Origin of the sequence: Sinorhizobium terangae, assembly GCF_009601505.1 — a bacterium.
In the GTDB taxonomy this organism is placed as follows: Bacteria; Pseudomonadota; Alphaproteobacteria; order Rhizobiales; family Rhizobiaceae; genus Sinorhizobium; species Sinorhizobium terangae.
In genome coordinates this window covers 1-48,872 of the sequence record NZ_WITC01000084.1, presented here as the reverse complement: position 1 = coordinate 48,872, position 48,872 = coordinate 1, and the positions used below count along the sequence as shown (strand labels likewise).

Genomic DNA, 48,872 nt, shown 5'->3' with positions numbered 1-48,872 from the left:
AATGTCACAGCTATTTAAAGATGAGACAAAGTAGTCAAATTAGAAACGCGACGTCATCCTACTCCTTATTACTTCGTTTGCAAGTTGCTATATTTACAAAGTACGCAGACGATAGCCGCCGGCCGGGTGGAGCTGGTCAGGGTTGCGCAGCCCGGTCGGCGGCGGATGGCTCCAGCGGCAAGATAAACTTTAGCTTTGACACCCCGATCACTCCGCCGCCTTCAGCTGCGCAAGGGCTTGCTGGCGCTTGGCGATGACCACCGGATCCTTGGTAAAATCCGTCCTCCGGCCAGGCTTGGTGCCGCGCTTTTGGTAGCCATTGCTTTGGCTGCCGTCGCGTATGCCGAACATGTGGTCCGTCTGGCCGGTGCGGCGCGGCCCGCCCTTGCTGCGCTGTTGCTCTCGTCCGGCCTGCATCTCGGCGACCACGGCCAGCATGTCATCAAGGCGCTTGTTCTCGACCACCTCGGAGCGGTGCACCGACCGTAAGGTGTCGAAGGCTCTGTAGGGCAGGGACGTCCCCTCATGGGTGATCTCGAGGCGGCCGTCGGGATAGTCGCAGACAATGAGCTTCTTGCCGGCGAGCGCCGTGGCGAGGTCGGTCGGATCGAGGATGAACATCACCTTGTCATAGCGCAGCGTCAGCGACTGCGACAGCTTGCGGACCTCCTTGCGGCACATGGCGCCATCGAGGTTCTCATGCGCGGCAAACGGCCGATGCATGTCCTTCGGATTGCGCGGCGCCTTGCCAAAGCGGCGATTGAAGTCGGCCATGAACTCCGGCGCATAGGCATTGGCCGCCGCGATCGAGTCGATGCCGCGCAGCCGCAGTTCCTTGACCAGCCGATCCTGCAGCGTCTGGTTGGCGCGCTCGACGCGCCCCTTGGCCTGCGGGGTATTGGCGCAGATGATGTCGATGTTGAGCTCATAAAGGGCCCGGCCGAACTGCGTCAGGCCACTGGTTCTGTCCTTCTTGGAAGCATGGGTGGTGCGGAAGATGCCATGCTTGTCGCTGTAGAAGGCGATCGGCTTGCCCCATTGCTGCAGATAGGCCTTCGTCGCGTGCAGATAGTCGAAGGTGTTCTCCGATCCGGCGAAGCGCAGATGCAAGAGCTTGCCGGTGGCATCGTCGATATAGACGAGCAGGGCGCATTTGGGTCCGCGGTTCTCGAACCACCAATGAAGCGAGCCGTCGATCTGAACGAGTTCGCCGAAACAATCGCGCCGGCCGCGCGGCTGGAAAACCCGCTTCTTGCGCTCGCGTCGCGACACCCAGATGCCGGCTTCCATCATCCACTGACGCAGCGTCTCCTTGCTGACGGCAATCCGGTGGCGTTCGAGCAGCTTCTCGGCGGCCAACGTCGGTCCAAAATCCAGGTAATGCTCACGCACCAGGTCGAGCACCAGGTTGCGGAAGTCCTCGCTGTAACGCCGGTTGCTCGGACGGCCGCGCTTCTTCGAGACGAGACCGTCGGCGCCGGCCTGGTCATAGGCCTGCAACAGCCGGTGGACCTGACTGCGGCTAAGACGAAGCAACGCGGCCGCCTCGACGACGGTCAGGCTGCGCCCGCGAATCCGCTGGATCAGTTCAAGACGATGCAATTCCTTCTGCGACATGGTGATCAAACAAGACATGACGACTCCGAACGCTCATGGTCTCAACCACGCTTCACCTCGCCAGTCTTCCTTCCAAACGTTGACGTTTGACCAGCATCCCAAGAGGCGACGACTGTCGCATCTCTAACTGGCTCATATGTCGCATCTCTAAACTGCCGCTACATCAACTGTGGCGGCGAGGTTGAAATGTCCGCTGTTGCGCAAAGTAGAAATGTCACTTTGGGCGCGTCTTCAGCCAGTTAGAAATGCGACACTCGACATGTCCACCTGCACTGAGGCAAGCCCCCGACCGGACCGGCTGGGCCGGGTTGCAAGGGAAGGGAGGGGGCGGGTGAGACGCACCATCCGGCTTTAGCTTTGACAGTTGGAGCAGCCGATCATTCCGCCGCATCGAGGTCAGAGAGCGCTTGTCGCCGTCGGGCAATGACGGTGGGGTCGTTCATAAAATCCGCCTTCCGACCCGGCTTGCCGCCCCGCGGCGTGTAGCCGATCTTCTCGCTGTTGGTCTTGACCTTCGGCGTTAGTCGCTGATCCTGACGCTCCTTGATATAGGCCAGCACATCGGAAAGCCGCTTGTTCTCGGTGATCGCCGCATGCGTCACCCGCTGGTCCTTGTCGAACGTCCTGTAGGGCAGGGAATGCCCCTTCCAGCGCACGTCCAGCCGGCCATCGGCGAAGGCATAGGTCTCGACATAACGGCCCACCAACCCACGCGTCACCTCGTTCTCTTCCAGCATGATCCGCTGGCGCTCGAACGAAAACGTCAACTGGGCACCGACATAACGCTGCTCACGTTTGCACAGGACGTCGCGCAGCCGATCCGGGGCAAGGTTCAGCGGCCGATGCAGATCATCGGCCCGGGCAGGGGTAATGGCAAACTGCCGGTTATAGCGCTCCATGAACCTTGGCAGGAAAGCGTTGCCGTCGTCCATGCCGCAGATACCCTCCAGGCGCAGATCCTTGATCAACCGATCCTGGAGCGTCCGGTTCATCCGCTCGACTCGGCCCTTGGCTTGGCTCGAGTTTGCGCAAAGAATCTCGATGTTTAGCTCACAAAGCGCACGCCCGAACTGGGTCATGCCCTGGCCGCCCTTGGCGTCCTTCTTCGCCACCCGGAACACCGAATGCTTGTCGGAATAAAAGGCGACCGGCGCACCATGCGCCTTCAGATAGAGCTCCAGCGCCTCGAAATAGCTGAAGGCGCTTTCCGAGCGTACGAACCGCAACTGCATCAGCTTGCCGGTCGCATCGTCGATGAACACCAGCAATGAACATGGGTCACCGCGATCCTCGAACCAGCGATGCTCGGATCCATCGATCTGCACCAGCTCGCCATAGGCCTCGCGCCGCAATCGCGGCTGATGAAAAGTCCGCCGCTGCTCGCGCGACAGCCACAGGCCGGCCTCCGACATCCATTGGCGCAACGTCTCGCGCGAGACACGCAATCCATCGCGCTCGGCGAGCTTCTCGGCCGCCAGCGTCGGCCCGAAATCCGTATAGCGCTCGCGAACGAGTGCCACTGCATAATCCCGAACACCGTCGCTGATCCGGTTGTTCGATGGCCGGCCGATCGCCTTGTGCCGGATCGACGCCGCACCGCTCGTCTCAATCCGATCCATCAGACGACGTACCTGGCGGGTACTCAGATCAAGCACATGTGCCGCCGACACAAGCGTCATGCGCCCGGCGATCACCTTCGACAAAACTTCTATCCGCTGCAGATCGCGCTCGCTCATCGCAATCAATCCCATCCGCAATCTCCCAGGTCATCGAAAACCCGGGGAGAGTGACATTCTTACTTTGCAGGATCAGGACACTTTAACTTTGCGGCTACATCAACAGATCGCATAACATAGATTATGGAACTCGCGCGCGCGGCTTCGAAGTCGCTGAATCCCACGAAATCAATGCCTTGGAGCCGCATTCTAACGTCGGATATTACGCTTCTTCAGCGGACGGCATCTCGATCTCGAACTCGAGACGCATCATGTCATAAGCTGGTTCGACGTGATCCGGCGTCTCGTTCTGCACCGTTTGATAGTCCAACGGCACATGCATGTGCGTCAGCACGGCGCGCTTCGGCTGAAGCCTCGCGATCCAGCCGAGCGACTGCACCAGCGACAAGTGGCTCGGATGGAATTTGTATTGCAGCGTGTCGAGGACCAGCAGATCGAGGTCGTGCAGTTTCCCGACGGTCTCTGGCGGAAAATCGCTGACATCGCTGCAATAGGCAAAATCGCCAGCTCGAAAACCGAGCGAATGGGTATTGCCGTGAAATTGCATCAACGGCGTGAAAGCAATCGGCCCGCCGGCGCCGTGAACGGTAACCGGCGACAGGTCTTCGGTGATGAGATGCGGCTCAACGATCGGCGGATAGCCGCTTCCTGGCGGCGATTCGACGCAATAGCGAAACCTCTCGCGGATCGCACTCATCGTAGATGCATCCGCCCAGATCGGCACACACCTGCGATTTTCGATCACGAAGCCGCGAAGGTCGTCGATCCCGTGCAGATGATCGGCGTGGGCATGCGTGTAAAGGACGCTGTCGATGTGGCGAACGTCGGCGGCAACCATCTGGGCGCGGAAATCCGGGCCGGTATCAATAACGACGGTCGTCTTGCCGCCGTCCGGTGCGAACTGCTCGACGAGCAGCGCCGCTCGCATCCGGCGGTTGCGCGGATTTGACGGATCGCAGGCTCCCCAATCGCCGGTGATACGCGGTACTCCTGGCGAAGAACCGCATCCGAGGATGGTGAAAACCCGCCGAAATGCCACGTCAGGGCCTCGGCATTTTCGAGAAGATGCGGAAGGCGTTCTCCGTGGTAATCTCGGCAATTTCCGCGGGTGAAACGCCGATCGTTTCCGCCAGCACCTGCGCCGTATGGGCGACAAAGGCCGGCTCGTTACGCTTGCCGCGGAACGGTTTGGGCGCGAGGTAAGGTGCGTCCGTCTCGACGATCATCCGGTCGCGTGGGATCGTCTTCGCGATATCCCTGATCTCCTGCGATTTCGGGAAGGTCAGGATTCCGGAAAAGGACACATAGCCGCCAAGCTCGACGCCAACTCGCGCGAGGTCCGGGCCCGACGAGAAGCAATGGAGCAGGAAAGGGAAGGCCCCCTTCCCGCTTTCTTCGGTCAGGATCGCCGCCATATCTTCGTCCGCCGATCGGCTATGGATGACGAGCGGCAGCCCTGTCTCCCGCGCGGCCGCCATATGGCGGCGCAGGCCTTCTGCCTGCGCGTCGCGCGGTGCGTTGTCGTAGAAATAGTCGAGCCCCGCCTCACCGATCGCAACGACTTTCGGATGCGACGACAGCCGAACGAGGTCTTCGGTGGTGATATCGAGTTCATCATCCGCATTGTGCGGATGGGTACCGACGGAGCAAAACACATTCGGATAGGCTTCGGCGATCGCGATGATCGTGTCGAACCGTTTCACACGCGTCGAAATCGTCACCATCTGCGCCACACCGGCCGCGGCGGCGCGTTCGATAATCGCGTCGCGCTCGGCCTCGAAGTCCGGGAAATCCAGATGGCAATGGGTATCGATCAGCATTCGTTTGACCCGCTTATACTTCCGGCGCCACGTAGCGCGGGAAGACCGGCTTCGGTGCCTCGAGCGGCGTTCCGGAGACGAGACGTCCGGGTTCGCCCAGATGAGCAAAATCACGCTTGTCGGCCGGTACAGCCACGAGGTCGAGAAGCTTGCCTGCCGATTCCGGCATGAAAGGCTGCAGCAGGATCGCAATCTGCCGCACTACTTCGGCCGTGACGTAAAGCACCGTTGCCATCCGCTCCGGGTCCGTCTTCTTCAGAGCCCAGGGTTCCTGACCCGCGAAATAGCGGTCGGTTTCGGAAACGACAGCGATGATTGCGGCGAGCGCGCGGTGGATGAGCTGCTTGCCCATATCCTCGCGCGTCGTCTCGAGCAGGGCATCGGCAGAAGCCAACATTGCCTTGTCCTCGTCCGTGAGCGGCCCGCAAACCGGGATTTGGCCGTCGCAGTTCTTCACGATCATCGACAGCGAACGGCTGGCAAGGTTGCCGATGCCGTTGGCAAGATCGGAGTTGATGCGGATCGCGATCCCCTCCTCGCTGTAGCTGCCGTCCTGGCCGAACGAGACTTCGCGCAGGAAGAAATAGCGAATCTGGTCAAGCCCGAAGTGTTCGACCAGATTGAACGGATCCACGACATTGCCGAGCGACTTCGACATCTTCTCGCCTTTGTTGAGCAGGAAGCCATGGGCGAAGACGCGTTCCGGAAGTGGCAGGCCGGCGGACATCAGGAAGGCCGGCCAGTAGACGGCATGGAAGCGGATGATGTCCTTGCCGATGACATGGATATTCGCCGGCCAGAATTTTGCGCGCGGACCGTTCGGATCGGTCAGGTAGCCTGTGGCGGTGAGGTAGTTCGTCAGCGCGTCCACCCAGACATACATGACGTGGGCTGGATCGTTCGGCACCTTGATGCCCCAATCGAAGGTCGTGCGCGAAACCGAGAGGTCCTTCAGCCCGGACTTGACGAACGAAATGACCTCATTCCGCCGCTCGGCCGGCCCGATGAATTCCGGGTTTTCTTCGTAGTGCTTGAGGAGCTTTTCCTGATAGGCGGAGAGGCGGAAGAAATAGCTCTCCTCCTCCACCCACTCGACCGGCGTCCCCTGCGGCCCATAGCGCACGCCGTCGTTGCGCAGCTCCGTCTCGTTTTCCTGATAATAGGCCTCATCGCGGACGGAGTACCACCCGGCATAGGAATCCTTATAGAGATCGCCCGCCTCGCCCATGCGGATCCAGATCGCCTGCGAGGCCTCATGATGACGCTTCTCGGTGGTACGGATGAAGTCGTCGTTGGAGGCGTTGAGAAGCACAGCCATCTTCTCGAATTCGGCCGAGTTGCGGTCGGCGAGCTCCTGCGCGGAAATGCCTTCCTTCTTCGCCGTCTGCTGCATCTTCTGGCCGTGCTCGTCCGTGCCCGTGAGGAAGAAGACCTCGCGCCCGTCCAGTCGCTGATAGCGCGCCATCGCATCCGTCGCGATCAACTCATAGGCGTGGCCGATGTGCGGCCGGCCGTTCGGATAGGAAATCGCGCTGGTGATGTAGAAGGGGGAAGTATCTCTCATGATGGCTTCGATATATCTCGGATCTTGGACTAGGCAGCTATTAGCGCATCGCCTTCACGTAGGAAACCGCCGCGGCAAGAAAAAGCCCACCCTCAGCCGATGGCAGCGGCAGTCGACCGGCAAATCGGATTGACACAAACAACGATCCGGAACAAAACAGAAACAAATGGAGGGGTGACATGCTCAGCAAGCTCAAGCGACAGTTCGAGGCGGCCTCGGCCGCTTATGCAGTCGAACATGGCATCGTGCGCGACCCGGATTGGTACATCCTGAAACTGCAGGAAGAGGTAGGTGAGCTGACGCAGGCCTGGAACAAGGTAAGCGGCAGGGGCCGCACCCGTGCGATGTCGCCGGAGGAACTAGGCCAATCGCTCGCCGATGAAACCGCGGACCTCCTCGGCCATGTACTCCTTTTCGCCCACCACAACGATTTAGACCTGGCTGCCGCGATCGAGCGAAAATGGAGGTTCGCTCCCGATCTATAGAGCGTCCCTGAGGTCATCGAGCAGCGACAGGATCGTCTGTTTTCGATCGAGATTATAGGCGTCGCTCACCGTCAGGCGCTCCGCGAAAGTACTGGAGAGACTCGCAAGGCGCTCAGCCCTGCCGATATCACCCAAGAGTGCCGCCTCCCGCGCCTGCTGCATGAGGCGCCCGGTTAGCAGGGACGAGAAGAAATCGAATATGGTTTCGCTATCCCTTGCCGCCAGAATATCCGCGAGCTTGTGCATCTGCCGGCGCACCGCAGGTCCCTGCCCCGTGAGGATGTCTTCGAAGGCGGTCGCGATATCGAGGCCGCCGTAATTGATGAGCTTTAGCGCTTCGGCAACGCTGCCGTTTGCCGCGGCGAGAATCCGCTCGACATTCGGCCCCGCCGTGTCGAAGCCAAGATGGGCAAGCGCCTCGCGCATGGCCTCGTGGTCCAGCGGCTTCAGCCGCAGCGGAAGGCAGCGCGAGCGGATGGTCGGCAGAAGTTTTCCGGGCGCATGCGTGAGCACCAGGAACAGCGACCGGCGCGGCGGCTCCTCAAGTATCTTGAGGATGGCATTGGCGGCATTACGGTTGAGATCGTCCGCCGGGTCGATGATAACGATGCGCCAGTTCCCCGTGCCGGACGTCTGGCCGAAGAACTTTCCGACGCGGCGCACTTCATCCACAGTGATCGCTCCCTTTGCCCTACCCGTTTTCTCGTCCACAGGGCGGGTGAGATGAAGCAGGTTGTGCGATGCGCCGGAAGCAAATTGCCGAGTGATAATCGAAGCGGGATCCGGATCGGCGAGCTGATCGGGCGCAGTCGCCGGCTCGGGATTGTTCAGGATGTGGTTCGCGAAGCGAAAGGCAAGCGTCGCCTTGCCGATGCCCTCCGGTCCCTCGATGAGGATCGCATGATGGCCTTTGCCAGACTTGTAGCTCTGCGCCAGAAATTCCTCTGCCTGATGATGGCCGAACAGCTTGCTGTTTTCGGCAGGGGCCACGGCCCCTTCCAGCACACCGGTACGTTCCATTGTCATGACGCAGCGTCCGCGTTTGCCGACCGTGGCTCGTCACCGTCCTGCAGCAACGCCTCCATGATCTCGCGCACCTCGGCGGCTATGACGTCCGGCGGCCGTGCGGCATCGACGACCCGACAACGCCGAGGGTCAGCCTCTGCAATGTCGAGGAAGGCCTCGCGCCGTTTCTCGTGCGTTTCGAGCTGCTCCTTCTCGAAACGATCGGGACTGCCGCTGGCAGCGCGCCGACGCGCGCGTTCGAGCCCAACGGTGGCAGGCAGGTCGAAAATGATTGTTCGGTCCGGTGTCACACCATTGATAGCCACGCGTTCGAGCGTTTCCACGAAGGCTGGCTCGAGATTGCCGGTGATGCCCTGGTAGACGCGCGCGGAATCCATGAAGCGATCGCACAGGACGATGGTTCCCTTCTGGAGCGCCGGCCGGATCACCTCTTCGACGTGGTCGCTGCGCGCGGCCGCGAAAAGAATCGCCTCCATGCGAATGCCGAAAGACTCAGCCGCCCCCGAGAGTAGCACGTGGCGCACCGCCTCTGCGCCAACGGAGCCGCCAGGCTCCCGCGTCGTCAGCACATCGTAGCCACGCGCCCGCAGCGAATCGGCGAGCAGGCGCATCTGGGTCGACTTGCCGGCCCCTTCCCCGCCCTCAAACGTTACAAACAAACCCTTCGTCAGCGACATGCGTTCCCAAATCGGCCCACTGTTTCCTTGATCGTAGCCGATCTAAGGAAACATGCAGCAATTCAAAGCGCTACGGCGTCCTTTTACGCGTCTGATGAGGCGCGTGCCACTGTAGCTATCGGCCCTGTTTAGCCGATTGGTTCGCCGGAAGGAACGGGCGCGCGTGCATTTGTTAGAGCCAGAAGAAGAGAAGCTCCTGAAGCGCGTCGACCGCGCGGCTGGTCAGCGTACCAACCTCGACGGCGCTGCCGGTCTTCAGCGGCACTTCCACCAGCAGCCGCTCGCCATTCCAGAGTTTGACGACGCCGACCTCTTGACCGGCGGCGACCGGCGCATTGAGCGGCCACTTGTACACGATGCGCGCGGTCAGCCGTTCAGCATTGTTGGCCGGGAGAAGTACATCGATCGGCCCGCCCGCGACAAGGGCAACATGCGATGCCGCACCGCCATAAACGCTCGCTTCGCCGATGGTCTCTCCGTCGGCAAAAATCCGCCGCTTCTCGAAAGCCGTCATCGCCCAATCGAGCACTTTGCGGCTTTCTTCCGTGCGTTCCTTGTCGGTTTCCAGCCCGCCCATCGCGAGATAAACGCGACGGTCGCCGCGCTGCATCGATGCTGCGACCGAGAAGCCGAAACCTTCAGCAAATCCGGTAGCGAGGCCATCGACGCCGACGTTGGCGGCAATCAGCGGGTTGCGATTGCGTTGAAGGATTTTGTTCCATTCGAACTCGGGCTGGGAATAGAGCCGGTAGAAGTTCGGGTGAGCTTCGCGCAGATGCCGCGCCAGCGTCACCAGTTCCCGCATCGTCACCTTGTTGGCAGGATCCGGAAGACCGGTGGCGTTGTTGAAGGTCGCAACGGGCATGCCGAGCTCGCGCGCCCGCGCCGTCATGCGCTTGGCAAAGGCAGCCTCGCTGCCGGTCATGCCCTCCGCGAGGATGATGCAGGCATCATTCGCCAGTTGTACGGTCGCGCCTTGAATGAGGTCAGCAACGCGGATCCTCGACTTGATGGCGGCAAACATCGTGGAGGTGCCGGACGGTGCGCCCCCCGTCCGCCAAGCGTGTTCGGAGACCTCGTATGTCGTCTCCGGGCTTAGCTCGCCCTTGTCCAGTGCCTCGAAGACCACCTCCATCGCCATCAGCTTGGCAAGCGATGCCGGCGGCACGGGTTCGTCTTCGCCGCGCGCGAAGAGCACTGTGCCGGTCTCCCCATCGACGAGGTAGATCTGCTTCGCCTTAGTATCGAATGCGGGCGTCTGCGCGACCGCATTTGTCGAGACGGTCGCCGCAAGAAAGGCCACGACCGCGAGCAACTTTATGCGCATGAGAAACTCCGGCTTCTTCATGGGCATAGCAGCGCGCGCAAGCCTCTTCAACCAGTGTTAGAGCGGAACACCGTCCCTGTTCTGGCGCTTAGCATAGGCGATGATGGAATCGGCCGTCAGTGGGTTCGTGTCGACCATGATCGCCTCGAATGGCGAAGCCTTGTCGCTGACGCGGACTTCCACATAGGCGGCGGCATAGGCCATGTTCCCGTCAGGCATCGGGATCAGCTCCGGCCGCTCTCTCGGAATCGGCCCGATCTCCGGGAGTGCGACAAATTCGCCGAAAGAGGACGGCATGGCGACCTGCGGCGCCGGCTCGGCCAGCGCCGTCACCGGAATGCCCGCATCCAGCATCGACCGCTGAGGGACCGGCACGCGGGCGAGGTCCGGCACCTGGTTGCGGAACGGCTCGTTCGACGCAACCATGACCCCCGTCGCGATCTGTCCTTCCGGCATCACGCCGGGGCTGCGGTCACCCTTCCTGACATATGAGGCCATCAGATAGGGCATGTCGTTGCCTTCGAGCGGCGCGCGACCGACATATTGCACGCGCACCTTGGCACTGCCCCTGCCCTTGATGTCCAGCATGTCGGCTGTCTTCGAGGAGACGTCGATAATGCGGCCATACTCGTACGGGCCGCGGTCGTTCACGCGAACGATGACCGAAGTGCCATTTTCAAGATTGGTGACGCGGGCATAGCTCGGCAGCGGGAACGTCGGGTGCGCGGCAGACAAGTGATACTTGTCGTAGACTTCGCCGTTCGCCGTCAGTCGCCCGTGAAAGGCGGAGCCGTACCAGGAAGCGACACCAACCTTGTTGTAGCCGAAATCCTCCTTCGGCTGGTACCACTTGCCCTTGACCTGATAGGCCTTGCCAACCTGGTAGCGCCCGCCGCCCTTCGGAATGTTCCGACCGTCCGCGACCCGCGGGCTCGCTTTGACGCCGTAAACAGACTCAGCAAAGTATTCCTTGCTCCGCGCCTTGCTTGTCTTGACGTTCGAGGCCGAACCACAGGCTGCCAGCGTCGCGCAAAGCAACGGAACCGCAGCAACACGTAGCCCCCTCGAAAGAAGTGCCGCATTTCTTCTAAAAATCATCTGTCCCCAATATCGTTCGCAAAGCCGTATTTCGAAAACATTCCGCTCTAGCCCCCGCGGAAAGCTCGGCGTCTCGAAACGAGACAGTCGATTAATCATGTCAGCAAGACGGCAAAATTGCGAACAGGAACCCAGAACCGCGGCAAAAATCTTCCGCTATGGTTTACAAATCGTATAAATCGATCCGCGAACCTTTCGCGCGCCGCCTTCGCGCCTCTTGGCGGGACGCGAGAAATCACGCCAAGCTTGCCCAGGCAGCAAAGCAGTTGAGGCTCGACGTCGGGTCGGAGCACGTTGACGCGGCGATCAAAGCTGCTAAAAAGCCAGCCGTCGAGTGATTGAGTAGCAAAACGGTCGCAATTGCCGTTTTCGGGAAATCAACAGCCTTTGTATTTCTCAGTCTTTTCAATCGACTGGAGGAGTGGCCGAGCGGTTTAAGGCACCGGTCTTGAAAACCGGCGTGCGTGAAAGCGTACCGTGGGTTCGAATCCCACCTCCTCCGCCATCACATTGAAATCATAGCTTTTTCAAGATTTCTCACGAGAAACGGCTGGCATCAAAGGCAACACGGCCCGGCGCCCCTTCGAGCGCAGCGATCTTGTCGAAGGGTGAATCGTTTCGCCACTTTCAGTCGCAACAGTTGCGACGTCGCTCTATCCTGCAGGTGCCGTCGGCTAGAAGTTAAAATAGATGCTGACTCCAGACCGCCGATGATAGTGGTAGTAGTCAGGATAGCCATAATACCCGTATTGGCGAGGATAGCACCGGCCATAGTAGCGGCAGGCACCCCATGCGTACCGCCGATGCCAGTAGCGATCAGCGCGCCAATGACGATAGCGCATGTGCCTGACCTGTTCGACAGGGCCAGCCTGTACGATGTCGGGTTTCGGCACGAAGATCGGCGCCGCGTTTAGCGGTAGAGCGAAAGACGCGGCCAGGACTGCCGCGGTGAGGACGGATGAGAGCTTCTTCATGGTCAACTCCTCCTCTCTGCGTATCAGCTTGAGCCACCGAGCCTGAACCTCCGATGAACGGCGGCACGCTCGGCTGTCGGCGATTTTGCGAGTGGCAACCGACCGCACGCCTAGCATTGGCGACGGCGAACGCGCCCGGGGCAGGTGCAAGGGATCCAATACGATCCACAAAACCGATCGCCTCTTGGAGGTCGCAGGAAGGCGCGCAGCGGTCAGGGTGTCGAAACCCCGACTTGCCACTGTCATAATCAACGCGTACATTCAGTTGCAGAACGTCCCCCGTGCTGTTGACCACGGATGTACTGGCAACGGCATGGGGTGACGACGAGAGGTCGGGTCCGCCCGGCCTTTTTGTTGCTTGTGGCGTCCTTGCCGTCAGTCGCTCCGGGCTTGCGCCATACAGCTTGTGTTATAGCATGGCGCTGGGTCGTGGCGCGTCGACCGCCGAAACAGGCGGGGCCCGTGCTTCATCGGACAGGTCCCCGCCCTAAATCGCTTCTAAAATAATTAGGTTCTTGTGGGTGCATTGCCGACAACCCCCAAAAACCTAGGGTATCGTCGTCTTCGATCTATGGGACCTTAGTCCGGCACAATGTCGCCAAAGGTCGCAATCGGATTGCCATATGTTTCTGCCGACGCGCGGCGCCGCACTATCCGGCCCTCGCCCGTTCCGATCGCGCGATCCCCTAGGCTCAAGACCTAATCCCCTTTCGCGAATAGCACGGCGAGCCCGCCCGCTGTATCATGCCGGCCATGCTCCTCGCGGGACGCGAGTTGAGCAAGGGAGGACGAGCCATGCGTATGACTTCGGTACTGCGTTTGCTGCGAACAGTCTGTCTCGCGGCGGGCGCTTCTTTCATATCTGCACCGCTGGTGAATGCAAATGACCCACTTCCGCCCGAGCTGGAGAAGCTGAAATCAGCACTTGAGAAATACAAGGATCCCGTTGTCGCCGTGCGCGACGGCTATTTCTCGACCTTGGGATGTGTCTCGTACGCGACGGGCACGATGGGGGTACACTTTCTGAACCCCGCGCTGATCGGCCCGGAGCCGGATCCAATGAAGCCGACTTTGCTGGTGTATGAGCCAACTGGCGACAAGCTCGAGCTCGTTGCCGTCGAATGGCTGATCCCGCTTGCCACGGGCGTCAAGCCGAATCCCGAACTGTTCGGGCATCCCTTCGACGGACCCATGGAGGGGCATGAACCGCTGCTGCCGGCGGCGCTCCACCATTACGACCTGCATGCGTGGATCTTCAAGCCGAACCCGCTCGGCCTGTTCCACCCGGTGAACCCGGACGTCAAGTGTCCTGAGGGACCCTATACTTTTCTGGAAGAGCCGCCGAAGATGATACCTCATCCAGCCTCGAGCAAATAAGGATCGTTGGCACAGGCAGGTTCCGGGAGTCCCCGACCGGCCAAAAGCCTCCGCGCCGACCGGAGCGAGGCGCGGGAGCGATAGCGTTCGAGAAGGCGCGAGTGCATTCGCTTCGCGGCGCGGACATTTGCGCTTTGAGGACACGGTAGCCGCAAGTGCCATTTGCGGCAACGCGGATATGCCCCGAAGACCGGCAACTGCATGTTCCCTAAATCGCAGCGGATTTGAGGATAAAACGTGCGCAAACTCAATGCATTGCAGCGGCCTTCGCGCGTCCGATTGGACGCGCGGCGCCATAGTAATGCGGGCTGTTTCCCGTTCGCGCCCCCTCAAAAAGCGCGTAGACTGCTCCCACCGGCAGATTTGCCCCAAAGAGGAGATCGGCCATGAACCCTTTCAACAACTTCCGGGATTACCCCATTCTTCCCGGTGAAGTCGCGATCCTCGAAGGCGTGCTGCACAAGGCCCTCGAAGAACGCAACCTGGCGATGGGCAGCGAGGAGGCTGAAGAAGTCGCCCAGAGGATCGCCAAGCTTTACCAGGCCGGCGTCAAGGACCCGGAGCAGATTTGGCAGATGATCCGCACAATCTAGCGCATCGGCGCGAATATCGGACCCGATTTTCGGAAAGCACGATGCGTGGAATCAAAGAGCTACAGCGTCATTTGTGCGTCCTAAAGGACGCACGGCGCTGTAGCGAACGGTGAGTATCAACTCAGTCGCAGATCGCGATCACCTTGTTCTCGGGGAAAGACGCGCGGACGCGGTCGCCACGGTTGAGGCCGATCGAGGGATGCGTGCGAGCAATCAGACTTTGATCTCCATCGACGCCGATCGTGTACTCCGCGACCTCTCCCAGGAAGACCTTGCCCTGGACGAGGCCGCTGACGCTGTTCGGCGCCGCCTCACTCGCACTGCCGTTGAGCGGCTGGAGCTCGATATTCTCCGGCCGGATGACGAAGGAGATCTGATGGCCGGCAGTCATGCTTGAGGAAAACATGCATCTGATCGCGCCGATCGACGTGTGAACGGCGGCGATGTCACCTGCCCTCACCTGACTTGCGAGCTTGCCGCGCAGAAGATTTGTCCGGCCGATGAAGTTTGCGACGAACTCGCATCTTGGCCTGTCGTAGATATCGATAGGCGTTCCCATCTGCGCGATCACGCCATTGTTGAGCACCGCCACCCGGTCGGAGAGCGCCATTGCCTCGCTCTGGTCATGCGTCACGTAGATCGTCGTGACCCCCCATTCGGTCTGCAGGCGCTTGATTTCCGAACGCATCTGCTCGCGAAGCAGCGCATCGAGGTTGCTGAGCGGCTCGTCGAGCAGGAGCAGCTTCGGCTCGCGCACCAGGGCGCGGGCGAGCGCCAGGCGCTGCTGCTGCCCGCCTGAAAGCTTCGTGGCCGACCGGTTGCGGTATTCGGACAGTCCGACCATTTCGAGTGAGCGCATCACGCGGGATTCGATCGCCTCGCGCGCAAGATGACCGTTGCGGCGGGTGCGCAAGGGATAGGCTGCATTCTCGAAGACGCTCATATGCGGCCAGATCGCATAGGACTGAAAGACCATGCCGATGTCGCGCTCGTACATCGGCAACTGTATGTCGGAACGGCTGTCGAAGAGGTCGCGGCCGTCAAGCTGGATCAGACCGCTGTCGGGATGTTCGAGACCCGCTATCGACCGCAGCGTCGTCGTCTTGCCGCAACCGGAAGGGCCGAGAAGCGTGAACAGCTCGCCCTCCTTGACGTCGAAGCTGACGCCGGACACCCCGCCTTTTCGCTCCCCCGCTTCGTTGATGTATTGTTTTACGAGATTACCAACTCTCAGCATATTCCACCTCCCTGGGATGCAACTAAGCGGTGAGGATCCGGAAACGGCGCGCCACCAGATAGAAGCATCCGCTAACGCATGTCATGAGGGCAACCCAGACCGTGCCCATGGCGGCGAGCTCGGTCACCTGCCCGTTCTGCCAGAGATCGAACAGGCTCACGGCGACGAGCGAGCTTCCGGGTCCGACGAGAAGAAGCGGCAGTGACATGGCCCGCACCGCAAGCAGGAAGACGAACAGCCAGCAACTGATCATCGAGGCCGAAAGCAGCGGCAGGACGATCCTGAGGAAGGTCTGCATCTGCGGCGCACCCGAAGCTGTCGAAGCCTCTTCGAGATCGGAGTGGATCTGCAGCACTCCGGCATAGGCGTAGCGCATGCCGTAGGGCAGATAAGCGACGGCCGAAGCGACGATCACCGAGGTCAGCGTTCCATAGAACGGGAACGGCAGGTTGACAAAGACCTGCAGGAAAGCGACGCCCATGACGATCGATGGGAACGTCAGCGGCGCGGTGGCGAGCTGATCAAGCACCCATGCCGCAGGTTTGCGGCGAACGGCAAGCCAGGCGCAAAGGGCCGTGAAGGGCACGACAATGCTTGCCGTGACCGTCCCGAGCACCAGCGTGTTGACGAGCGTCGAGCGGAAAAAGCCTGGGCCGATCACGGTCGCATAATTCTTCAACGTCCAGCGCGAGAGGCTGGCGACATTGAAACTCCCGAAGAAGGGTTTGAAGGACACGAAGACTATGATCGCCAGCGGCAGTCCGATGACGAAGAGCAGGATGGCGATGAGCACCAGCATGCTGGCATAGCGGCCACGACCGAGATCGATCACCCGCGGACGGTATCCCTTGCCGGTTATCGTCTGGTAGCGGTGGGCGTGCCGGGAAAGCCGCCCGTAGAAATAGAGAAGGCAGGCAAGGAAGGCGAGCAGACAGACGGAGTAGGCTCCGGCCTGGCCGAAATTCGGCGGCGTCGTCGCGCGCGAACTCTGGTAGATGCTCGTGCTCAAGACCTCGATATTGCCGGCGAGGCCGACGATCGCCGGCACCTCGAAGGATTCGAAAGCGCGGATGAAGCTTAAGAGCAGCAGCGCCAGCACGCCGGGCATCCCCATCCTGAGGGTTATCTTCCAGAATGTCGTGACCGGCCCTGCCCCGCTCATCATCGATGCTTCTTCGAAGGCGGCATCCGTCGAACGAAGGACCGCCGACATCATCAGGAAGGTCAGCGGCACGAATCCGACGCCTTCGATCAGGATCATGCCGGGCAGCGAATACACGTCGAACGACGGCGCCGTCGCCCCGAAGATCGCCTTCAGCATTTGGTTGAACGGGCCCGATTTGCCAAGGATCATGAGCCAGGCAACGGTGTAGAGAACATGCGGGATCGCAAGCGAAATGACGGCACCGAGGAAGGCATACTTGCGCCCCGGAGTATTGGTCCGTTCGACGATGATGGCGAGCACGGTACCAAGGACGATCCCGACGCAGGCGGACCCAAGCGAGTAGACGGCCGTGTGCATGAGACTTCGCAGGAAATAGGGATTGCGAAGGAGATCGGCAAAAAACTCAAAGGTGAACTGATCGAAAGAACCGTCGAAATTCGTCGTGTAGAGGCTCGAGGCGACCAGATAGGCGGCCGGCGGGATGATGAGCACCAGCAGGATGGCGGCCAGGACGAGCACGACGGGCGAAAAATTGATCTTCCTGACTGTCGGCACCGTTACGGCGGATAATTGAAGCGTTTTCATATCGCTCTGAACTTTCTCGTCTATTGCCGGTCAGAGAGGCCGCCCCAATCGGCGGCCTCGCTCCAATTATCTGAAGTACGTCTGGTACAGTTCGTCCGACTTCTTGCCGTTGTTGACGAGTGCCTCCGGTCGAACGAGGTTTTCCTCGTAGCCGGCTTCATGCGGCACGATCTTCTGAAGCATTTCCGACGGCAACACCTTCGGATGGGCGGGGAAATAGTCCGCGCCGAGCAAGATCTTCTGACCGTCTTCAGAAAGGAGGAAATCGGTAAAGAGCGCCGCGCCGTAAGGATGACGGATGTTCTTCGGGATCAGCAGCGTGGCCGTCGTCGAGGCGACCGGGTTCATGAGCTGTGAGGCGACGGGCGCGCCGTCCTCCGCGCTGATCAGCGGATGGTGACAGAAAACATTAAGCGCCATCGCATATTCGCCGGCGATCACCCGATCGACGAGCGTGCGCGCGCTGCCGGCGCCGAAGTTCACGATTTTCTGTGCGGAAAGCTTCTTGAGATATTCTTCCGCCTTTTCCTCGCCCCAGGCTGAACGAAGGTTCGTGATGAATAGCGGCGTGCCGCTCTCGCTGCCGATGCGCCAGGCGATCTGGCCCTGCCATTTCGGGTCGAGAAGGTCCTCGTAGCTCTTCGGAACGTCGGCCGCGTTCACCATGTCGGTGTTATAGGCCATGCAAAAATAGCTGACCCGTGTCGCGGCCCACAGGTGGTTAGGGTCCCGGTAGGAGTCGGGATACTGATCGAGCATCGGCGAGGCAAAGGTCTGCACCGCACCAGCCTTGATCAGGTTCTCGCTGACGCTGGTGCCTTCGACGACATCAACGACGACATTGTTGGCGCGCTCTTCGGCAAGCACGCGCTGCGCGATGTCCTCGGAGTCACCGCGCCAGAAGGTCACGGACACCGACGGATATTTCTTCATAAAGGCCTCGGTGAGCGGCTGCAGGGCCTGATCGGCGATCATCGCCGAATAGACCACGAGCTCGCCTTCCTTGGCGGCACCTTCCACGAGAACCTTCTCTCGATCAGCACCGGTATAGTGCAGGATCTCCTCCTGACTCTGCGCAAACACCGGCGTCCCGAGACCCGCCAAAAGCGGGAAAGCCATAACTATGCTAATTGAATGCGTAATGCGTCTCCGTCTGTTCATTGTCTTCCTCCCAAAGACTGGTGGTGATGATGAGGGCGTCGGCGATCTTCACACCCCTCCCGCGGGTGCGAACGAAGACCGGATTGAGATCGATGGCCGCAAGCTGGCCATCGGTCGACGCCACGAAATTCGAGAACGCGACGAGGCAATCAATCAGGGCTTCTCTATCGAGTGGGGGAGCGCCGCGGAAACCGTCAAGGCGAACGGAAATCTTCAGCCGGGCGACCATCTCCGTGGCCTGCTGACGTGTCAGCGGAGCCAAACCGACACTTGCATCCTTGAACACCTCGACCATTACGCCGCCGCCACCCACGACAACCAGCGGGCCGAATTGCTCGTCATACGTCATGCCGATAATGAATTCCGCGCCTTCACCAACCATTTCCTGCACGAGGATACCGTCGATGGCAGCCTCTGGACAGGCCGTTTTGGCATTCGTCAAAATCTTCTGCGACATCGTTTCGGCGTCGTCGACGGTCGCGCCAAGGTAGACGCCGCCGACATCCGACTTGTGCGGGATATCGCGGGATTGGATTTTCAGGGCGACGCGGCCGCCGATCCTTTCCGTCAGCGCCTTCGCTTCCTTCGGCGTTTTTGCGAGATACTCCCGCGTGACCGGAAGGCCCGCCCGTCCGAGGATGCGCTTGCTTTCCGCTTCGCTGAACACGACGCCATCGCTGACATCCCCAGACGCGCGGCGCGCCTGCGGTGGCTCGCGGCGCGCGGACATGTTTTGCCGAAATGCCCCGTAGTCGGTCAGATGGCGGATCGCGCGCAGTCCGAGCTCGACATCCTCGACAAGCGGCAGCCCATGCTCCATCGCATAGCCGCGCCAATGCGCCGTCAGACTGTTCGAGATGAAGGAGAGCACGAGCAACGGCTTGCTCGCCGTCCTGGCGATCTCGGCCATGCGCGCGACGAGCTTGTCGTGATTTTCGGCGCCTTCGAGGCGCATGCCGAGGACGAGACCGATGACATCGATCTCAGCGCTATCGAGAAGCGCCCCGACGACGCCTTCAATCGCGCCCTCCTGACGCAGGCGCGGCATGCCGACCGTATCAAGGGGATTGCCGAAGTCGCGCGAAACACCGAGCGCCTCGCCGACACGGCGACTGGTCTCCTCGTCGATACGTCCGAAGGAGACGCCCGCTCGCTCGCCGAGGTCGCCAATCAGCGATGTGGCTCCGCCGGAGACGGTCAGCAGGCAGACGCGATTGCCCGCAGGCAGGGGCGCCGTCGCCAGCAACGCTGCCGTTTCCACCAGTTCGTCGAGACTTGAAACGGCAGCGACGCCGTTTGCGCGGAATAGCGCCTCATAGGCCTCGTGTCTGCCGGCAAGCGTCCCGGTGTGGGCGAAGGTGGCGGCTTGGCCGGCGGTGCTCTGACCGAGCTTCAGGATGACCAGCGGCTTGATCCTGGATGCCCGCTCGACGGCGGCTCGGAACCGCCGTCCGTCCTTTGCGCCCTCCATGATGCAGGCGATGACGCTCGTCTTTGGGTCATCCGCAAGGAAGTCGATATAGTCCGCCAGGTCCAGCACCGCCTGGTTGCCGATCGAGATCAGATAATTCATGCCGATGCCGCGATTGGCGCTGAGTTCAGCCACCGCGTTGAGCAGACCGCCGCTTTGAGAGACAAGCGAAATGCCGCCGGCGTCGAGTTTTGCGGGAATGTCGGCCATGGTCGCAGCAAACCGGTGGGCGAGCGTGGCGATACCCATGCAATTGGGCCCGGCGACCGCCATGCCGGAAACCTTCGCGATCGCCGCAAGACGTTCCTGTCGCTCCCGGCCCTCGGGCGTACCCGCGTCGGCAAAGCCCTCGGAGACGACGAGAGCGGCGCGAACGCCGATCGCTGCGGCCTCCTCGACAAGGGCGAGCACGCCCTCTGCCGGGACCGATATGACGATGCAGTCCGGCACCGCAGGAAGGGCGCTGAGGCTGGGGACGCAGGAGACGCCGGCGATCTCCGCGGCATTGGCGTTGACCGGCCAGATCTTGCCTTCGAACCCGGAACGCAGCGCCGAATTCAGCATCTTGTTGCCGGCGCCGCCCTTGGCGGACACCCCGACAAAGGCAACGGAACGAGGCGCAAGCAGGCTCCGGGCAGGAAGGGAATGTATCTGGCCAGTCATGTGTTTCCTCATCCCCTCACGACACGGAACTTGGGAAGCGTGAAGCCCTGGGCGGGATGGTCCTCATAGACGATTTCGACCGTCTGCCCGATCTTGTGGATGTCGGTCGGCAGGTCATCGCCGACGAGCTGAGAGCTGATCAACGGCCCTTCTTCGAGCTCGATCAGCGCGTAGACGTAGGGCACCTCTTCCTTGAAGCCGGGATGAAAGGCCCAATGATGGATGTTGAAGGCGAAGATCTTGCCGCGGCCGGACGCCTCCGTCCATTCGCAGTTGGCGGCGAACGGCTCGTTTTCGTGGTTCTGGCAATAGGCCTTCGGCCAGTAGACCGCGCCGCATTGCTGGCATTTCCAGACGAGAAGCTTGTGCTCCTTGAGCCCGTCCCAGAAGGCTTCATTGTCGTGGTCGATGCTGGGATAGGGCTTCTTCCAGTCGAGATCGACGGTATAGGATTGCGGATTGACGTTCATGCGTGCCTCCCGAGCAACGTGCAGGTGTGGATGGAGCACATGCCTGGCGAGACGAGTTCGCCGCCATGGCCGGTGGTGAGAACGATGTCGCAATCCTCGATCTGACGTTCGCCCGCTTCACCGCGAAGCTGCCGGACAGATTCGGCCAATCCGGTGAGGTCTCCGAGGTGGTAGCAGGAGAGCAGCCCACCGCCGGTATTGACGGGAATTGAGCCGCCGGGCGCCATGTTGCCGTCAGCGACGAAGGCACCGCCCTCGCCCTTCTTGCACCAGCCGTAGTCCTCAAGCTGGAACAGAACTTCGGCCGTGAAGCAGTCATAGAGCTGGGCGCAATCGACATCGTCGAGCGTGATATCGGCCTGGCTGAAAGCCTGCTTCTTGGCAGGCTCGACGGCCATGTGGGTGAAGTTCTTCTTCTCCCACCACAAATCGGCGGAGACTTCGCCAAACCCCTGGCCGAGCACGTAGACCGGCGGCCTGGCGCAGTCCTTGGCGCGGTCCGCCGTCGTGAGGATGAAGGCGATCCCCCCATCCGATACCTGGCTCATGTCGAGCAGGTGATAGGGCTCGGCGACCAGCGGCGAACTCTGGTGATCTTCGATGGTGATCGGCCGGCCGTACATCTTGGCTTCCGGATTCATGCAGGCCCATTGGCGCTCCGCGACGGAAATGGCGCCGAGCTGCTCGCTGGTCGTGCCATAGACGGCCATGTGGCGAGCCGCCATCCAGCTATGGTGGCTGACAGCGCGAGAGTCACCGAGCGGCTTGCCCCAGTAGCCGCGCTTTTCGGCATGCGCCATGCCGCGAAACCCCTTTTTGCGGGTCTCCTGCGATTGCGACCAGTCCGTCACCGCGCCCATCAGCACGACATAATCCGCAATGCCTCTATCGAGATAGGACATGGCGGCGGCCATGCCGAGACCGGCCAGTGCCCCGCCGCGCCCACAGGTGAAGTAGAAATTGTTCTTGATGCCGAGAACACGCGTGAAGGCGTCCGAGTAATTGGCGCGGTCGCCGCCACCGCCCGTACGCCTCAGATCTATCGCGCCGCCGATATCGGCCCTTGTCAGGCCAGCATCGGCGATCGCAAGCCTCGCCGCCTCTGCCGCGATCATTCGTTCCGATCGGTCGGGTTGCGGCCCGGCAATGACGCCGAGACCAACGATCGCGTATTTTCCAGAAGATGCATGCTTTCCCACCTCGGTCATCCTTTCGTCATCGTGATAGCTTCGTAATTCTCGGCCGCCCGATCGCTTGTGCCGGCATCGACCTTTTCCACTCCGGTTCCGGGGCCGGACGGTAGCCGGAGCACCCCGTCTTCAACCGACAAGCCACCAAAGGGATCACCGAGCAGCCGCTCGAACTCGCCGAGCTCGCAAGCGTATTGCGCTCCCGGAAGTGCACAGGCGAGGTGAATGGCGAAGGAAGAGAGCAGACGGCTGCCGACCGCGGCGCCCATGCGGTAGCGGATTCCCGCCTGTTCGCAGATTGCAGCCGCCGCAAGCGTATTGCGGATACCGCCGAGCTTCGGGATTTTCAGGCTGATCGCATCGACGCGCCGATGCTTTGCCAGGTCATAGACTTCTGCGAGGGAGCCCGCCGCTTCGTCAGCCTCGACGGCGATCGGGACCAACTTCGTCACAAGTGACAGGCCTTCGAGATCCTCGACTGGCACTGGCTGCTCGACGAGTTCGATGCCATGATCCGCCATCTTCAGGATCGCAGTTACCGCATCCTTCGGCGAATAGGACTGGTTGGCATCGATCGTCAAATGCACGTCCGGACCAACCTCGGCACGGATGGCCGCGACCCGCGCGACATCCTCATCGACATCGCCGTGCACCTTGATCTTCAGGTAACGATATCCCTGGTCGACCAGGAGTCTTGCCTGAACTGCCATCTTGTCCGGCGACTTGATGGCGAGAATGCGCAGGATCGGCACCTCACTGCGCCGTTTGCCGCCGATGAGCGTCGCGAGCGGGACATTCAGAATCCTTGCCAGAAGATCGTGGAGCGCACAGTCGACGGCGGCCTTCGCCTGCGGAGCCCCACGCAGCCTGCGGTCGAGCAGCTGCATGATGGCGCCGATCTCGTCAACACGACTACCGAGCACCAAGGCACGGAAGTGACCGAGCTCCGCGACGAGCGTGGACTTGATCGAGCCCATATGGGCCGTGGCCGAGGCATAGCCGAACCCCTCGGCCTCTGCCGTCGCGACGCGCAGGATGACACCTTCCGTGTTTGGCTTGGCGCCAAGCGCGAACTTCCATTCCGGATCGTCCTTCTTCAGGACCACCGGCTCGACATCGAATGCGACAATTTCCATGATTCAGCTCCCGTTGCGCAAAACGTCGGCAGAGCAGAATTCTCAGGCGCTTCCGGCCTCGCTGTTGATCGCGATGACGCGGCGGCCGAGATAGTGGGCCTCGGGGCCGTAGAGCAGGTCGCGCACGTCGGCAGGGGTCAACAGTTTGATGAGCTGGTCGGTCTGGCCGCTCAGCGGCAGCACCAGCCCGCCCGCCTGCGCAAGGTCGAGAACGACGTCCATGTCCTTCTCGTGCCAGGTGAAACGGGTACCGTCCCAGCGTTCCAGCGTGTTGTTGTAGCCCGGGCTCTTCAGCAGAATTTCGCGCATGCGCTGCGCATCGACGCCGTAGCGCTTGGCAAGGAGCAGCGCTTCGTAGTTGCCGACGCAATGGATCCAGTGCAGCAGATTGTTGCAGGCCTTGGCGAGCTGTCCGGAGCCGATCTCGCCGACGTGCAGAACGTCGCGGCTGTAGCTCATCAACACCGGACGCGCCTTCTCGACATCGGCCTCACGTCCACCGCAGAGTGAAAGCAGCGTGCCCTCGCGCGCTCCCTCCAGGCCATAGACGACCGGCGCGTCGATGAAATTCACACCATAGCTGTCACAGTAATCGCTGAGTTCGCGCATCGTGCCCGGATTGTTGGTCGCGGCAATCGCAATGACCGAGCCCTTCTTGGCGATGGGCGCCAACTCCCTGGTCACCGCGCGCGACTGATCATCGGTCGCGACGACGGCGATGAAAACGTCGGCCATCGTCGCGAGATCGGCGAGGTCTTTTGCAGCCGTGATGCCCGCGGCGGATGCCTTGGCGAGGCATTCCGCATCAAGGTCGTAGGCAGCTACGGCGAAGCCCGCCTTCAGCACATGCGACGCCATGGCCAATCCCATTGCGCCGACGCCCACGAATCCAACTCTTGCCGACATGCAATCCTCCCCTCCTGCCTTGGAAAAATGCCAGCCGAAACCGTTGGGACACGCATGAGCGCTCCCTGAAGGCCAACAATGATCATGCGATGATTGAAATCCGGACTATCCGGAAATGCTCCTCCTCGACCGTCGCTTCGATTGTGCGACACCGTCTCCTCACGGCTTCGTACAACCCCGTCCTCAAGGACTTCCCGCTTCGGCCTTCCCTGGGCAAATCGATCGTAACCGCCGGGAATGATCGAAGTCTGCGTTTCGGAAGTTCTAAAATCAAGAAGAATGATTTGATATCGTTCAAACCAGAAGTTAGAACTGACTATCGTCAAATCCAGTTTCTCGGGGAGGTGAAATATGGATCTGCGTTCGGTCAATCGGTTCCTTGCAGTCGCTGAACTGGGCAGCCTGAACAAGGCCGCGCAGCGCCTCAATCTTTCCCAGCCGGCACTTTCGAAAAGTATCCAAATGCTTGAATATGCTTTCGGAGTGCCGCTGCTCGACCGCGGCCCGCGCGGCATCACGCTCACTTCCTTTGGCGAGGCGGTCTTCGATCATGCCCGGCGCATTGCCGCGGAGATGCGCAAGATGGAAAGCGAAATCAAAGCGATCCGCACGCTTGGATCGGGCGAGATCAACGTCGGCGCTCCGCTTGGCCCTGACAGCCGCACGCTCGCTTTTGCGATCCTCAGGCTCGTGACTGACGAGCGGCGTCTGACCATCAACATTGCCAATGGCACTCGCAGTGACCTGATCCGCCCATTGCTGCTCGGCGATCTCGACTTCCTGATCGCGACCCTCTTCGAGCCGGAGGATCTTCCGCCCGATGTCGAGCAGAGCGAGCTCTATCTCGATTCCATGATCCTCGTCGTACGCGCCGGTCACCCTATGCTTGACGGTCACCAGATCGAACTCAAGGACCTGGCCCAGTACCCTTGGGTGGTATTGACCGGCAACCGCGACCTCGAAGGCGCGCTGCGCAAGATCGTAGGCATGGAGTTCAATAAATCGGTTCTGCGCAGCGGCTCTCCGATGTTCGTCAAGAACATTCTCCAGAAGAGCGAGTTCATCGGCCTTGTGCGCCAGGACGCCGTCCGAATAGAGCTCGAAACAGGTTCGTTGGTCGAGATCGATATATCCGGCCAGCTTGACATCCAGGAGCTCGTGCCGGCGCAAAAGGTGGGATTGATCTTCCGATCCGACGTTTCAATTCCGGTGGCGAGCCAGGCCTTGATCCAGGAGATCACAACCGCGACACGCGCAAGCTCCGGAGCCCTCACCAGCCTGACCGACCGGCCAGGGTCGCGGCTCTAACTTTTGCATCGTTAGCGGGATAGCAGTCTGCCGAGCGACCGACCGCTTTTCAGCGGGAATACGCGACGACTGGGAAAATTCACGGAATTTTAGGCACTTGCGGAACACATATGGAACATATAGTGTCTGTTCTTGATTTGTTTCGCGATTCTGGAGTGACGCGCCATGCTAACCCGCAAGCAACAGGAATTGCTTCTGTTCATTCACGAACGAATGAAGGAATCCGGGGTGCCGCCGTCCTTCGATGAGATGAAAGACGCGCTGGACCTCGCCTCCAAGTCGGGCATCCACCGGTTGATTACAGCGCTCGAGGAACGTGGGTTCATTCGCCGCCTTCCCAACCGGGCGCGCGCACTTGAAGTCATCAAGCTGCCTGAGGCCTATACAACGAGCCCGCAGCCTCGGCGTGGCTTCTCGCCAAGCGTGATCGAAGGCAGCCTGGGCAAGCCGCCTGCCGCGCCGGCCGCCGCGCCGAAATCGCCGCCACCGAGCGATACCGCATCCGTTTCGGTGCCGGTCATGGGACGAATCGCGGCCGGTGTTCCGATCTCCGCGATCCAGAACAACACGCACGACATTTCCATCCCGGCCGAGATGTTGGGCAGTGGCGAACACTACGCGCTCGAAATCAAGGGCGACTCGATGATCGAAGCGGGTATCTTCGACGGCGACACTGTGATCATTCGGAATGCAAACACGGCTAATCCCGGCGACATCGTCGTTGCACTGGTCGACGATGAAGAGGCAACGCTCAAACGGTTCCGCAGAAAGGGCGCGTCCATTGCGCTCGAAGCGGCCAACCCGGCCTATGAAACGCGGATATTCGGGCCGGACCGCGTCAAGATCCAGGGCAAGCTCGTTGGCCTCATTCGCCGCTATCACTAAGCGCGTCGCGTTAAATCGGACTTATGTGACGCGCCTTAGATCAGTGCTTTTGTGCATCTCGTTGCCCCAACCACGGCACACTTTTGAGCGACACGCATTCGTTTGACGATGTAAGCGGTATTCGAGCCTGGTTGCAGGAGGCGGTGGCGTTTAGAAGCTGCTGGTCGGATGTTCTTTTTGAGCGCGAGACCTGACCTACCGGCTTCTCAGGATTCCTACCGTTGTTTCCGTGGTCGCAGCCGAATGCGGGCACGCCACGGAAGGCCCCTCGCCCAGACACTCGCGAAGCGTCTGGATTGGACCAAGATCATCGATTTTCTTGAGATAAGATCCCTTTGAGGCCTCAGGCGTCGAAGAACCACTGGCCCGCAATACCTCCAGCACCGCGCCGTTGGCCTGCTGCATGTTTTAGTCCGAGTCGACAACGATTTAGAAAACATGCAGTAGAGCGAGGCAAACGTTCAGCAGGAAGAAAAAGCCGGCCCATGCCCTTCGGCAGAGACCGGCGAGTGTACAAACCGCGCTTCAAAGCAAAAACTCGTTGTAAATGATATCGAGGGAGTTTAGGGGCGACACCTGCCATGATCCATGGACCTTAGTCCTACGGGACGTTGCCAAAGGTCTTAGGATTGTTGTGCGGTCCGCTCTTCGGCATGTAGCTATGACCGCGCGCAGGCGACATCCATGCCGGCGATCGAGGCGTTGGGGTGACCAGAGCCCGCTCGGCTGTCCCTTCGAGCCGCTATGGGACCTTCGTTGGAAAGAGTGCCGGACTGACGAGGTCATGACATATGGCCTCGATCCTTGCCCTGGTGATGAGGCTTAGGCAATTCTCGCAATCTGCTTGAAGCGGATATGTTAAGCTATTGATTTTGTTTGGAGGCCTCGCCCGGAATTGAACCGGGGTACAAGGATTTGCAGTCCTCTGCGTCACCACTCCGCCACGAGGCCTCTCGCGCTCGATCGATCAAGCGATGGCCGGCGTTTAGAACGAATCTATGAGGAGCGCAAGGGGGAAGGACTCGAAAAAGGTAGAACGTACGAAGGCATTCACCGTTCTCCCCAGCAATCCCCAGCGGCATCCAATCGGCGGATTCGTCAGCCGCCCCGCTGCCTCCAGACATCGGTTCCGCGTGCCAAGTTCAGGACTTTCCGGACGAATTTTGCTGGCCGCGCCAGCGTGCCCACCAGACCGCCAGTTTGCGGCGACGCCGGCGGATCGCCGGTATGTCGTGAGAGAGCACAAGCAGCCCCAGAGGAATCATCCAGAAACCGAGCACCGGCAGGAAGCCCAACACGCCGCCCACGATAAGAAGCGAGCCAAGCAGAATTCTAAGCACCGGCGAGTTGGGCAAGCTTATACGCCATTTTCCGAGAACGATCTCACGTGTCTGCGGATCGATGCCGAAATGTCGTTCTTTCCTGGCGTTCGTCATTATTGCTCTTTCATGCTCCTCCCCCAGAATTGGGGCCTTCTCCACAGCCTCGCAACCGACGTTGTCATTTTTTTTGAAAAACCGCTTGGCAAATCGAAAAAGCATTTGTATTAGCAGCCTCACTTCTGCGGCGCAGATGATCCCTGGTAGCTCAGCGGTAGAGCACTCGACTGTTAATCGATAGGTCGCCGGTTCGAATCCGGCCCGGGGAGCCAGTTTCAAAGAGCCATTCGCGGCAAGTACGCGAATGGCTCTTTTCGTTTGTCAGTATAAAACGCGTCGCCTTCGATCGGACTCATGTGACGCGCTTTAGGTCATTTGCTTTTATGCATGTCGTTGTCCCAAAACCGCTGCACACTTTTGGGCGACATGCATTAGTCCCGAAGGTTCCTCATGCGTGTTGCATGGCTTTTCCTGGCTCTCGCGATCGCGACCGAGGTCGCTGGCCTCACCGCGATGAAGGCCGCGTCCGCCTCCGGCTCCTATGCCGGACATGCGATCATGTATGCATCGATTGCGCTCTCATACGTATTCCTCGCCAGGGCCGTGAAGACGATCTCTGTCGGCGTCGCCTATGCCATCTGGGAAGGGTCAGGTGTCGCCCTCATCACGCTGGTCTCGGTGTTCGTCTTTGGCCATGCACTGAGCGGCCGTGAAATGCTGGGCCTGTCGATGGCCATCGTCGGGATACTGCTCGTCAACGCGGGCGAGGCACCGGAAGAGGAAGCGGCGGGAGAAGCGGCCCGATGAGCGCCAACAGCTTCTATTTCGCTTTCGCGGTTATGGCCGGCGTCCTCGACGTCGCTGCGAATCTGGCTTCCACGAAGTCGAACGGCTTTGCACGGCGCGGCTGGGGCGTGCTTTCGATTCTCCTGGTACTTGCCGCCTTCGCGCTGCTTGCGGAGGCGGTCAAGGGCATGGAACTTGCCATCGCCTATGCGGTGCTCGGTGCCACCGGCATCTTCGGCACCGCGATCTGCGGGCGTCTCTTCTTCGGTCAGAAGCTGAAACCGGTCGGCTGGCTCGGCCTGTCGCTCGTCTTCGGTGCGGTTCTCGTGCTTCACACCGCCTGACGCGACCGCCCCTTCGTTCTGGATTGCGACTTTTTCGCCGTGGTGGCGGGCACGCGCCCGGGCACGAGCCAGTTGAGAAGCGCGAAATAGGCCCTGTACGGCAGGAAACGCGCCAGTTTAACCGCATAGGTAAAGCGTTTCGGGAACGTGATCTCGAAGCGCCCTGATTTCAGGCCGAGGCAAATGCGCTCCGCCGCCTCCTCTACGCTCACCAGGGCCGGTCGCGGGAACTTGCCTCTGGCGGAGGCGGCCGTGTCGACAAAACCCGGACAGATCAATTGCAGGCGGATGCCGATACGATCGAGGTCGAATTTCAAGCTCTCGGCCATATTGATGAGCCCTGCCTTGGTCGCCCCGTATGCAGCGCTCATCGGCAGGCCGCTGTATCCCGCCAGCGACGACATGATGGCGATCTGGCCATGGCCGTTCGCCTTCATGTGTTCGACAACGGGTACGAGGCAATTGACCACGCCATGAAGATTGACCGCGAAGCTCTTATCGAAGGCGTCCCGGTTAAGATCGTCGCCGCGCACCGGAATCACTACGCCCGCATTGAGCAGGGCCAAAGCCACCCGGCCGTGATCGTATTCGATCGCCGCCAGCAAACGCTCCATGTCGCTCGGATCCGTGACGTCCCCATCGAGAACGACAATCCTGCCGGGGCCTGACGCCTCATGCTGAAGCGCCACCAGCCTCTCGTGGTTACGTGCCGTGACGACGACCGAGTACCCCTCCTCAACCAGCCTCAGGGCGACGGCGCGCCCGATGCCCGAACTCGCCCCTGTTATCCACACCATTCCATGGTCGGGTCGGGCTGTGAATGCAGTCGCCATTTCGTCCTCGCGTGCATCGGGAAGGGCTTCCCCTTCCAAAACCCGTGGCTGTCTCCCCCCTGCCCGGGTTTAATGCCTCTCCGACGGCAACGCCTGTCCAGATTTTCCACTTTCGACCGCCCTTTTGACGACCGAGACGAATTTTGCCCGGGACAGGTTAGCTGCGAAACGCTATTTCTTGCCTAGTGCACAGGCTGAGCCGAAAACACGCCAATATTTCGGCGATCTTGCCTGTAAACCAAATGTTTATCGGATCGCCGTTCATCAGGGTTTATGCTGGGCTCAGACCCGGCGTCTGTTCCGTCCAGCGTGAGGTTTTCAAAATGACCGTTCTTCCGTCCGTGCTCGAAGCGATCGGCAACACACCGTTGATCCGACTCCAGGCCGTTTCCGAAGCCACCGGCTGCACCATTCTGGGCAAAGCGGAGTTTCTCAATCCGGGCCAATCGGTGAAGGACCGAGCGGCCCTCTGGATCATCCGCCAGGCGGAAAAATCCGGGCAGCTGAAGCCCGGCGGCGTCATCGTAGAAGGCACGGCCGGCAACACCGGAATCGGCCTCGCGGTCGTCGCCAGCGCGCTCGGCTATCGCACGGTCATCGTAATCCCTGAAACGCAGAGCCAGGAAAAGAAGGACGCGCTGCGCCTGCTGGGCGCCGAACTGGTCGAAGTTCCCGCAGTACCCTACAAAAATCCCAACAACTACGTGAAGATTTCGGGCCGACTGGCCGCCGAACTTGCCAAGACGGACCCGAACGGCGCGATCTGGGCAAATCAGTTCGACAATGTCGCCAACCGCGACGCGCATGTGGAAACAACCGCGCCGGAAATCTGGCGCGACACGGACGGCAAAGTCGACGGTTTCATTTGCGCGGTCGGCTCTGGAGGCACGCTCGCCGGCGTGGCACAAGGGTTGCGGGCCAAAAATGCAGCCGTCAAGATCGGTATTGCCGATCCGGAAGGGGCCGCACTTTACAATTACTATGCACATGGCGAGCTCAAGGCGAGCGGAAGCTCGATCACCGAGGGCATCGGCCAGGGCCGCATCACGGCCAACCTCGAAGGGTTCACGCCGGACTTCGCCTACCAGATTCCCGATTCGGAAGCCGTGCCCTATGTCTTCGACCTGATCGAAAAGGAAGGGATCTGCGTCGGGGGCTCGACCGGCATCAACATTGCCGGCGCGGTGCGCCTCGCCAAGGATCTCGGTCCCGGCCACACGATCGTGACGATTCTCTGCGACTATGGTAACCGCTATCAATCGAAGCTTTTCAACCCGGACTTTCTGATCTCCAAGGGCCTGCCGGTGCCAAACTGGCTGAAGACCACTTCGAACATCACCGTCCCGTACGAACCCGTCGGATAAAATTTACGATGATCAAGACCGTTACCGCCCTCTTCCGTGAAGATTTCTACCTCTCGACCTGCGAGGCAAGTGTGACAGGGATCCTCGAGAATGGCGGGATCGAGCTTGATCAGACGTGCTTTTATGCCACCTCGGGCGGGCAGCCGGGCGATACCGGCTTTCTCGAGCGTGACGACGGAAGCCGAATCGCAATCGCAGGCACCAGGCACGGCGCCACCAAAGACGTCATCATACACGTCCCGGCGGGAGGTCAGCCTTCACCGGCGATCGGCGAAAAGCTCGTCCTCCACATCGACTGGCCGCGCCGATACCGATTGATGCGCATGCATACCGCCTGCCACCTGCTTTCCGTCGTTTGCCCCTTCCCGATCACAGGCGCCGCCGTCGGGGAGGACGAAAGCCGCGTCGACTTCGACATGAGCGAAACGATCGACAAGGATCAGGTAACCGCCGCGCTCATGAAACTCGTCGACGAGAACCACCCCGTTTACGTGCAATGGATCACGGACGAGGAACTCGCGGCCAACCCCGGCATCGTCAAATCGAAGAACGTCCGCCCGCCGATGGGCCTTGGCAGGGTGAGCCTCGTCTGCATCGGAAAGGATTCCGCCGTCGATAGCCAGCCCTGCGGCGGCACGCATGTTTCCGAGACCCAGGAAGTGGGCGCGATTCACATCGCCAAGGTAGAAAAGAAGGGTAAGGAGAATCGGCGTTTTCGAATACGCTTCGGATCGCCCGAGGATCGTGCGGCTGTTTGAGTCTGTGGAGAGACGACAATGGATAACAAGAACGAGAACAAGAGTGCTTTTGTCGTTTCTGCGGACTGGCTCCAGCAGCGCCTTGCCGATCCGACGGTGAAGATCCTGGATGCTGCCTGGTACCTGCCGGCGCAGAACCGGGACCCGAAGTCGGAATACGCGGCGGCGCACATCCCCGGTGCGATATTCTTCGACCAGGATGCGATCGCCGACCAATCAAGCGGGCTGCCGCATACCCTCCCCTCGCCGCAGGCCTTCGCGGAAGCCGTCGGTGCCATGGGGATTGGCGAGGACGACACAATCGTCGTTTACGACGGGCCGGGCATCTTCACCGCGCCGCGCGTGTGGTGGATGTTCCGGATCATGGGCGCAAAGAACGTCTTCGTTCTCGATGGCGGGATGGATGGCTGGAAGGCGGAAGGACGGCCGACGACCCAGGAAATCCCTGATCCGAGGCCGCGCGTTTTCAACGCCACGTTCAATGCTGCGGCCGTCACCTCCTTCGAGCGCATGAAGGAGATTGTCGCGAACCGGCTCGCTCAGATTGCTGATGCGCGCGGCGCAGGCCGCTTCACCGGCGAGGAACCGGAACCGCGAGCCGGCATGCGCTCGGGGCATATGCCTGGAGCCAAGAGCCTGCCGTCCGGCGTTTTTTCCGAAGGAGGCAAGCTCAAGAGCCTCGACGCCCTGCGCCAAACCTTTAGCGATGCTGGCGTCGACCTGACGCGGCCGGTCGTCACCACTTGCGGGTCCGGCGTCACCGCGGCAATCATAACTCTTGCCCTGCAATCGCTGGGGCACACGGACAATACGCTCTATGATGGCTCCTGGTCGGAGTGGGGCGGACGGCCCGACACGCCGGTCACGACCGGCAGAGAGTGAGTGCCATGCAAGAATCGAAATCTGCGGCGATCACGGCGCACGTGACCGAGCTCGAAATGACGTCACCGCCGAAACAAAGCCTGCCGATACCCGTCAACATCCACACGGCCGTATTGCGCGTATCGGACATCCCGCTCGCCTATTACCGCTTCCTTTACCTTCGTGTCGGCAAGCGCTGGCATTGGACGGAGCGCCTGCGGATGAGCGACGAGGAACTGGCGGACGTGCTCCACAACAAGGAGACGACGGTTACTGTGCTCTACGTCGACGGTGCACCGGCCGGCTTCTTCGAACTGCACGAACGCGAAAACGACGTCATCGAGCTCACTCATTTCGGCCTTATGGAACACGCACTCGGTCTCGGCCTCGGCAAATGGTTCCTGCTGCAGACGTTGCTGGCGGCCTGGGCGATGAACCCGAGCAAGGTCAAGGTGACGACGAACAATCTCGACCACCCGCGTGCCCTTCAGCTTTATCAGCAGTTCGGCTTTTCGCCGGTCGCGACGCGGGAGGCAATTGTCGAACCCTTGAGCGACGCCGAGTTGCTTGCTTTGGCAAAAAAGCTCTGACGTCGATAGTACTGTGCATCTCTTCAGGAGCCTAACGTTATAGCGCTTTGAATTCCTGCACGTTTTTCCATAAATCGGCTCCGATCCCCAATCGATGCGCGAGGCAAGTTTCGGGTGTCGAGGCGGACCGAAAAAGCGCATCCATCTCCTCCTAGATTTCTTAGGAGGAGAACCGCCATGGCTCTACGCTACATCCCGATGCCCCACAACCACGCAGAACGACTGCGCGGCAGCGCCCTTGATGCTTATGGGAACCAACCTGAGCGGCGTATTTCGGACGGCGACGGCATTCCCTGCCGATATTGTCTACGCAACGTCGATCGCGGCGAGCCCTATCTTGTGCTCGCTTATCGACCCTTTGCGTCAGCGCAAGCTTACGCGGAGACCGGACCGATCTTCCTCCACGCCGACGAATGCACCGGACACGACGGACAGTCGCTGCCGCCTATCCTCGCAGCCAGCAAGGAGTATCTGTTGCGAGGATACGGGGGCGACGATCGCATCGTCTACGGAACCGGTGGCGTCATCGCCGCGGAAAGGCTGACAGAGCGCGCCGAAGAACTCTTGGCTCGGACGGACGTTGACTACGTGCACGTGCGTTCCGCCAAGTATAACTGCTATCAGTGCCGTATCGAGATTGCCTGAGACTACGGCGCCGCGCGTCCCGCGCAAAGGCCCGGCGCCTAAACGCCGGGCCAGCAGTTCGATCCTCAGGCGACGTTGAGAACGGCCTCGGGCGCATAGGCATCATAGCCAAGCGCCTCCGCCACCGGCCGGTTCGTCACGCGGCCCTTGTGCACGTTGAGGCCGGCACGCAGGTGGCGGTCCTCGGCGATCGCCTTGAGGCCACGATCGGCGAGCTGCAGGCCGTAGTAAAGCGTGGCGTTGTTCAACGCATGCGCCGAGGTCACCGGCACCGCGCCCGGCATATTGGCGACGCAATAATGCACGACGCCGTCCACCTCGTAGGTCGGTTCGGAATGCGTCGTCGCGTGCGAAGTCTCGAAGCAACCGCCCTGGTCGATGGCGACATCGACGATGACCGCACCTTTTTTCATGCCGGAAAGCATTTCGCGGGTGACGAGCTTGGGGGCCGCCGCCCCTGGGATGAGCACGGCGCCAATCACCAGATCCGCGGAAAAGACTTCCTCCTCGAGCGCATCGATCGTCGAGAAGCGGGTGTGAACGCGACCGTTGAAGATATCGTCGAGTTGACGCAGGCGCGGGATGGAGCGGTCAAGAATCGAAACGTCCGCACCGAGACCGGCGGCCATCTTGGCTGCATGCAAGCCGACAACGCCACCGCCAATAATCGCGACCTTGGCCGGCAACACTCCCGGCACACCGCCAAGGAGGATACCACGGCCGCCGTTCGCCTTCTGAAGCGACGTCGCGCCCGCCTGGATGGAAAGCCGTCCGGCGACCTCCGACATCGGCGCAAGGAGCGGCAATCCACCGCGCTCATCCGTCACCGTTTCGTAGGCGACCGCCGTAACACCTGAGTTGAGCAATCCCTTCGTCTGCTCGGGATCCGGCGCCAGATGCAAATAAGTATAGAGAATTTGGCCTTCGCGCAGTTGCGTCCATTCGGAAGGCTGCGGTTCCTTGACCTTGACGATCATGTCCGACTTTTCGAACACTTCCTTGGCCGTCGAAACAATCCGCGCTCCTGCAGCGCGATAAGTGTCGTCATCTGCCCCGATCCCTGCCCCGGCCTTGGTTTCGACGATCACCTCGTGACCATGGGCGACATATTCCCGTACCGAACCGGGGGTCAGACCAACACGGTATTCATGGTTTTTGATTTCCTTCGGGCAACCGACACGCATCTGAGCGTTCCTCTCCTCTTTATGGGCTGTGCGCCGCATTGATGACGCGCCCAGCAAAACAGATGGCCCTGCGAATGTCCTTGCAAAGAGCTGTCTGACAGCGCATTGCTTTCGAATATTATTGCGTAGTTGAATGCAACCACGAAGGAAATCCCGAATGAGTGAGCTCGACAGCATTGATCATGCGATTCTGCGTATCCTCCAGCAGAATGGCAGGATATCCAATGCGGATCTCTCGGCGAAGGTCGGCCTTTCCCCTTCTGCCTGCTCCCGGCGTGTCGACATTCTCGAAAAATCGGGCACGATCAGCGGCTATCACGCCCGCGTCGCCCACAAGGCGCTCGACTACAAGATCATGGTCATCGTGCATATCTCGCTGTCGGGCCAATTCGCCAAAACGCTTGCCGAATTCGAGGCTGCCGTGAAACTCTGCCCCAATGTGTTGGTCTGTTATTTGATGTCGGGAGAATACGACTACATCCTGCGCGTCGCAGCCAAGGACCTGGAGGATTACGAGCGGATTCACCGGGACTGGCTGTCCGCCCTGCCGCATGTCGTGAAGATCAATTCCAGTTTCTCACTGCGCGAGGTCATCGATCGGCCCAATGTCGGCATTTGAGCGTCTTCGGCGTCGCCGTATACCCGACTATCTGCCGACCACGCGATTTCGACCGCCGCTCTTGGCGGCATAGAGACGCAAGTCCGCTTGGGACAGCAACTCGCGAACGCCGTTCCCGTCGCCGAATGCCGACGAAAGGCCTATGCTCGCCGTCACCGGAGCGCCATTCGGAGTAGCTACCCGCCCGGCAATTGCGCGTCGTATGTCCTCGGCGCGCGAAAGCGCGTCCGGATAGGCAAGCGCGGGGCACAGGACGACAAACTCTTCGCCGCCATACCGGAACAGGCGGTCCGTCGGTCTGAGGGTCGCCTTTACCGTCGCGACCAGCTTTTGCAGCAGATGATCTCCCTCGATATGCCCGAAGCGGTCATTGACGCTCTTGAAGTGATCGACGTCGATGATCATCAGGCTGACCGGCGTGTTTTTCGCGGCAGCATCGCGCAGCATCTGCTGCCCCTCGACTTCGAAGCGGCCGCGATCGAGCGCGCCGGTCAACGTGTCTTTGCCGGAGCGCGACAGCAAATCTTCGTAGCGTTCGCGGAACGTCAGGTCATTGAAGATATCGCCGAGCGGCCGATCGGAGATCGCCAAAAACGGGTGCCGCGACGCATTGAGATAAAGGCCGATGGCGACTGCAAAGAACGGCGCCGCCAGCATCTTCGCCATCCATCCGCCCCAGAAGACATCCGCCGGCGCACCGTTCACCCAGTGCAATGCGGCATAGAAGCCCAGCTGGTCGAGGGTCAGGACCACGACGCCGCAGATCAGGAATCGAGCCGTGACGAACCGGCGCAGCCAGCGCCCCAGCCTCTCGTAGAGCAGAATGATGATCAGGGAATCGAAATAGAGCAGCGTCGTGCCCCAGACCATCAGCCATCCCATCTCATCGATGAAAGCGATGTCGGCGACGCGATTGGGAACGATGGATACGGTGTCATGCAATCTGAGCAGCAGGCTCAGAGCCACGGTCAGAAAGTTGCCCGCAAGCAATCCGTAGATAGGCTGACGTACCGTCGCTGCGTCCTCCTTCACGTAGAGGAGCAGGATTATCATGAGCTTGCCGGAAAAGAACACGGCGGAGCCCGGGGAGATCACCCCAAACGGCAGTTGAACATAGAAAACGGCAGCGAGATAGGTTTCGATGAAATGCATCACGCCGAGCGCCGCCACGAACACGCCAAGTCCCAGGCGCCCACGCAGATGCAGCAACCAGATCATTGCCACCACGTAGATCAGTGCCTCGCCGAGGAAGAGAAGGAGATTGGCGTTTGGCATGCGCCCTGGATTTCCGTTTTTGTTCGCCAGTCTCTTAGAATTAAACTTTGAAGAAAACTTTACTCACTCTGTACCGCGGTGGCGTCGGAATAGGCAAGATTCCGCCGCTTTGCCTTGCCGTGCCTTTCGCCATAGTCTCCTGTATTCCAAGGTGTTACCGCAGGCCCGCAACCGCGTCCGCGGAGAGTTCAATATGGAGACAGCGATGCCGTCAATGACCGCTCTTCACCCCATTTCGCGCCGTTCGCTGCTTGGCGGGCTCGCCGCCTCCTCTGCCCTCGCGATGCTTCATCCTTTCTCCGCGCGTGCCGCGGCCAACCAGGCACATCTGCGCATCATGGAAACGACGGACCTGCACGTGCACGTGTTTCCTTACGATTATTACGGAGACAAACCGAACGACACGGTAGGGCTCGCGCGCACTGCCTCCATCATCGATGCGATCCGAGCCGAGGCAACGAACTCCGTGCTCGTCGACAACGGCGACTTCCTGCAGGGAAACCCGATGGGGGACTACATCGCTTACAAGCGCGGCATGAGGGAAGGCGATCTGCACCCGATCATCGGCGCGATGAACGTGCTCGGCTACGATTGCGGCACGCTCGGCAATCACGAGTTCAACTACGGCCTGGACTTCATGTTCAACGTACTGAACGGCGCCAACTTTCCGATCGTCTGCGCCAACCTGACGAAGGGCGCGCTTGCGGCGAACGCACGTCAGGATGCGCTCTTCCTCAAGCCCTATGTCATTCTCGACCGAAAGGTAAAGGACGGCGCCGGAGAGGAACATTCGATTCGCATCGGCCTGATCGGCTTCGTTCCACCGCAAATCATGACCTGGGATGCGAAGAACCTTGAGGGCAAGGCGAATGCGCGCGATATGGTCAAGGCGGCGGAAGCCTGGGTGCCGCAGATGCGCGAGGAAGGAGCGGACATTATCGTCGCGCTCTCCCACTCGGGAATCGGACAGCAAGACTATGCCGAAAACCTCGAGAACGCATCGGTGCCTCTGGCTGCTATCGACGGCATCGACGCGATCGTTACCGGTCACAGCCACCTCGACTTTCCCGGACCTAAATTCGAGGGCTTCGCCGGCGTCGACAACACCAAGGGACTGATTTCGGGCAAGCCGGGCGTCATGGGCGGCTTCTGGGGCTCCCATCTCGGTCTGATCGACCTGCTGCTCGAGCGCGACGGCGGTGCTTGGCGGGTGATCAGTTCGACGAGCGAAGCTCGCCCCATCTACCGGCGGGAGGAGAAGAAGGTGATTGCCGAAGTCGGCGACAAGGCGGACGTTCTGGCCGCCGCGCAGAAAGACCACGAGGCGACGCTCGCCTATGTCCGCACCCCGGTCGGCAAGACCTCGGCACCGCTCTATTCCTATTTCGCCCTCGTCGCCGACGACCCGTCGGTCCAGATCGTCAGCCAGGCACAGACCTGGTACATCCGCGACATGCTCAAGGACACGGAGCAAAAGGACCTGCCGGTTTTGTCCGCGGCGGCTCCCTTCAAGGCCGGCGGTCGTGGCGGCGCCGACTACTACACCGATGTGCCGGCAGGCGATATTGCCATCAAGAACGTTGCCGATCTCTACCTCTATCCGAACACGGTACAGGCCGTCGTCATCACCGGGGACCAGGTCGCCAATTGGCTCGAGATGTCGGCTGGTATCTTCAATCAGGTGGCTCGCGGATCCGTCGACGCGGAGCTGATCAATGCGAGCTTCCCGTCCTATAATTTCGACGTGATCGACGGCGTCACCTATGAGATCGACCTCTCACAACCGGCGAAGTTCGACAAGGACGGCAATCTGGTGAACGCCTCGGCAAAGCGCATCCAGAACCTGCAATTCGACGGCAAGCCGATCGACCCCGGGCAAAAGTTTGTGGTGGTGACCAACAACTACCGCGCCGGCGGTGGCGGCAACTTCCCGGATATAGCTTCCGACAAGGTGATCTTCGTCGCGCCGGACACCAACCGCGATGTCATCGTCCGCTACATCGTCGAGCAGGGAACGATCAACCCGTCGGCCGATGCGAACTGGAGATTCGTGCCGCTCAAGGACACGAGCGTGCTTTTCGACAGCAGCCCCAAGGCAAGACAGTTCCTGTCGCAGGTGGAAGCCGTTGCGATCGAAGAGGCGGGCGAAGGCGCCGAGGGCTTCGCCCGGTTCCGGATCAAGCTCTGACACCCTGAACGCAAGGGCGGGCCGAGCACTCGCGACATCGAGGAAGCCGGCCCTCCCCATCTCACGCTCAATATCTTGCGCCCGACACCGCCCGCGGCCGGAATCTAATTCAGACTCTAAGGAAACCTGTCCAACCCGGGATTTACGCGCGGATATTCATCGGCCGGAGCCATGCGATCTTACACCGGCCTGGACGGCGAATCGTCCTGAAAGAGCGCGGCGCGTTGCTCATCGACGATCTGCCGGCCCTTTCGCAGAGCCGCATCGATGGCATCCTGCTCGGACGCGAAAAGATCGGCGCGAATGAAGGTGCGCACTTTCACGCCAGAATCAGGCATCGTCTTTTCGATGCTGCCCGCCAGGCGATATTGCGGACCCTCCCGCATCGGAGTCGCGCGGATCAAGCAATCCCCGTAGGATTCAGTCTTGCCAGCGGCTTGCTCGGGTTCCTCTTTGGAGCCGCCGGAGAAGCCAAACAATTTCGAGAAAAACGATGCCATGTCTCATGGTTAGCCGCGGCCGCCAGCGCTGTCAAAGGCTAAGTGCGTGGCAATGTCGTCCGCCGGCGCGATGCCGAGATCAAATGACGAGATTGGCGAGAATCTCGTTCTCGGTAATGTCCTGATAGCGCAAGCCAGCCGCATCGAAGCGCGCCTTCAGAGCCGGAAAGTTTTCTGCGTGCTTGGTCTCAATGCCGATGAGGACCGAGCCGAAATTGCGGGCCGACTTCTTCAAATACTCGAACCGCGCAATATCGTCCTCGTCGCCAAGCAGATTGAGAAAATCGCGTAGCGCACCCGGGCGCTGGGCCATGCGCAGGATGAAATATTTCTTGAGCCCGGCGTGCCGCATCGCCCGCTCCTTGACATCGGGAAGGCGTTCGAAATCGAAATTGCCTCCCGATACGACCGCAACCACCGTCTTGCCCTCCAGCCGCGCGCGCCCGAAGATCTCCAGCGCGGTTATGGAAAGGGCGCCGGCCGGCTCCAGAACCACACCCTCGACGTTCAGCATATCTATGATCGTCAGGCAAATCGCGTTCTCGGGTAGCAACATCACCTGCTCAGGCGCAAAGGCCGCCAGCGCTGCGAAGTTCAGGTCGCCAACGCGCGCGACAGCCGCCCCGTCGACAAAGTTGTCTACCTGGTCGAGTGTGACCACGCTGCCGGTCTCGAGGCTCCGCTTGAGGCTTGGCGCTCCAGCCGGCTCGCAAAAAACGAAACGATCGATCGAAAGCGTGCCGGCGAGATAGCCGGTGACACCGGCGGACAATCCACCACCGCCGACCGGTAGGGCGACAAGATCGGGAACAACGCCTCCCGGTAGCTGCTCGACAATTTCGGCGGCTACCGTCGCCTGTCCCTCGATGATGTCCGCATGATCGAAGGGCGGCACCATGACGCCGGCAATCGCTTCGACATGGTCGCGCGCCGCCTGATAGCACTGGTCGAAAATGTCGCCGACCAGCCGGATGGTAATGAACTCACCACCGAACATGCGAGTCTTGTCTATCTTCTGCTGCGGCGTCGTCACCGGCATGAAGACGACGCCCGGAACGCCGAAGTGCCGGCAGACAAAAGCAAAGCCCTGGGCATGGTTTCCGGCCGAAGCACAGACAAAGGTCTTGCCCATCGCCCCGGCGGCAAGAGCCTTGCGGAAGAAGTTGAACGCGCCGCGGATTTTGTAGGACCGTACGGGCGAAAGATCCTCGCGCTTCAGGTAGACCGTCGCGCCGTAGCGGGCGCTGAGGTGATCGTTGAGTTGCAGCGGCGTTGCCGGAAAAATTTCACGGAGCGCGAGCGCTGCATTTTCAACATCCTGCTTCATAACGTAGGGTCATCCGTTGCGTTTACCGATGCCTGACGCTATCGCACATTGCCTCGCATGAGGCCATCGAATTGACACGAATCGATCGGGCAAGCCACTATTGCTGCCGCTCCAGGCGGCCACCGGCCTGTTCGACAACTGTTTCCGGGAAATCGAAGCTTGAATGCAACCCTGTTCCGGCACGCTGTCCATATCGCGGCGATCCTCGGCCTCTACCTTTCCGGCGCGATGTTGATCCCCGCTCTCGTCGACCTCTACTACGGACATGCGGACTGGGAGATCTTCGCCGTAACGGCCTTCCTGACCGGTGGCCTCTCTGCGGCGACGTTCATGGCGACCCGCGCGGGACCTCCGCCGTTCTCGAAGAAATTCGGATTTCTTCTGGTCAATTTGCTCTGGTTTGTCTTCTCCGTCGTTGGTGCAATCCCGCTCTGGCTCTCCTCGCTCGACCTTGATTTTGCTCAAGCACTCTTCGAGTCCGTTTCCGCGGTTACGACGACCGGTTCGACCGTCATCGTCGGGCTCGACAACGCGCCGCCCGGCCTGCTGCTGTGGCGCTCGCTCCTTTGCTGGCTCGGCGGCATAGGCATTGTCGTTCTCGGCCTGTTCATCATCCCCTACCTGCGGGTCGGCGGCATGTCCTTCTTCAAGATGGAGTCCTCCGACACGAGCGACAAGACATTCGCCCGCATCGCAAGCTTCAGCCGCGCCTTCCTCGCCGTCTATGTGACGATCACGCTGCTCTGCGCAGTAGGCTATAACATGACTGGCATGAACCGCTTCGATGCGATCAATCACGCGATGTCGACCGTCGCTACCGGCGGCTTTTCAACCCACGATGCATCATTTGCCTATTTCGGCAGCGTTCCACTGCTGTGGACCGGCACATTTTTCATGACGCTTTGCAGCCTGCCCTTCTCGATCCTGATCGTGCTTGTCGTCCGGGGGCGTCTCGACGCGTTGCGCGATCCGCAAATCAGCGTCTTTCTCGGCTATCTCACCGTGTTTTCGGTGGCCGTGGCCGCCTATCACCGGCTGGCGAATGGCGTCGAATTTCATCTCGCGCTGGCGCATTCCTTCTTCAACATCAGCTCGATCCTCTCGACCACTGGCTACGCTAGCGAAGACTATAGTCTTTGGGGGCCCTTCGTCGTCATGACGGCGTTTATCGCCACCTTCATGGGCGGCTGCTCCGGCTCGACTGCAGGCGGTATCAAGGCCTATCGTTTCGTCGTGCTCTTCAACGCGATCCGCTCAGGGTTGAATAGGCTCATCTATCCCAATGCGATCTATGCGGTGCGCTATGGCAACAGCACCGTCGATCTGGACACGCAGCGCGCTATCTTCCTGTTCTTCATAACCTATATCCTTCTCTGGGTTTTCGGCAGCCTGGTGATGGCGGCGCTTGGCTATGATCTGGTCACGGCAGTCTCGGCCGTCATTACCTGCCTCTCCAACGTCGGTCCCGGCCTCGGCAGCATTATCGGTCCAGCCGGCAACTTCTCGACGCTTGGGGATCCCGAACTCTATCTTCTGTCGCTGATGATGCTGCTCGGACGTCTCGAGGTTCTGACCGTTCTCGTCATCCTGACCCCGGTCTTCTGGAAGCACTGAGTGTCTTAATTAGCATCGACTTGGCAATGCCTTGACTTAGAGTGGCAAATACCGAAAGTCTGGAGACCATGGGCACGGGGGAGGAATACGATGCCGAAACGCCTGCTCTTGCTTGCAACAATGACTGCCGCGATCGCGGCGACGATCGACGCGGGGGCTCTGGCCGGTCCGCTGTCTGATGCCGCGACAAAGGCGGAACAGCAGGCGACCTCAGGTGACGTGGCGGGTGCCCGGGAGACGCTGCGGCAGGCGGTAAGCGAGTTCTCCCAAACACTTCCCTTCGCGATCGGCAAAGCGGTCTTCGTCACGGCCGAACCGGCGGGCTATGCGATGTACGAGCCCAAAGCCGATCCGACCTTCAAGGCCGGCGAGGCAATCGTGTCCTACGTCGAACCGGTTGGGCTTACCTGGAAGGAAGCGAGCGTCAAGGGCAAGATCCAGACGCGTTTCACGGTGGATTTCGACATCCTCAACCCCAAGGGCGAAGTCCTCGCCAGCCAGAAGGCATTCGGCGATTTCACTTTCACGGGCTACCTGCGCAACCAGGAAATCTACTCGACGCTGACGATCGACGTGACTGGCGCGCCGGCCGGCGACTACGTGCTGCGTTTTCATTTCAATGATATCAACAGCGGCAAGAGCGCGACCGTCGACCAGCCTTTCAAGATCGCCGCGCAATAGGTCCATGCCGAACAGAATTACGACCATTGGTTTCGATGCCGACGATACGCTGTGGCAGAACGAACAGTTCTATCGCCTTACCGAAGAGCGTTTCGTCGATTTGCTGAAAGACCACGCCGACCCGAAGGCGTTGCCTGCAAGATTGCTCGCGGCCGAAAAGCGGAATCTCGGCCTCTATGGCTTCGGCATCAAGGGCTTCACCCTCTCGATGATCGAGACCGCGCTCGAGGTAACCGGCGGCAAGCTGCCGCCGTCGGTGATCGCCGAAATTCTCGCCGCCGGACGGGAAATGCTTGGCCATCCGGTCGAACCGCTGCCAAACGTGCATGAGACACTCGAGGCCCTCGCCGGACGCTTTCGCCTCGTCATGATCACCAAGGGCGACCTTTTCGATCAGGAACGGAAGCTTGCCGCCTCCGGGCTCGGCGACTTCTTCGCCGCCATCGAAATCGTCAGCGACAAGACCATGTCCACCTATCAGAGAATATTCTCGCAACACGGCGACGGGCCGTCGAGGAGCCTCATGGTCGGCAATTCGCTGAAATCCGACATCGTCCCGGCGCTGGCGGCCGGCAGCTGGGGCGTCTATGTCCCGCACGCCCTCACCTGGTCTTTCGAACATCACGAGAAACCGGAAGACCATCCGCGTTTTCATGAAATACCCGACCTCGGTCAGCTCGAAACGCTCTTGCGCAAAATCGCCGGTTGATGGGCGGCGCAACCGCGCAAGGAGGGGCTGGTGCGGACGACGGGGATCGAACCCGTACAGCCTAAGGCCGAGGGATTTTAAGTCCCTTGCGTCTACCAGTTTCGCCACGTCCGCCTGCGGCCTAGATCAAACACTTAGGAGATTCAGTCAAGGGAATGTTTTGCAACTTATCTCCTTGCGTTCTGGAGCGGAGCCGTCGGGCAGCCTGTCCGGGTCGTTGAGGCCGCCCGGTTGCGTCGGCCGAATGCCGCGTCACGAAAAACCGCGCGAACCCCTGATTCGCCAGGGGTTCAATCATCGCCCTTTGCTGGCAAGCTAGCCTGCCTCGAAATTTGTCCCTGCATTGCTGACAGAGGGTACAGGCGTGCGTCCACTGCAAGCGTCATCTGATGTGCCTTTGTTTCCGGAAGACCTGGACACGCTTCAGCGTGTATTCGATCGCCTCTGCGACGAGCATCGATGGCCGCGCGACAGCGCGCCTGCGCAAAGGTACGGCAGAATGCTGATCGAGGCCTATCAGGCCGGAACCACCAATGAGCTTCATCTTCTCACTGCTGGGCGCTTGTTCGTGACCAGGTCGCACGAGGCCAGGAGATTGGTGTGATGTCGGACGCCCCAGTCAACCGCGACGAACCGGAGGAACGGCGCCGTCGCATCGACGCGATGAAGGAAGCTTTTGCAAGCGCCATCGCGGCACGCCAGGCCGAACTGCGTGATCAGCAAACGTCGGGACGGCGCGTTGTCTGGAGGCCCCTGCTTCTCAGCAGGAAGTCATAAGGCGCCGACGGACCGGATACGTCCTCAAAAATATTGAATACCAATATGTTGCGGCATCAACTTCACAAGATTGATATGCGAGTATCTCGCCATCGTTCTGCTTCTGCACGAGAGAATGCTGACAGAAACTGACAGCATCGTCTCCTATGGTCCTGCCATCGGAAAAAGGAGACAACTGTGCTTAAGCCCAACCTCATTCTCTTGCCCAACCTCATTCTCTCGTATGTCCGGAACCCTGCGGAAAGCTCGGCGTTCTATTCGCGCTTGCTTGGCCGCCAGCCCTCAGCGTCGTTTCCCACCTATGTCGCCTTCGAATTTGATAGTGGCCTGAGTTTGGGGCTGTGGTCGATGAGCGCGGAGAACTTCCACACGGCGGGGAGCGGCAACCGCACCGAACTTGCTTTCATGGTTGAGAACGATGCCGCCGTTGAACGGATTTACGGCGTTTGGCGCCAGGAGGGCGTCACGATCGAGCAGGAACTCATGACGGCAGTCTTCGGCCGCACGTTCGTGGCTCTCGATCCCGACGGTCATCGGTTGAGGGTCTGTACGCCGGACGATTGAAGTCGGTCGGTGCAGCGCGGGGCGCGCCGCCCACAAAATAGCCCGTCATTCGTTCGGCACGAATGGCGAGCATCAGCTTGCGCGAGGCGACGCACTACAACATCCCGCAGCGAGATTCCGGACCGGTCTCAGTGGTAGTAAAAGCAATCGCAGTCGGCCTTCAAGGCGTCTTCTCCGCGCCAGACTCTTACCGCCAGTTTCGACGATTTTCCACTGTCGTCCAACCGCAACCCAAGCAAGGAGACCGCCGCTGCCTTCGGATTGGGTGCGTCGACTTCGATAACCGATCCGACCTGATGAACGCCCAAGCGGGCGGTCCAGGTGAAGATTTGAACGCTATAATGCATTGGAAATCCTCCGTCGCGTTGTCAGCGCGTACGGGGATGGCGTCGTCAGGGGCATATAAGCTCGAACCCAACTGCCCCTTCAACTATCTTCAGCCATCCTCGACGGTTGCTTCAGGTCGATCTCCCCCATCGGCGTGTTCGAAATGCCAATTTCCCTTCTCATCCTGGAAGCTGATTTCCTCGTCGTCGCCGCCTACTTGCTGTTCGGCCGCTGCGGCTCTTGCGGCCGCCAGTGCCATCTCGCGACTGGGAAAGGGCTCTGAATACGCCTCGGCTGCCTTGTAGGCCCAACCTCCGTCGTGTGGAACGATCGAATAAGTGATCCGCGCCATTCTTCACTCCCCTGGATTTCCCGGGACAGTTGCTGCCCCGGCGGACCGTCGCCGCACGGTCCTTGCTGCTCCTCCTTATCAATGGCATTTGCATGCCGAACGGCGGCGATGTTAGCACAGAATGACGCTGCCAGGCCACTTTTGCGATGATTTTGGCCGCCTTTCGAAGCTTTCGCGAAACTTCAACGCACAGTCTCGCCGGGCCGCGCCAAAAGGCGCCTCTAACGGAGACATCAGGACGCGAGTTTTGCGGCGATCTTCGCGACATGCGCGCCTTGGTAACGGGCGGCATCAAGCTCGACCGCCGACGGCTGACGCGAACCATCGCCTCCGGTGATGGTCGAAGCACCGTAGGGAGAACCGCCCTTGATTTCGTCCAGCCCCGCCTGGCCCTCGAATGCGTAAGGAAGGCCGACGACGACCGTGCCGAGATGCATCAGCGTCGGGATCAGGCCGAGGACGGTGGTTTCCTGACCGCCGTGCTGGGTTGCCGACGAGGTGAAGGCGGAGCCGACCTTACCGACGAGTTTGCCCTGAGCCCAAAGACTGCCGGTCTGGTCGATGAAGTTGCGCAGCTGCGACGCGACGGTGCCATAGCGCGTGCCCGAACCGAAGATGATCGCGTCATAGTCCGCAAGCTCGTTGACGGTCGCAATCGGCGCCGCCTGGTCTATCTTGTAATAGGAGGACTTCGCCACGTCCTCCGGCACCAACTCAGGCACGCGCTTTACGACGACATCCGCGCCGGTCGACTTGGCGCCTTCCGCGACGGCGTAGGCCATCGTTTCGATATGCCCATAGGCGGAATAATAGAGAACCAGTACCTTTGCCTCATGATACTCCTGTCAGGCAATTACACTTGATCGTCCCCTGGGGCAGGATTTATCAAAACGCACGTGGTCGCCAGAACATGGGCGGTCGACAGACTGTCAAGCTTTCTTCAACAGCCATGGGATCGACTCGGCGATCGCCAAGTATTCAGGAGCACCAATGACCACTGCCACGATCGTTACGGCCGCCATGCTTGCCATAGGCGATGAACTTCTGTCCGGCCGAACGAAGGACAAGAATATCGGCCACCTGGCCGACATGCTGACCATGGTCGGTATCGATCTGCGTGAGGTTCGCATCGTGGCGGACGACGAGGAGGCGATTGTCGACGCAGTCAACGCCTTGCGAGGCCGTTACGACCACGTCTTCACGTCCGGCGGCATTGGGCCGACACACGACGACATCACTGCCGACGCGGTCTCCAGAGCGTTCGGTGTCGAGTGCATCCACGACCCGGAGGCAATGGCGTTGCTTGGCGCCATGTATGAACGCCGCGGCATGGAGTTTACCGATGCGCGCAGGCGAATGGCGCGCATGCCGGTCGGCGCCACCCATATTTCCAATCCCGTATCGACGGCGCCCGGCTTCCGGATCGCCAACGTCTACGTCATGGCCGGCGTGCCCCAGGTCTTCCAGGCGATGCTTGATAGTTTGCTTCCCAGCCTCCAGACGGGGACGCCAGTCCTTTCATGCACTGTCCGTTCGCCCTATGGCGAAGGCGATATTGGCGGGCCCTTGGCGGAGGTGCAGAAGAAACATCCGGAAACGAGCATTGGCTCCTACCCCAAGTTCGACGGCAAAACCTTCTCGACCGATATCGTCATCCGCGCTCGCGAGGCTGCGGTGCTCGCTGCGGCCGAGGCCGATGTCGTGGCGATGATCGAGACAATTGCCCGTTCTCGCTAATGCATGTCGCCCAAAAGTGTGCAGCGGTTTTGGTACAACGACATGGGTAAAAGCAACGAGCTAAAGCGCATCGCATCAGTCAGATTGAACGCGACATGCTTTAGTGCGGGATGCGGAAAGCGCGTGCGGTTTTCCGTCCACGTTCCGCTCCAAGCTATTCGATCAGGCGGCATGCTCATGCCCCCATGGTTCGACGGAGGTGGAGGATTCCTGGACAGGCCTTGTCGGCCCTTGCGCTCCGGGCTTCATTTTCAGTATTGGGTATCCAAAGCGTGACGAAGCGCGCTGTGCGACCTCCTTGTTCGCCGCGGCGCTTCGCAGCCTGTATTCGACTGAAGCCGGAGCCCGTAAATGTCTCTTCCAGATAAAGCCTTTCCCGTATCCTGGGATCAGTTCCACCGCGATGCCCGCGCGCTCGCGTGGCGGCTGGCCGACAACGGACAGGAATGGCGTGCAATGGTCTGCATCACCCGCGGGGGCCTTGTTCCGGCTGCAATTATCTGCCGCGAACTCAATATCCGCATGATCGAGACCGTCTGCATCGCCTCCTATCACGACTATGACACGCAGGGCCAAATGAAGGTTCTCAAGGGCATTTCCCCGGAAATCGCCAAGGATGGCGGTGAGGGTGTGCTGATCATCGATGACCTGACCGACACCGGCAAGACCGCCACCGAGGTGCGGGCAATGCTGCCGAAAGCCCATTTCGCCGCCGTCTATGCAAAGCCGAAGGGGCGCCCGCTCGTCGACACTTTCGTCACGGAAGTCAGCCAGGATACCTGGATCTATTTCCCTTGGGACATGGGCTTTACCTATCAGGAGCCGATCGCCAAGGGCACGCGCGGCTGAGACTTCTTCGCGGTTCCGCAGGCAGCGCGTCCCATCAGACGCGCAGAGAGCGCTGCGGCACCGTGAATGGCTTATCCTCAAATCGGCTACTACTGCATGATTCCTTAAATCGGAATCGATTTAAGGATAAAATCATGC

At 60.4% G+C, this 48,872-nt stretch carries 48 protein-coding genes, 4 tRNA genes and 1 pseudogene; 24 read left to right on the top strand and 29 right to left on the bottom strand.

Translation table 11 applies throughout. From position 1 onward, the window contains the following. Nucleotides 1-207: 207 nt before the first annotated feature. The 5 genes from GHK62_RS19915 to metG all read right to left on the bottom strand — a co-directional run bounded on the left by GHK62_RS19915 (nt 208) and on the right by metG (nt 6,737). Nucleotides 208-1,635 carry an ISNCY family transposase gene (locus tag GHK62_RS19915; RefSeq protein WP_153437736.1) on the bottom strand — a complete coding sequence of 476 codons (1,428 nt, stop codon included), beginning with the start codon at nt 1,633-1,635 and terminating at the stop codon, nt 208-210. A gap of 359 nt (nt 1,636-1,994) precedes the next feature. Continuing rightward, nucleotides 1,995-3,368, bottom strand: a complete 1,374-nt coding sequence (locus GHK62_RS19910; protein ID WP_153439248.1) for an ISNCY family transposase — start codon at nt 3,366-3,368, stop codon at nt 1,995-1,997. 187 nt (nt 3,369-3,555) lie between these two features. Further along, complete coding sequence (locus GHK62_RS19905; RefSeq protein ID WP_184109028.1) at nt 3,556-4,392, bottom strand: MBL fold metallo-hydrolase; 837 nt, start codon at nt 4,390-4,392, stop codon at nt 3,556-3,558. Nucleotide 4,393: 1 nt separating this feature from the next. Beyond that, a complete protein-coding gene (locus GHK62_RS19900) occupies nt 4,394-5,173 on the bottom strand; it encodes a TatD family hydrolase (RefSeq protein WP_153440841.1) in 780 nt (259 codons plus the stop codon). Nucleotides 5,174-5,186: 13 nt separating this feature from the next. Beyond that, nucleotides 5,187-6,737 (bottom strand): methionine--tRNA ligase, encoded by a 1,551-nt coding sequence (metG, locus tag GHK62_RS19895; protein ID WP_153440840.1) that lies wholly within the window; start codon nt 6,735-6,737, stop codon nt 5,187-5,189. Between the two features lie 179 nt (nt 6,738-6,916). On the opposite strand from metG, the gene GHK62_RS19890 reads away from it, so the two are divergent. After that, nucleotides 6,917-7,222 (top strand): nucleoside triphosphate pyrophosphohydrolase family protein, encoded by a 306-nt coding sequence (locus GHK62_RS19890; RefSeq protein WP_153440839.1) that lies wholly within the window; start codon nt 6,917-6,919, stop codon nt 7,220-7,222. Here the strand turns inward: GHK62_RS19890 and GHK62_RS19885 are convergent. From GHK62_RS19885 to GHK62_RS19870, 4 genes are all read right to left on the bottom strand, one after another. Next, nucleotides 7,217-8,248 (bottom strand): DNA polymerase III subunit delta', encoded by a 1,032-nt coding sequence (locus tag GHK62_RS19885; protein ID WP_153440838.1) that lies wholly within the window; start codon nt 8,246-8,248, stop codon nt 7,217-7,219. The two genes, GHK62_RS19890 and GHK62_RS19885, sit on opposite strands and share 6 nt — an antisense overlap. Then, nucleotides 8,245-8,925 (bottom strand): dTMP kinase, encoded by a 681-nt coding sequence (gene tmk / locus GHK62_RS19880; protein WP_153440837.1) that lies wholly within the window; start codon nt 8,923-8,925, stop codon nt 8,245-8,247. Before tmk ends, GHK62_RS19885 begins: the two co-directional genes overlap by 4 nt. 172 nt (nt 8,926-9,097) lie before the next feature. Further along, nucleotides 9,098-10,252 carry a D-alanyl-D-alanine carboxypeptidase family protein gene (locus GHK62_RS19875; RefSeq protein ID WP_153440836.1) on the bottom strand — a complete coding sequence of 385 codons (1,155 nt, stop codon included), beginning with the start codon at nt 10,250-10,252 and terminating at the stop codon, nt 9,098-9,100. Nucleotides 10,253-10,309: 57 nt separating this feature from the next. Then, nucleotides 10,310-11,350: a septal ring lytic transglycosylase RlpA family protein gene (locus GHK62_RS19870; protein ID WP_153440835.1), complete on the bottom strand. Its 1,041-nt coding sequence runs from the start codon at nt 11,348-11,350 to the stop codon at nt 10,310-10,312. Nucleotides 11,351-11,765: 415 nt separating this feature from the next. On the opposite strand from GHK62_RS19870, the gene GHK62_RS19865 reads away from it, so the two are divergent. Next, nucleotides 11,766-11,855 (top strand) — tRNA-Ser (locus GHK62_RS19865). 169 nt (nt 11,856-12,024) lie between these two features. Here GHK62_RS19865 and GHK62_RS19860 read toward each other — a convergent pair. Beyond that, the gene (locus GHK62_RS19860; protein WP_153440834.1) at nt 12,025-12,324 is read right to left on the bottom strand and encodes a hypothetical protein; all 300 of its coding nucleotides are present in this window, start codon (nt 12,322-12,324) and stop codon (nt 12,025-12,027) included. Nucleotides 12,325-13,119: 795 nt separating this feature from the next. Here GHK62_RS19860 and GHK62_RS19855 point away from each other — a divergent pair. Further along, the gene (locus GHK62_RS19855) at nt 13,120-13,701 is read left to right on the top strand and encodes a hypothetical protein (RefSeq protein ID WP_153440833.1); all 582 of its coding nucleotides are present in this window, start codon (nt 13,120-13,122) and stop codon (nt 13,699-13,701) included. 386 nt (nt 13,702-14,087) lie between these two features. Beyond that, complete coding sequence (locus tag GHK62_RS19850; protein ID WP_153440832.1) at nt 14,088-14,294, top strand: Rossmann-fold NAD(P)-binding domain-containing protein; 207 nt, start codon at nt 14,088-14,090, stop codon at nt 14,292-14,294. A gap of 121 nt (nt 14,295-14,415) precedes the next feature. Here the strand turns inward: GHK62_RS19850 and GHK62_RS19845 are convergent, their stop codons facing one another. From GHK62_RS19845 to GHK62_RS35045, 8 genes and pseudogenes are all read right to left on the bottom strand, one after another. After that, entirely contained in the window at nt 14,416-15,531 is a 1,116-nt protein-coding gene (locus tag GHK62_RS19845) for an ABC transporter ATP-binding protein (protein WP_153440831.1), read from the bottom strand. A 22-nt stretch (nt 15,532-15,553) separates the two neighbouring features. Continuing rightward, complete coding sequence (locus GHK62_RS19840; protein WP_153440830.1) at nt 15,554-17,281, bottom strand: ABC transporter permease; 1,728 nt, start codon at nt 17,279-17,281, stop codon at nt 15,554-15,556. A 66-nt stretch (nt 17,282-17,347) separates the two neighbouring features. After that, the gene (locus tag GHK62_RS19835) at nt 17,348-18,442 is read right to left on the bottom strand and encodes an ABC transporter substrate-binding protein (RefSeq protein WP_153440829.1); all 1,095 of its coding nucleotides are present in this window, start codon (nt 18,440-18,442) and stop codon (nt 17,348-17,350) included. Further along, the gene (locus tag GHK62_RS19830; RefSeq protein ID WP_167528309.1) at nt 18,408-20,576 is read right to left on the bottom strand and encodes an acetate--CoA ligase family protein; all 2,169 of its coding nucleotides are present in this window, start codon (nt 20,574-20,576) and stop codon (nt 18,408-18,410) included. The genes GHK62_RS19835 and GHK62_RS19830 overlap by 35 nt, the downstream gene beginning before the upstream one ends. 8 nt (nt 20,577-20,584) lie before the next feature. Beyond that, nucleotides 20,585-21,046 (bottom strand): Zn-ribbon domain-containing OB-fold protein, encoded by a 462-nt coding sequence (locus tag GHK62_RS19825; RefSeq protein ID WP_153440827.1) that lies wholly within the window; start codon nt 21,044-21,046, stop codon nt 20,585-20,587. Beyond that, entirely contained in the window at nt 21,043-22,245 is a 1,203-nt protein-coding gene (locus GHK62_RS19820) for a thiolase family protein (RefSeq protein ID WP_153440826.1), read from the bottom strand. Before GHK62_RS19820 ends, GHK62_RS19825 begins: the two co-directional genes overlap by 4 nt. Before the next feature lie 5 nt (nt 22,246-22,250). Then, nucleotides 22,251-23,372 (bottom strand): mandelate racemase/muconate lactonizing enzyme family protein, encoded by a 1,122-nt coding sequence (locus GHK62_RS19815; protein ID WP_153440825.1) that lies wholly within the window; start codon nt 23,370-23,372, stop codon nt 22,251-22,253. A 42-nt stretch (nt 23,373-23,414) separates the two neighbouring features. Further along, nucleotides 23,415-24,293 (bottom strand): annotated as a pseudogene (locus tag GHK62_RS35045) (NAD(P)-dependent oxidoreductase); the annotation flags it as partial. 336 nt (nt 24,294-24,629) lie between these two features. Between GHK62_RS35045 and GHK62_RS19805 the strand changes: the two are divergent. Both GHK62_RS19805 and lexA read left to right on the top strand, forming a co-directional pair. Continuing rightward, nucleotides 24,630-25,586, top strand: a complete 957-nt coding sequence (locus tag GHK62_RS19805; protein WP_153440823.1) for a LysR family transcriptional regulator — start codon at nt 24,630-24,632, stop codon at nt 25,584-25,586. 165 nt (nt 25,587-25,751) lie between these two features. Then, nucleotides 25,752-26,471, top strand: coding sequence for a transcriptional repressor LexA (gene lexA, locus GHK62_RS19800; protein ID WP_153440822.1), 720 nt, complete (start codon nt 25,752-25,754; stop codon nt 26,469-26,471). Between the two features lie 877 nt (nt 26,472-27,348). Here the strand turns inward: lexA and GHK62_RS19795 are convergent. Then, nucleotides 27,349-27,422: transfer RNA gene (locus GHK62_RS19795), tRNA-Cys, on the bottom strand. 191 nt (nt 27,423-27,613) lie between these two features. Further along, entirely contained in the window at nt 27,614-27,907 is a 294-nt protein-coding gene (locus GHK62_RS19790) for a hypothetical protein (RefSeq protein WP_153440844.1), read from the bottom strand. Between the two features lie 140 nt (nt 27,908-28,047). On the opposite strand from GHK62_RS19790, the gene GHK62_RS19785 reads away from it, so the two are divergent. The 3 genes from GHK62_RS19785 (at nt 28,048) to GHK62_RS19775 (ending at nt 28,980) form a co-directional block, all read left to right on the top strand. Further along, nucleotides 28,048-28,122 (top strand) — tRNA-Asn (locus GHK62_RS19785). Nucleotides 28,123-28,300: 178 nt separating this feature from the next. Continuing rightward, nucleotides 28,301-28,657, top strand: a complete 357-nt coding sequence (locus tag GHK62_RS19780) for an SMR family transporter (RefSeq protein ID WP_153440821.1) — start codon at nt 28,301-28,303, stop codon at nt 28,655-28,657. Continuing rightward, a complete protein-coding gene (locus GHK62_RS19775) occupies nt 28,654-28,980 on the top strand; it encodes an SMR family transporter (protein WP_153440820.1) in 327 nt (108 codons plus the stop codon). Before GHK62_RS19780 ends, GHK62_RS19775 begins: the two co-directional genes overlap by 4 nt. On the opposite strand, the gene GHK62_RS19770 is transcribed toward GHK62_RS19775, so the two are convergent. Further along, nucleotides 28,968-29,813, bottom strand: coding sequence for an SDR family NAD(P)-dependent oxidoreductase (locus GHK62_RS19770; protein WP_153440819.1), 846 nt, complete (start codon nt 29,811-29,813; stop codon nt 28,968-28,970). The two genes, GHK62_RS19775 and GHK62_RS19770, sit on opposite strands and share 13 nt — an antisense overlap. Nucleotides 29,814-30,136: 323 nt before the next feature. Here GHK62_RS19770 and GHK62_RS19765 point away from each other — a divergent pair, with 323 nt between their 5' ends. The 5 genes from GHK62_RS19765 to GHK62_RS19745 all read left to right on the top strand — a co-directional run bounded on the left by GHK62_RS19765 (nt 30,137) and on the right by GHK62_RS19745 (nt 34,031). After that, entirely contained in the window at nt 30,137-31,177 is a 1,041-nt protein-coding gene (locus GHK62_RS19765; RefSeq protein ID WP_153440818.1) for a cysteine synthase A, read from the top strand. Between the two features lie 8 nt (nt 31,178-31,185). Next, nucleotides 31,186-31,935, top strand: a complete 750-nt coding sequence (locus GHK62_RS19760; protein ID WP_153440817.1) for an alanyl-tRNA editing protein — start codon at nt 31,186-31,188, stop codon at nt 31,933-31,935. Nucleotides 31,936-31,953: 18 nt separating this feature from the next. Beyond that, the gene (sseA, locus tag GHK62_RS19755) at nt 31,954-32,817 is read left to right on the top strand and encodes a 3-mercaptopyruvate sulfurtransferase (protein ID WP_153440816.1); all 864 of its coding nucleotides are present in this window, start codon (nt 31,954-31,956) and stop codon (nt 32,815-32,817) included. A 5-nt stretch (nt 32,818-32,822) separates the two neighbouring features. After that, nucleotides 32,823-33,386: a GNAT family N-acetyltransferase gene (locus GHK62_RS19750; RefSeq protein ID WP_153440815.1), complete on the top strand. Its 564-nt coding sequence runs from the start codon at nt 32,823-32,825 to the stop codon at nt 33,384-33,386. A gap of 177 nt (nt 33,387-33,563) precedes the next feature. Beyond that, nucleotides 33,564-34,031 (top strand): DUF1203 domain-containing protein, encoded by a 468-nt coding sequence (locus GHK62_RS19745; protein WP_153440814.1) that lies wholly within the window; start codon nt 33,564-33,566, stop codon nt 34,029-34,031. A gap of 65 nt (nt 34,032-34,096) precedes the next feature. Here GHK62_RS19745 and ald read toward each other — a convergent pair whose 3' ends face one another. After that, entirely contained in the window at nt 34,097-35,215 is a 1,119-nt protein-coding gene (gene ald / locus GHK62_RS19740) for an alanine dehydrogenase (protein WP_153440813.1), read from the bottom strand. Nucleotides 35,216-35,372: 157 nt separating this feature from the next. Here ald and GHK62_RS19735 point away from each other — a divergent pair, with 157 nt between their 5' ends. After that, entirely contained in the window at nt 35,373-35,834 is a 462-nt protein-coding gene (locus tag GHK62_RS19735; protein ID WP_153440812.1) for an Lrp/AsnC family transcriptional regulator, read from the top strand. 27 nt (nt 35,835-35,861) lie between these two features. On the opposite strand, the gene GHK62_RS19730 is transcribed toward GHK62_RS19735, so the two are convergent. Beyond that, nucleotides 35,862-37,109, bottom strand: a complete 1,248-nt coding sequence (locus tag GHK62_RS19730) for a GGDEF domain-containing protein (protein ID WP_153440811.1) — start codon at nt 37,107-37,109, stop codon at nt 35,862-35,864. Between the two features lie 214 nt (nt 37,110-37,323). Here GHK62_RS19730 and GHK62_RS19725 point away from each other — a divergent pair, with 214 nt between their 5' ends. Continuing rightward, the gene (locus tag GHK62_RS19725; RefSeq protein WP_167528310.1) at nt 37,324-39,297 is read left to right on the top strand and encodes a bifunctional 2',3'-cyclic-nucleotide 2'-phosphodiesterase/3'-nucleotidase; all 1,974 of its coding nucleotides are present in this window, start codon (nt 37,324-37,326) and stop codon (nt 39,295-39,297) included. Nucleotides 39,298-39,476: 179 nt separating this feature from the next. Here the strand turns inward: GHK62_RS19725 and GHK62_RS19720 are convergent, their stop codons facing one another. Further along, on the bottom strand, nt 39,477-39,797 hold the full coding sequence (locus GHK62_RS19720) for an HlyU family transcriptional regulator (protein ID WP_153440809.1): 321 nt from the start codon (nt 39,795-39,797) through the stop codon (nt 39,477-39,479). Nucleotides 39,798-39,876: 79 nt separating this feature from the next. Beyond that, nucleotides 39,877-41,124 (bottom strand): threonine ammonia-lyase, encoded by a 1,248-nt coding sequence (gene ilvA / locus GHK62_RS19715; protein WP_153440808.1) that lies wholly within the window; start codon nt 41,122-41,124, stop codon nt 39,877-39,879. A 159-nt stretch (nt 41,125-41,283) separates the two neighbouring features. Between ilvA and GHK62_RS19710 the strand changes: the two genes are divergently transcribed. The 3 genes from GHK62_RS19710 to GHK62_RS19700 all read left to right on the top strand — a co-directional run bounded on the left by GHK62_RS19710 (nt 41,284) and on the right by GHK62_RS19700 (nt 44,128). After that, nucleotides 41,284-42,738 (top strand): TrkH family potassium uptake protein, encoded by a 1,455-nt coding sequence (locus GHK62_RS19710; RefSeq protein WP_153440807.1) that lies wholly within the window; start codon nt 41,284-41,286, stop codon nt 42,736-42,738. A 90-nt stretch (nt 42,739-42,828) separates the two neighbouring features. Next, nucleotides 42,829-43,419, top strand: a complete 591-nt coding sequence (locus GHK62_RS19705; protein WP_153440806.1) for a hypothetical protein — start codon at nt 42,829-42,831, stop codon at nt 43,417-43,419. Nucleotides 43,420-43,423: 4 nt separating this feature from the next. After that, complete coding sequence (locus tag GHK62_RS19700; protein ID WP_153440805.1) at nt 43,424-44,128, top strand: HAD family hydrolase; 705 nt, start codon at nt 43,424-43,426, stop codon at nt 44,126-44,128. A 28-nt stretch (nt 44,129-44,156) separates the two neighbouring features. Here GHK62_RS19700 and GHK62_RS19695 read toward each other — a convergent pair. Continuing rightward, nucleotides 44,157-44,242: transfer RNA gene (locus GHK62_RS19695), tRNA-Leu, on the bottom strand. Between the two features lie 250 nt (nt 44,243-44,492). Between GHK62_RS19695 and GHK62_RS35040 the strand changes: the two genes are divergently transcribed. The 3 genes from GHK62_RS35040 (at nt 44,493) to GHK62_RS19690 (ending at nt 45,469) form a co-directional block, all read left to right on the top strand. Beyond that, nucleotides 44,493-44,732, top strand: coding sequence for a hypothetical protein (locus tag GHK62_RS35040; protein WP_327791119.1), 240 nt, complete (start codon nt 44,493-44,495; stop codon nt 44,730-44,732). Next, the gene (locus GHK62_RS33655; protein ID WP_167528308.1) at nt 44,732-44,905 is read left to right on the top strand and encodes a hypothetical protein; all 174 of its coding nucleotides are present in this window, start codon (nt 44,732-44,734) and stop codon (nt 44,903-44,905) included. The genes GHK62_RS35040 and GHK62_RS33655 overlap by 1 nt, the downstream gene beginning before the upstream one ends. A gap of 195 nt (nt 44,906-45,100) precedes the next feature. Then, entirely contained in the window at nt 45,101-45,469 is a 369-nt protein-coding gene (locus GHK62_RS19690) for a VOC family protein (protein ID WP_184109030.1), read from the top strand. Between the two features lie 128 nt (nt 45,470-45,597). On the opposite strand, the gene GHK62_RS19685 is transcribed toward GHK62_RS19690, so the two are convergent. From GHK62_RS19685 to wrbA, 3 genes are all read right to left on the bottom strand, one after another. Beyond that, nucleotides 45,598-45,816, bottom strand: coding sequence for a hypothetical protein (locus GHK62_RS19685; protein WP_153440804.1), 219 nt, complete (start codon nt 45,814-45,816; stop codon nt 45,598-45,600). An 89-nt stretch (nt 45,817-45,905) separates the two neighbouring features. Then, entirely contained in the window at nt 45,906-46,148 is a 243-nt protein-coding gene (locus tag GHK62_RS19680) for a DUF2188 domain-containing protein (protein ID WP_153440803.1), read from the bottom strand. A 233-nt stretch (nt 46,149-46,381) separates the two neighbouring features. Next, the gene (gene wrbA / locus GHK62_RS19675; RefSeq protein WP_153440802.1) at nt 46,382-46,969 is read right to left on the bottom strand and encodes an NAD(P)H:quinone oxidoreductase type IV; all 588 of its coding nucleotides are present in this window, start codon (nt 46,967-46,969) and stop codon (nt 46,382-46,384) included. Between the two features lie 169 nt (nt 46,970-47,138). Here wrbA and GHK62_RS19670 point away from each other — a divergent pair, with 169 nt between their 5' ends. Then, complete coding sequence (locus GHK62_RS19670) at nt 47,139-47,885, top strand: competence/damage-inducible protein A (protein ID WP_153440801.1); 747 nt, start codon at nt 47,139-47,141, stop codon at nt 47,883-47,885. A 351-nt stretch (nt 47,886-48,236) separates the two neighbouring features. Next, on the top strand, nt 48,237-48,734 hold the full coding sequence (gpt, locus tag GHK62_RS19665) for a xanthine phosphoribosyltransferase (RefSeq protein WP_153440800.1): 498 nt from the start codon (nt 48,237-48,239) through the stop codon (nt 48,732-48,734). Nucleotides 48,735-48,872: the final 138 nt, after the last annotated feature.

Excerpts from the sequence above, each read along its gene's own strand:
- GHK62_RS19850 (WP_153440832.1), top strand. The coding sequence starts at position 14,088 with ATGAACCCTTTCAACAACTTCCGGGATTACCCCATTCTTCCCGGTGAA.
- tmk (WP_153440837.1), bottom strand. The coding sequence starts at position 8,925 with ATGTCGCTGACGAAGGGTTTGTTTGTAACGTTTGAGGGCGGGGAAGGG.
- GHK62_RS19900 (WP_153440841.1), bottom strand. The coding sequence starts at position 5,173 with ATGCTGATCGATACCCATTGCCATCTGGATTTCCCGGACTTCGAGGCC.
- GHK62_RS19725 (WP_167528310.1), top strand. The coding sequence starts at position 37,324 with ATGACCGCTCTTCACCCCATTTCGCGCCGTTCGCTGCTTGGCGGGCTC.
- GHK62_RS19705 (WP_153440806.1), top strand. The coding sequence starts at position 42,829 with ATGCCGAAACGCCTGCTCTTGCTTGCAACAATGACTGCCGCGATCGCG.
- GHK62_RS19735 (WP_153440812.1), top strand. The coding sequence starts at position 35,373 with ATGAGTGAGCTCGACAGCATTGATCATGCGATTCTGCGTATCCTCCAG.
- GHK62_RS19720 (WP_153440809.1), bottom strand. The coding sequence starts at position 39,797 with ATGGCATCGTTTTTCTCGAAATTGTTTGGCTTCTCCGGCGGCTCCAAA.
- GHK62_RS19760 (WP_153440817.1), top strand. The coding sequence starts at position 31,186 with ATGATCAAGACCGTTACCGCCCTCTTCCGTGAAGATTTCTACCTCTCG.
- GHK62_RS19915 (WP_153437736.1), bottom strand. The coding sequence starts at position 1,635 with ATGTCTTGTTTGATCACCATGTCGCAGAAGGAATTGCATCGTCTTGAA.
- GHK62_RS19805 (WP_153440823.1), top strand. The coding sequence starts at position 24,630 with ATGGATCTGCGTTCGGTCAATCGGTTCCTTGCAGTCGCTGAACTGGGC.
- gpt (WP_153440800.1), top strand. The coding sequence starts at position 48,237 with ATGTCTCTTCCAGATAAAGCCTTTCCCGTATCCTGGGATCAGTTCCAC.
- GHK62_RS19685 (WP_153440804.1), bottom strand. The coding sequence starts at position 45,816 with ATGCATTATAGCGTTCAAATCTTCACCTGGACCGCCCGCTTGGGCGTT.
- GHK62_RS19790 (WP_153440844.1), bottom strand. The coding sequence starts at position 27,907 with ATGACGAACGCCAGGAAAGAACGACATTTCGGCATCGATCCGCAGACA.
- GHK62_RS19840 (WP_153440830.1), bottom strand. The coding sequence starts at position 17,281 with ATGAAAACGCTTCAATTATCCGCCGTAACGGTGCCGACAGTCAGGAAG.
- GHK62_RS19845 (WP_153440831.1), bottom strand. The coding sequence starts at position 15,531 with ATGCTGAGAGTTGGTAATCTCGTAAAACAATACATCAACGAAGCGGGG.
- GHK62_RS19835 (WP_153440829.1), bottom strand. The coding sequence starts at position 18,442 with ATGAACAGACGGAGACGCATTACGCATTCAATTAGCATAGTTATGGCT.
- GHK62_RS19780 (WP_153440821.1), top strand. The coding sequence starts at position 28,301 with ATGCGTGTTGCATGGCTTTTCCTGGCTCTCGCGATCGCGACCGAGGTC.
- GHK62_RS33655 (WP_167528308.1), top strand. The coding sequence starts at position 44,732 with ATGTCGGACGCCCCAGTCAACCGCGACGAACCGGAGGAACGGCGCCGT.
- GHK62_RS19870 (WP_153440835.1), bottom strand. The coding sequence starts at position 11,350 with ATGATTTTTAGAAGAAATGCGGCACTTCTTTCGAGGGGGCTACGTGTT.
- GHK62_RS19680 (WP_153440803.1), bottom strand. The coding sequence starts at position 46,148 with ATGGCGCGGATCACTTATTCGATCGTTCCACACGACGGAGGTTGGGCC.
- GHK62_RS19745 (WP_153440814.1), top strand. The coding sequence starts at position 33,564 with ATGGCTCTACGCTACATCCCGATGCCCCACAACCACGCAGAACGACTG.
- ilvA (WP_153440808.1), bottom strand. The coding sequence starts at position 41,124 with ATGAAGCAGGATGTTGAAAATGCAGCGCTCGCGCTCCGTGAAATTTTT.
- GHK62_RS19730 (WP_153440811.1), bottom strand. The coding sequence starts at position 37,109 with ATGCCAAACGCCAATCTCCTTCTCTTCCTCGGCGAGGCACTGATCTAC.
- GHK62_RS19830 (WP_167528309.1), bottom strand. The coding sequence starts at position 20,576 with ATGACTGGCCAGATACATTCCCTTCCTGCCCGGAGCCTGCTTGCGCCT.
- sseA (WP_153440816.1), top strand. The coding sequence starts at position 31,954 with ATGGATAACAAGAACGAGAACAAGAGTGCTTTTGTCGTTTCTGCGGAC.
- GHK62_RS19885 (WP_153440838.1), bottom strand. The coding sequence starts at position 8,248 with ATGACAATGGAACGTACCGGTGTGCTGGAAGGGGCCGTGGCCCCTGCC.
- GHK62_RS19855 (WP_153440833.1), top strand. The coding sequence starts at position 13,120 with ATGCGTATGACTTCGGTACTGCGTTTGCTGCGAACAGTCTGTCTCGCG.
- GHK62_RS19765 (WP_153440818.1), top strand. The coding sequence starts at position 30,137 with ATGACCGTTCTTCCGTCCGTGCTCGAAGCGATCGGCAACACACCGTTG.
- GHK62_RS19770 (WP_153440819.1), bottom strand. The coding sequence starts at position 29,813 with ATGGCGACTGCATTCACAGCCCGACCCGACCATGGAATGGTGTGGATA.
- GHK62_RS19700 (WP_153440805.1), top strand. The coding sequence starts at position 43,424 with ATGCCGAACAGAATTACGACCATTGGTTTCGATGCCGACGATACGCTG.
- GHK62_RS19825 (WP_153440827.1), bottom strand. The coding sequence starts at position 21,046 with ATGAACGTCAATCCGCAATCCTATACCGTCGATCTCGACTGGAAGAAG.
- GHK62_RS19670 (WP_153440801.1), top strand. The coding sequence starts at position 47,139 with ATGACCACTGCCACGATCGTTACGGCCGCCATGCTTGCCATAGGCGAT.
- GHK62_RS19860 (WP_153440834.1), bottom strand. The coding sequence starts at position 12,324 with ATGAAGAAGCTCTCATCCGTCCTCACCGCGGCAGTCCTGGCCGCGTCT.
- lexA (WP_153440822.1), top strand. The coding sequence starts at position 25,752 with ATGCTAACCCGCAAGCAACAGGAATTGCTTCTGTTCATTCACGAACGA.
- GHK62_RS19910 (WP_153439248.1), bottom strand. The coding sequence starts at position 3,368 with ATGGGATTGATTGCGATGAGCGAGCGCGATCTGCAGCGGATAGAAGTT.
- GHK62_RS19875 (WP_153440836.1), bottom strand. The coding sequence starts at position 10,252 with ATGCGCATAAAGTTGCTCGCGGTCGTGGCCTTTCTTGCGGCGACCGTC.
- GHK62_RS19750 (WP_153440815.1), top strand. The coding sequence starts at position 32,823 with ATGCAAGAATCGAAATCTGCGGCGATCACGGCGCACGTGACCGAGCTC.
- ald (WP_153440813.1), bottom strand. The coding sequence starts at position 35,215 with ATGCGTGTCGGTTGCCCGAAGGAAATCAAAAACCATGAATACCGTGTT.
- GHK62_RS19775 (WP_153440820.1), top strand. The coding sequence starts at position 28,654 with ATGAGCGCCAACAGCTTCTATTTCGCTTTCGCGGTTATGGCCGGCGTC.
- GHK62_RS19890 (WP_153440839.1), top strand. The coding sequence starts at position 6,917 with ATGCTCAGCAAGCTCAAGCGACAGTTCGAGGCGGCCTCGGCCGCTTAT.
- GHK62_RS19815 (WP_153440825.1), bottom strand. The coding sequence starts at position 23,372 with ATGGAAATTGTCGCATTCGATGTCGAGCCGGTGGTCCTGAAGAAGGAC.
- metG (WP_153440840.1), bottom strand. The coding sequence starts at position 6,737 with ATGAGAGATACTTCCCCCTTCTACATCACCAGCGCGATTTCCTATCCG.